We start from the raw sequence: 45,799 nt of genomic DNA, 5'->3' as shown, positions 1-45,799 counted from the left end.
TCCGAACCCGGAAGCTAAGCCTCTCAGCGCCGATGGTACTGCAGGGGCGACCCTGTGGGAGAGTAGGACACCGCCGGACTTCTTTCGAGAAATGGCCACCCAGTGCTGGGTGGCCATTTCTGTTTTCCGGGACATTCTGAAGGAGGGCCGATGGCCGACGAGACACGTGGCGAGCGTTCTGGCTCAGATGATGAGCAGCGCCGCGCGAGCGATCGACGTCAGAACGGACCCCGTCGTGGTTCCGGAGATCGTACGGGCCGCCCTTCAGGTGGCGCGTATCGGTCAGGCGCGTCAGGGACGGGTCGTTCAGACGACAATCGTGCGCGCCCGGCTCGCTCAGACGACGCCTTCAGCGGCCGCCCGCGCCGTGACGGGCAAGAACGCTCTCCCGGCGGGTCGTCGGGACGGCCCCGCTCGTATGACGGTGACCGCCCCCGTCGTAACGGCGCAGATCGTCCGCGCCGTGATGGCGGCGATCGTCCGTATCGCTCCGGCGGTCGGCCGAGCAACGATGATCGTTCCCCCCGGGGAGACAGGCCGTACCGTTCGGGAGATCGGGCGGCGGATCAGGGCGGCTTCCGCGCGGCCGGGGGCACCTCATCCCCTCGCGGTTCCGGTGGAGAACGCGATTCTCGTGCGTACAACGGCGGTGAGCGTCGGAATGGGTTCGGCGGTTCGCGGCCTCCGCGCTCCCAGGACGGACAGGGTGGCTATCGCGGTGCATCCGCACGGGGTGGCGACAGCGGCCGCGTGGGCGGCGCGCCTTCGGGCGGCGGGTACCGCGGTGCGTCGGATCGTGGGGCGGATCGCGGCGGCTACCGAGGCGGGCCCGATCGTGGCGGAGATCGTGGTGGGTACCGCGGCTCGCACGATCGTGCGGCGGATCGCGGCGGTTACCGTCCGTTTGAACGCAACGCCGAGGGTGGCGGATATCGCGGCGGAGTACGCGGCTCGACGGATCGTGGAGCGGATCGCCGCGAATATCGCGGTGCGGACCGGGGTGCTGATCGGGGTGCGGAGCGCGGAGGCTACCGGGGGGACGGGGCATCCGATCGTCGTGCCTCGCGCCCGCCGCAGGACGCCCGCGCTGACCGCCCTGTCGAGCCGTTCGTTCCCGAGGACGTCACCGGACGTGACCTCGACGGCCGCGCCCGCAACGAGCTGAAGACCCTCAGCAAGGAGAACGCTGAGGAGGTCGCCCGCCATCTCGTGATGGCGAGCCGCCTGATCGACGAGGACCCCGAACGAGCGGACGCGCACGCTCAGGCCGCCGTGCGGCGCGCCGGGCGTATCGCGATCGTGCGGCAGACCGCCGGCATCACCGCGTACGCGCGTGGCGAGTTCGCGCTCGCCCTGCGCGAGCTGCGGACCTATCGCCGTATCTCCGGTCGTGACGACTCGATCGCCCTGATCGTCGACAGCGAGCGGGGTATCGGCCGGCCTGACCGTGCGCTCGAGGAGGGTCGGGCGGTCGATGTCTCGACTCTCGATGCCGAGCAGCGCGTAGAACTGGCGATCGCCCTCTCCGGTGCCCGCCTCGACCTTGGACAAGCCGATCGGGCACTGACCGAGCTGGACATTCCCGAGCTCGACCCTGACCGTGCGTTCTCGTACAGCCCCGCGCTGTTCGCGGCGCGGGCCGGAGTGCTCGAGGAGCTCGGCCGTGAGGCCGAGGCATCCGAGTGGTACCGCCGTGCCGAGATCGCGGCGGACGCGATCGACCAGGCCAATGGGTTCGGCGAGGACGAGGAGCTCATCGTCATCTCGGACGACGATGATGAGGACGAGGACGCCCACGACACCGTCGAGAGCGTCGAAGACTCGGCGCACGTGGAGGATCGTGACGCCGACGAGCACGAGACTCTCGACGAGAGCGAGGACGAGGCGCGCGACGAGCTGCGTGCGCCGGCCGAATCCGAGATCGATGAGGCGGACGACGAGCTCGTCGGCGATGAGGCGGATGACGCTCTGCGCGCGCCTGCCCAGCCCGTGGACGACGTCGCAGCGGACGCGGACGACGAGAAGGTCGCCGACTCCTCTGACGACGAGGACGCGCGATGATCTTCGGGCGGAAGGCCGCGGCATCCGCCCCCCTCGACGGGGTGGATGCGGTGCTCGCCGACCTCGACGGTGTGGTGTACGCCGGGCCGCGGGCGATTCCGCACGCCGTCGAGAGCCTCAACGCGGCCGCGGCCTCGGGCCGCCGCCTCGGCTTCATCACCAACAATGCGTCGCGCACCGACGCCACCGTCGCCGCCCACCTGCGCGAGCTGGGCCTGGCCGGCGTGCAGCCGACCGACATCGTCACGAGCCCGCAGGCCGCGATGCGGCTGCTCACCGCGCGCGTGCCCGCGGGGTCGCGCATCCTCGTGATCGGCGGCGATGGGCTCGTCACCGAGGTCGAGAAGGCCGGATTCGCCGTCACCCGCAGCGCCGACGATGCGCCCGCAGCCGTCGTGCAGGGCTTCGCTCCCGAGGTCGGCTGGAAGGATCTCGCCGAAGCCGCCTATGCCCTCGCGACGCCGGAGGAGGAGGGCGGGATCCCCTGGATCGCGACTAACACCGACTGGACGATCCCGCAGGGCCGCGGCATCGCGCCGGGCAACGGCACGCTGGTCTCGGCGGTGCACACGGCCGTCGGCCGGCTCGCGGTCGTCGCCGGAAAGCCGGAGGCGCCGATCTTCCACGAGGCCGTCGCACGCTTCGGGGCGCAGCATCCGCTCTTCATCGGCGACCGACTCGACACCGACATCGCGGGCGCCCAAGCCGCTGACATCGCGTCGGCGCTGGTGCTCACCGGGATCGACCGACCCAAGCACGTGCTCGCCGCGCCCGAGAACTCGCGTCCGACGTTCATCCTCCGCGACCTCCGCGACCTGACGGCGCCCTACCCCGAGACGATCACCTCCGGGGACGTGACGACTGTCGGGAAGGCGAAGGTCGCGATCGACGGTGTCGATCTGCGCGTGATCTCCGCGGGCGACGAGCCGATCGACCTGCTGCGGGCCGGAGCGGCCGCGATCTGGGGGAGCGGGCGCGCGATCTTCGGGTTCCGTGTGCCGGAGGAGCTGTACGCAGATCCGTTCCGCGTGAGCTGAGGCGGCCACGCCGGTCGTTCGCGCCACGGGCGCGGGAGCCCGCCGGTGCGCTGTGCCGACACGTATCCTGGGGGCATGTCGACCGCCGCGCCCGAGCCTTCCGACGCCCGCCCCGACCTCGTCGGCGAGCTCGAGGTGATCGAGCAGCAGCCGCTCGCCGCGCGCGCCGCCGGCTACCAGCACGTGCTCGACGACCTCACCCGCCGGCTCGACGCCGCGCCCGGGGCCTGATGGCCGGGCGCCTCGACGCCGAACTCGCCCGCCGCGGACTCGCCCGATCCCGCACGCACGCGGCGGCGCTCATCGCCGACGGGCTCGTCACCGTCGACGGCACGCCGGTGGTGAAAGCCTCGACCACGGTGAGCGACGATGCGCACCTCGACGTGGCGGCATCCGATCACTACGTCAGCCGGGGTGCGCACAAGCTCATCGCGGCGCTCGACGCCTTCGTGATCGACGTCACCGGGCGCCTCGCGCTCGACATGGGCGCCTCGACCGGCGGATTCACGCAGGTACTGCGTGAGCGCGGCGCGCGGCGCGTGCTCGCCGTCGACGTCGGCCACGGCCAGCTCGCCCCCGAGATCGCGCGCGACCCCGGAGTGACGGCGGTCGAGGGCTTCAACGTGCGATTCATGACCCGTGCCGCGCTCGCCGGGGCGACCGGTGAGGATGCCGCTCCGGACGTCGTCGTCGGCGATCTGTCATTCATCTCGCTCGGCCTCGTGCTTCCCGCGGTCGCGGAGGTGGCGGCATCCGATGCCCACATCGTGCTGCTCGTGAAGCCGCAGTTCGAAGTCGGCCGCACCGCCGTCACGGGAGGTCTCGTGACCGACCCCGCGCTGAGGGAGGACGCCGTCAACGGCGTGCTGTGGGCCGCCTGGGATCTGGGCCTCGGCACCGCCGGCGTCGTCTCCTCCCCGATCGCCGGAACGCACGGGAATCGCGAATATCTCGTGCACCTGCGGCCGGGCGGCGGGACGCTTCCGACAGAATGGAGCGAGGCGGTTCACGGCATGACGGGAGGGCGATGAGCGAGGAACGCTACATCCTGGTGGTGGCCCACGCCCGTCGTGCGGCGACGGTCGATGCGGCGGAACGCGTCATCCGCGCCTTGCTCGATGCCGGTGCATCGCCCGTGCTCGCGCGTGACGACCGGGAAGAGCTCGGCGAAGTGCTGCCCGCCGCCGCGAACCTTCCGCGTCTCGGCATCGAGGTGCCGGTCGACGGGGTCGAGATCGCGGTGGTGCTCGGCGGCGACGGCACGATCCTGCGTGCGGCCGAGCTCGTGCGCGGCGCGGCGGTGCCGATCCTCGGCATCAACCTCGGTCATGTCGGGTTCCTCGCCGAGAGCGAGCGCGACGACCTGGATGAAGCCGTCGCGCGCGTCATCTCGCGGGAGTACCGCGTGGAGGAGCGCCTGACCGTGTCGGTGCGGGTGAAGAACGGCCGCGGCGAGGTCGTCTACGAGACCTGGGCGCTGAACGAGGCGACCGTCGAGAAGGCGAGCCGCGAGCGCATGCTCGAGGTCGTCATCGAGATCGACGGGCGTCCGCTGTCGAGCTTCGGATGCGACGGGGTCGTCGTGTCCACCCCGACCGGGTCGACCGCCTACAACTTCTCGGCCGGCGGTCCCGTCATCTGGCCGTCCGTCGAGGCGCTCGCCGTCGTACCGCTGTCGGCCCACGCCCTGTTCGCGAAGCCGCTCGTCGTGGGACCCGAGGCGGCCGTCGCGGTCGAGGTGCTCGCGCGCACCGACGGGGTCGGCATCCTCTGGGCCGACGGTCGTCGCTCGCATGAGCTGCCTCCCGGTGCGCGCGTGGTGGTGCGCCGTTCTCCCGAGCCGGTGCGTCTCGCGCGTCTGCACGCGCCCGCCTTCACCGACCGGCTGGTGCGCAAGTTCCATCTGCCGGTGGACGGTTGGCGCGGGCCCGACGAGCTGTCGACCGGCACCCACCCGATCATCGGCGGGGCCCGGGACGAGAGCGACGACGCGTGATCGAGCAGTTGCACCTGCAGGGCCTCGGCGTCATCGACGACGCCGTGCTGCCCATCGGTCCCGGCTTCACCGCGATCACGGGAGAGACCGGCGCCGGCAAGACCATGGTGGTCACCGGCCTCGGACTCGTGCTCGGTGCCCGCGCCGACTCGGGCGCGGTGCGCGCCGGGGCATCCGCGGCGAGCGTCGACGGCGTCTGGATCGTTCCGACGACCGGTGCCGTCGCCGAGCGCGTCGCCGACGCCGGCGGCGACCTCGACGACCTCGGCGACGGCCGCGCCGAACTGCTGCTCGGTCGCTCGCTCAGCGCGGAGGGGCGCAGTCGTGCCTACGTCGGCGGGCGCAGCGCCCCGGTCGGGGTGCTGTCCGAGCTCGCGGAGCACCTCGTCGTCGTGCACGGGCAGTCCGACCAGCTGCGTCTGCGCTCGGCCGCCGCCCAGCGCGACGCCCTCGACAGGTTCGGCGGGGCGACGATCACCGCGGCTCTCGAGGCCTACCGCGCCGCCTACGCCCGGGTGCGCGAACTCGACCGTGTGCTGTCCGAGGTGGAGGGCGACGGCGAAGCCCGGTCGCGCGAGGCGGCGACGCTGCGCGCCGACCTCGCGGCGATCGAGGCCGTCGATCCCCAGCCGGGGGAGGACGTCGACGTCGCTGCGCGAGCAGAACGCCTCGCGCACGCCGAAGACCTGCGCGCCGCCGCGACCCAGGCGCACGATGCGCTCTCCCGCGACGACGATCTCCCCGACGTGATCGGCCTGCTCGGCGAGGCGCGGCACGCGCTGGAACGCGCCGCCGACAACGACGCCGCGCTCGCAGAGATCGCCGCACAGGTCACCGAGCTCGGATACCGGGCGACGGATGCCGCGGCCGCCCTCGCCGCCTACCTCGCCGACCTCGACGAGTCGGGTCCGCAGGAGCTCGCCGCGCTCGAGGAGCGGCGGGCCGCGCTGGGCGCGCTCGTGCGCGCCCACGGCTCCCTCGACGCCGCCCTGGAGCTCGCCCGCACGGGCGCGCTGCGTCTGCTCGACCTCGACGACGACCCCGAGCGGGTCGACGCCCTCCACGCCGAGCGCGCTGTCGCGGCCGCAGACCTCGATGCCGCGGCATCCGCTCTCACGGAGGCGCGGGAGCAGGCGGCATCCGCTCTCGCGGCGGTCGTCACCGACGAGCTGCACGCCCTTGCGCTTCCCGATGCCACCGTCACGATCTCGGTCAGCGCGACCGCGGACTCGTCGTCGGGTCGCGACGAGGTGGCGATCCTGCTGGCGCCCCACCCCGGCGCCGAGCCGCGCGCTGTCGCACGCAGCGCCTCGGGCGGCGAGCTCAGCCGGGTGATGCTCGCGATCGAGGTCGTCATCGCCTCCACCGACCCGGTGCCGACCTTCGTGTTCGACGAGATCGATGCGGGCATCGGAGGCGCTGCGGCGATCGAGGTCGGTCGCCGGCTGCACCGGCTCGCCGAGACATCCCAGGTGATCGTCGTCACCCACCTCGCGCAGGTGGCCGCCTTCGCCGGCAACCATCTCACCGTCGTCAAGGCCAGCGACGGTTCGGTGACGTCCTCGAGCGTGCGCCGGCTCGACGGCGCCGAGCGCGAGGCCGAGATGGCCCGGCTGCTGTCGGGGCTCTCGGACTCGGCGTCGGCGCTGAGCCACGCCCGCGAGTTGCTGGACCTCGCACCCCCGACCCGCTGATAGGATGAAAGCCCGTGATGCATACGACTGAGTCAGCCCCCCACGGAACCCCTAACGGCACCACCAAGCACATCTTCGTCACCGGTGGTGTCGTTTCGTCGTTGGGGAAGGGGCTGACCGCCGCCAGCCTCGGAAACCTGCTGACCGCGCGCGGACTCCGAGTCGTCATGCAGAAGCTCGACCCGTATCTGAACGTCGATCCGGGCACGATGAACCCGTTCCAGCACGGCGAGGTCTTCGTGACCGACGACGGCGCCGAGACCGACCTCGACATCGGCCACTATGAGCGCTTCCTCGACATCGAGCTCAGCCAGGCCGCGAACGTCACCACCGGCCAGATCTACTCGCAGGTCATCGCCCGCGAGCGCCGCGGCGAGTACCTCGGCGACACCGTGCAGGTCATCCCGCACATCACCGACGAGATCAAGCGCCGCATGCGCCTGCAGGCGAGCGAGGACCCGCGCCCCGACGTCATCATCACCGAGATCGGCGGCACGGTCGGCGACATCGAGTCGCAGCCGTTCATCGAGTCGGCGCGTCAGATCCGTCACGAGCTCGGCCGCGCGAACGTGTTCTTCGTGCACGTGTCGCTCGTGCCGTTCATGGGTGCGTCCGGCGAGCAGAAGACGAAGCCGACGCAGCACTCGGTCGCGGCCCTCCGTTCGATCGGCATCCAGCCCGATGCGCTCGTGCTGCGCAGCGACCGCCCCGTCACCGAGTCGAACAAGCGCAAGATCGCGCTCATGTGCGACGTCGACGAGGGTGCGGTCGTCAACGCCGTCGACGTGCCGAGCATCTACGACATCCCGACGATGCTGCACGACCAGGGACTTGACGACTACATCGTCAGCGCGCTGCGCCTCGACACCGCGGCCGACGTCGACTGGAGCCGGTGGAGCAAGGTGCTGCAGGCGGTGCACAACCCGAAGCACGAGGTCACGATCGGGCTCGTCGGCAAGTACATCGACCTGCCCGACGCCTACCTGTCGGTGACGGAGGCCCTCAAAGCCGGCGGCTTCGCCCACGAGACGCACGTCAACGTAGTGTGGATCCCGTCCGACCTCTGCGAGACCCCCGAGGGCGCCGAGAAGGCGCTCGCCGCCGTCGACGGCATCGTGGTGCCGGGCGGCTTCGGCATCCGTGGCATCGAGGGCAAGCTCGGTGCGCTGCGCTTCGCCCGCGAGCAGGGCATCCCCGCGCTCGGCCTGTGCCTCGGCCTGCAGTGCATGGTCGTCGAGTACGCCCGCAACAAGGCCGGCCTGCCGGGCGCCTCGTCGAGCGAGTTCGACCCCGACACCGAGTTCCCCGTCATCGCGACGATGGCCGAGCAGGTCGACATCATCGACCACGGCGACCTCGGCGGCACGATGCGTCTCGGCCTCTACCCGGCGCAGCTGCGCGAGGGATCGCTCGCGGCGGAGCTCTACGGCGCACAGCGCGTGTCCGAGCGACACCGTCACCGCTACGAGGTCAACAACGCCTACCGCGACCAGCTCTCCGAGGCGGGCCTCGTGTTCTCGGGCCTCTCGCCCGACCGCAACCTCGTCGAGTACGTCGAGCTGCCGCGCGACGTGCACCCGTTCTACATCGCCACCCAGGCGCACCCCGAGCTGCGCTCGCGGCCGACCACGCCGCATCCGCTCTTCCGCGGCCTCGTGGGCGCGTCGCTCGACCGTCGTCGTGCGAGCGAGCTCTTCGATGTCGAACACGACTGACCCGCGCGGCCTCGCCGACGAGCCCGTCGACGTCGAGGTCGTCGCCTCCGAACTCGTCTTCGCCGGCAAGGTGTGGGACGTGCGCAGCGACACCGTGCGCTACGGCGACGGCGAGATCGTGCGGCAGTACGTCGATCACACCGGCGCCGTCGCGATCGTCGCGGTCGACGATGAGGGACGGATGCTGCTGATCCAGCAGTACCGGCACCCGATCCGTCGACGCGACTGGGAGATCCCCGCGGGCCTGCTCGACATCGTGGGGGAGGACCCCGCGACCGCCGCGCGGCGCGAGCTCGCCGAGGAGGCCGACCTCGAGGCATCCCGCTGGGAACCGCTCGTGAGCATCTACACGACGCCCGGCGGCAACGACGAGATCGTGCACGTCTTCCTCGCCCGCGGACTGTCGGCGACCACGACGGCGTTCGCGCGCGAGGAGGAGGAGCGCGACATCCGCGTGGAGTGGATCGCGATCGGCGACGTCGTCGACGCGGTGCTCGAGGGGCGCATCCGCAACGGCATCCTGACCGCCGGCGCGCTCGCCGCCGCCGAGCGCCTGCGCCGCGAGGCGTGACCGGAGCGGCGCGACCGTGACCCCCGAGCGCGTCCTCGACCGGTACCTGCGCCACCTCACGATCGAACGCGGGCTGTCGCCGCACAGCCTCGCCGCGTACCGCCGCGACCTCACGCGCTACCTGGCGTGGCTCGAGACGCGCGACGTGACGGATGTCGCGGCGCTCACGGCGAACGATGTCGACGCGTTCCTCGCCGAGGTCGCCTCGGGCGAGCCGCGGCCCGCGGCATCCAGTCTCGCGCGCCTGCAGTCGTCGGTGCGGGGACTGCACCGCTTCGCGCTGCGCGAGGGATGGACCGAGGTCGACCCGACGACGCGGCTCGTCGCGCCGAAGCTGCCGAAGCGCCTGCCGAAGGCGCTCACGATCGACCAGGTCGACCGGCTCCTCGACGGCGCCGGTCCCGCCCCGGGCGCGCAGCACGAGGCGAGCGCGGTGCAGCTGCGCGACCGCGCGCTGCTCGAGCTGCTGTACGCCACCGGAGCGCGCGTGTCGGAGGCGGTCTCCCTCGATGTCGACGACGTCATCGACACCGAGATCGTGCGCGTGCGCGGCAAGGGGTCGAAGGAGCGCATCGTGCCGCTCGGCTCGTACGCGCGCGAGGCGCTCGCGGCCTACCTCACGCGGGTGCGACCCGCACTCGCCCGCCGCGGGCGGGCGAGTGCGCGCCTCTTCCTCGGGGTGCGCGGTGCCCCGCTGTCACGGCAGAGCGCGTGGCTCGTGATCCAGGATGCCGCGGAGCGCGCCGGCCTCGACGCCAACGTGTCCCCGCACACGCTGCGGCACTCCTTCGCGACCCACCTGCTGCAGGGCGGGGCGGACGTGCGCGTCGTGCAGGAGCTGCTCGGACACGCCTCCGTCAGCACCACCCAGATCTACACGCACGTGAGCGTCGACACGCTGCGGGAGGTCTACGCGTCTTCGCATCCGCGCGCGCGGTAGCCGCGGCATCCGCTCTGCTCGTCGCTAGAATCGACCGAACGATCCGCAAGAAGGAGCACGGTGGCCAGCAGAGCAGCAGGGGGCAAGGCATCTCCGACGACAGCGGAGGACACCCCGATCGGGCCGACCGGACGCCCCTACCGCGGCTTCCCGACGCCCGCGCCGCTCGCGTCGCACGGGCCGGCCCGCATCATCTCGCTGTGCAATCAGAAGGGCGGCGTCGGCAAGACGACGACCGCGATCAACCTGGCCGCCTCGCTCGCCTCCTACGGGCGCAAGGTGCTCGCCGTCGACTTCGACCCGCAGGGCGCGCTGTCGGCCGGCCTCGGCATCACCACGCACGACGTGCCCACCGTCTACGACCTGCTGCTGGACACCAAGCGCGACCCGCATGAGGTCGTCGTGCACACCGGCGTCGAGGGTCTCGACGTGCTGCCGGCGAACATCGACCTGTCGGCGGCGGAGGTGCACCTCGTCAACGAGGTCGCCCGCGAGACGATCCTCTCGCGGGTGCTGCGCAAGCTCGCCCCCGAGTACGACGTCATCCTCATCGACTGCCAGCCCTCGCTCGGTCTGCTGACTGTCAACGCGCTCACCGCGAGCCACGGCGTGGTCATTCCGCTGGAGTGCGAGTTCTTCGCGCTGCGCGGCGTCGCCCTGCTCATCGAGACGATCGACAAGGTGCGCGACCGTCTGAACCCGACGATCCGCCTCGACGGTGTCGTCGCCACGATGTACGACCCGCGCACGCTGCACTCGCGCGAGGTGCTCGAGCGGGTCGTCGACGCGTTCGGCGATGACGTGCTCGAGACGGTCATCGGCCGCACGGTGAAGTTCCCCGACGCGACCGTCGCCGGCCAGCCCATCACCGAGTTCGCCCCCGAGCACGCGGCCGCGCAGGCCTACCTCCGTCTTGCGCGGGAGCTGGTGTCCCGTGGCGCCGTCGCCTGACGAGGCGGCAGCACCCGACGTCGTCGACCCCCTCGCGTCCGCCGACGCCGTCGCGGCGTCGCACCCCGTGCACGACTCCGCGAGCGCGGAAACCGCCTCGGCCGATGCTCCGTCGGGCGACGCGGATGCCGCGGCATCCGGTTTTCGCGTGTCCCTCGGCGTCTTCGACGGCCCGTTCGATCTGCTGCTCACCCTGATCTCCCGGCGGGAGCTCGACATCACCGAGGTGTCGCTGAGCGCGGTCACCGACGAGTTCATCGCGTACCTGCGCGAGCTCGACCCCGACGAGGAGATGGAGCAGGCGTCGGAGTTCCTCGTCGTGGCCGCGACGCTGCTCGACATGAAGGTCGCCGGCCTCCTGCCGCAGGGCGAGCTGATCGACGCGGAATCGGTCGCGCTGCTCGAGGCGCGCGACCTGCTGTTCGCGCGGCTGCTGCAGTACCGCGCCTTCAAGGAGGTCTCCGCGTGGTTCGCGCGCTCGCTCGAGCGCGAGGACCGGCGCCACACGCGGGCCGCGCGCCTCGACGAGAAGTTCCGCCGCACGGTGCCGGAGCTCGTCTGGACGCTCACGCCCGACGACTTCGCGGCGCTCGCCATGCTCGCGTTCGCTCCCCGCGCGATCCCCGAGGTCGGGCTCGACCACCTGCACGCGCCGCTCGTGAGCATCCGCGAGCAGGCCGCGATCGTGGTGACGCTGCTGCGCTCGGCGGGCACGCTGTCGTTCCGCGAGCTCGTCGCCGGCGTCGCGCAGCCCGGTATCGTGGTCGCGCGCTTCCTGTCGATCCTCGAGCTCTACCGCCATGCGGCGCTGTCGTTCGAACAGCTGGAGCCCCTGGGGGAGCTGACGCTCCGATGGAGCGCCGACCGGTGGAGCGACGAGACGCTGGCGAGTTTGGGAGCCGACTATGACCGTTGACGAGACATCCGACGACGTCGCCGCCCCCGCGGCCGACGGCCTCGTGTCGGCCGACCCGGTGCGCTGGCCGCAGGATGTCGGCTCGGTGGCCCGGCGTCTCGAGGCGATCCTGCTGATGATCGACGAGCCCCACAGCCTGGTGAGCCTCGCGGCGGCGGTGAACGCGCCGGTCGCGGCCGCGCGCGCCGCCCTGCAGGCGCTCGTCGCCGACTACGACGGCGAGTCCGACGGCCCGCGTCGCGGGTTCGAGCTGCGGGAGGTCGGCGGCGGCTGGCGCCTCTACGTGCGCGAGGACTACGACCCGCTCGTGGCCGAGTTCCTCGGCGGGCAGGCGCCGTCGCGCCTGTCGCAGGCCGCGCTCGAGACCCTTGCGGTCATCGCCTACAAGCAGCCGGTGACCCGCGGCCAGGTCGCGCAGATCCGCGCAGTGAACGTCGACTCCGTCGTGCGCACGCTCGTCTCCCGCGGACTCATCACCGAGGTCGGACAGGACGCCGAGACCGGCGCGATCCTGTACGGCACCTCCGACGCGCTGCTCGAGCACCTCGGCATCAACTCGCTCGACGACCTCCCGCACATTTCACCCCTGCTTGACGACGGTTCGCGCGGCTTCGACGAGGCGTTCCGGTGAGCGGCGCCGATGAGCAGACGGATGCCGCGGGCGTGCGTCTGCAGAAGGTGCTCGCCCACGCGGGCGTCGCGTCGCGCCGTGTCTGCGAAGAGCTGATCGCGAGCGGCCGCGTGCGCGTGAACGGGGTCGTCGTCACGGAGCTCGGCAGCCGCATCGACCCGGAGGTCGACCTGGTCGACGTCGACGGCACCGCGGTGCAGCTCGACCAGTCGAAGCGGTACGTGGTGCTGAACAAGCCGGTCGGCGTCGTCTCGACGATGCGCGACGAGAAGGGCCGCCCCGACCTGCGCCGCTACACCGCCGACTGGGACGAGCGCCTCTACAACGTCGGCCGGCTCGACCAGGACACGAGCGGCCTGCTCGTGCTCACGAACGACGGCGGCCTCGCACACGTCCTTGCGCACCCCTCGTTCGGGGTCACGAAGGTCTACATCGCGAAGGTCGTGGGCACCGTCAGTCCGCAGACGATCGCGCGGCTCACCCGCGGCGTGCAGCTGGAGGACGGCGAGATCGTCGCCGACAAGGCCCGCCTGCTCGACGCGTCCCGTGGCGGGCACGGTGCCTCGTCCCTGGTGGAGCTCACCCTTCACTCAGGGCGCAACCGCATCGTGCGGCGCATGATGGCCGAGGTGGGGCATCCGGTCATCGAGCTGGTGCGCCGCCAGTTCGGACCGCTCCACCTGGGAAGCCTCCCGGTGGGTCGGGCCCGCGAGTTGACTACAGTGGAGAGGGGCGCGCTGCTCACCCTCGCGCGCCAGGGCGCCGATCCCGCGCCCGAAGATTCTCCGGAGCTCCGATGACCGATCCCGCCGCCGTGTCCGCGCGCCCGCGCGTCGCCGTACGCACTCAGGGTCCGGTGCGCGTCGTCGGCGCCGGCCTGCTCGGTGCGAGCATCGGCCACGCCCTGCGGGCGCTGGGGGTCGAGGTCATCCTCGACGACACCTCGCGCGCGCAGCTGCAGCTCGCCGTCGACTACGGTGCGGGGCGCTCTGCCACCGCCGACGACCGCCCGTCGCTCGTCGTCGTGGCGGTGCCGCCGGATGTCACCGCGGATGTGATCGAGCGTGAGCTGGTCGCGCACCCGCAGGCGGTCGTGACGGATGTCGCGAGCGTCAAGCTCGAGCCGCTCGTCGAGCTGCGCCGCCGCGGGGTCGACCTCGCGCGCTACATCGGCTCCCACCCGCTCGCCGGGCGCGAGCGCGGGGGAGCGATCGCGGCCCGCGCCGACATCTTCATCGGACGCCCGTGGGTCGTCTGCCGCGACGCGGAGACCAGCGCCGCCGACCTCGCCGTCGTCGAAGGGCTCGCTCTCGACCTCGGGGCGACGCCCGTCGAGATGGGTCCGGAGGAGCACGACCGCTCGGTCGCGCTCGTCTCCCATGTGCCGCAGCTGGTCGCGAGCCTGCTCGCCGCGCGCTTCACCGATGCCAGTGCCGCATCGCTGTCCCTCGCCGGGCAGGGGGTGCGCGACACCACGCGGATCGCGGCATCCGCCCCCGAGCTGTGGGTGCAGATCCTCGGGGCGAACGCGGCGCCGGTCGTCGAGGTGCTCGACGCGCTCGCCGCCGACCTCGCCGACGTCGCCGAGGCGCTGCGCGCGCCCGAGGCGCCCGGGGCGCGGCGCGAGGTCGCCGAGACGATCCGCCGCGGCAACGAGGGCGTCGAGCGTCTGCCCGGCAAGCACGGTCAGAACCGCCGTTTCGAGAGCTTCGTCGTCATGGTCGACGACACCCCGGGTCAGCTGGGCCGCCTGTTCGGCGAGCTCGGCGAGCTCGGCGTCAACGTCGAGGACCTGCGCCTCGAGCATTCCCCCGGAGCCCAGTTCGGCCTCGCCGAGATCAGCGTCGTGCCGGGTGCCGTGCACCCCGCGGTCGACGGTCTCGAGGCCCGCGGCTGGAAGATTGCGAGCCTCCCCTCATGACCGAATCGCTCACCCGTCCCGGCCTCGTGCGGGTCGTGGCCGTCGACGGCCCGGCCGGCAGCGGCAAGTCGAGCGTGTCGCGCGCCGTCGCGTCGCGCCTCGGTTACGGCTACCTCGACACCGGCGCCGTCTACCGGGCGCTGGCCTGGCACGCCCTGGCCCACGCCGTCGACACGTCCGACGCATCGGCCGTCGTCGACGCCTCGGGCGATTTCGACCTGTGGATCTCACTCGATCCCGCCGAGGCCCGTGTGTCGGTCGCCGGCACCGATGTGACCGAGGCGATCCGCACGTCGCGGGTCACCGAGGCGGTCAGCGGCGTCGCCCGCGTGCCGGCCGTGCGCCGCGGGCTCACCGGCCTCTTCCGCGCGCTCGTCGCGGGCGCGGGACGCCCGGGAGTCGTCGTCGAGGGGCGCGACATCACCACGATCGTGTTCCCCGACGCCGAGGCGCGGGTGCTGCTGACGGCCGACCCGGCCGTGCGGGCCGCCCGGCGCACGGCGGAGACCGAGGGGGCGGATGTCGCGGTGGTCGCGGCATCCATCGAGCGACGGGATGCCGCCGACTCGGCCGTCGTCGAGTTCATGGACGCGGCGGACGGGGTGCGGGTCGTGGACTCGACCCACCTCGACTTCGAGGGCACCGTCGACGCGGTGCTCGCGGTGATCGCCGAGGAGACCGGCGCGGCACAGGAGGTGCACGATGTCGTCTGACGACGAGTACGAAGGCGGGCCGGACGGCCTCGCCGAGAAGCTGGCGGGCATCGACGATGCACTCGCCGACCAGCGCGCGGCGACGCTGCGCGCATCGCTCGAGGAGTACGACCTCGATGACGACGACACCGAGCTGCTCGGTGCCGTCTTCACCGACGAGCACGGCAACGAGTACCTGCCGGCGCTGCCGGTCGTGGCGATCGTGGGGCGCCCGAACGTCGGCAAGTCGGCGCTCGTGAACCGCATCCTGGGGCGCCGTGAGGCGGTCGTCGAGGATGTGCCGGGCGTGACCCGTGACCGCGTGACGTACAAGGCCGAGTGGATGGAGCGTCGCTTCTCCCTCGTCGACACCGGCGGGTGGGAGCCCGACGCGCGCGGCATCGACCGTTCCGTCGCGCAGCAGGCCGAGATCGCGATCGAGCTGGCCGACGTCGTGCTGTTCGTGGTCGACGCGATCGTCGGGGCGACCTCGACCGACGAGCAGGTCGTGAAGCTGCTGCGCCGCAGCGGCAAGCCGGTGCTGCTCGTCGCGAACAAGATCGATGACGCCCGGCAGGAGCCCGAGGCCGCGGCCCTGTGGAACCTCGGGCTCGGCGAGCCCCGCCCGGTGTCGGCCATCCACGGCCGTGGCGTCGCGGACCTCCTCGACGAGCTGGTGAAGGTGCTGCCGGATGTCTCGGCCGTCGCCTCGCACGAGATCGGCGGCCCGCGCCGCGTGGCGATCCTCGGGCGGCCGAACGTCGGCAAGTCGTCGCTGCTGAACAAGGCGGCCGGCGCCGAGCGCGTGGTCGTGAACGACCTCGCCGGCACCACTCGCGACCCGGTCGATGAGATCGTGGAGCTCGGCGGCAAGCTGTGGCGCTTCGTCGACACCGCCGGCATCCGCCGTCGCGTGCACCTGCAGCAGGGCGCCGACTTCTACGCGTCGCTGCGCACCGCGTCGGCGCTGGAGAAGGCGGAGGTCGCCGTCGTCGTGCTCGACGTCTCGGAGCCCATCAGCGAGCAGGACGTGCGCATCATCGACATGGTGCTCGAGTCGGGCCGCGCGCTCGTGCTCGCCTACAATAAGTGGGACGTGCTCACCACGATCGAGTACGAGAACATCGACCGTCGGCGCTATCTCGAGCGGGAGATCGAACAGGACCTCGCGCACGTCGCCTGGGCGCCGCGCGTGAACATCTCGGCGCGCACCGGGCGCCACCTCGACAAGCTCGTGCCCGCGCTCGAGACGGCGCTGGAGTCGTGGGATCAGCGCATCCCGACCGGGAAGTTCAACGCCTTCCTGTCGGAGCTCGTCGCCGAGCACCCGCACCCCGTACGCGGCGGCAAGCAGCCGCGGATCCTGTTCGGCACCCAGGCGTCGACGCGCCCGCCGACATTCGTGCTGTTCACGACCGGATTCCTCGACCCGGGCTACCGCCGGTTCATCCAGCGCCGCCTGCGCGAGCTGTACGGCTTCGAGGGCACGCCCGTCGTCGTGAACATGCGGGTGCGCGAGCGTCGCAAGAGGTAGCACCGGGGCCGCGGATGCCGCGGGTGTGCGAGGCTGAGGGGATGACCCTCGAACAGCCCGCCGCCGGTGAGCCGCGGCGGCCGCTCGGGCCGCGCGATCCGGGCGACGCCTGGGTCGTCGCGCCGACGGGGGAGCGGTACTGGGGCGCGTTCGGCGCCGCGGGGCTCCTCGCGCTCGACCCCGGACGCGGGGTGCTGCTGCAGCATCGCGTGTCGTGGAGCCACTTCGGCGGCACGTGGGCGCTGCCGGGCGGTGCGCGCCATCAGGGCGAGTCCGCCGTCGACGGCGCGATGCGCGAGGCGGCCGAGGAGGCCGGTGTCCCCGCGGGCGCGGTGCGCCCCCGGCTCGTGAGCGTGCTCGACCTCGACATCTGGACGTACACGACCGTCGTCGCCGACGTCACCAACCCTTTCGACCCGGTGATCAGCGACCCCGAGAGCGTCGAGCTGGCCTGGGTGCCGGTGGCGGATGTCACCGACCTCCCGCTGCACCCGGGGTTCGCCTCGTCGTGGGTGCGCCTGCGTGAGCTGCTGACCGTGCGTCCGGTGATCGTGGTCGACGCGGCGAATGTCGTCGGCAGTGTGCCCGACGGCTGGTGGCGCGACCGCGCCGGTGCCGCCGCCCGTCTGATCGACGGGCTCGGTGCGCTCGCGGCGCGCGGGATCGCGGGTGACGTGCTGCGGCTGCCCGAGTCGCGCTGGTACCCCGAGATCGTCGTGGTGCTGGAGGGGCAGGCGGGGGCTGCGGCATCCGTCGACGTTCCGGACGGGGTGCGCATCGTCGTCGCTCCGGCTGCGGACGATGACGAGATCGTCGCCCAGGCCGCCGCGCATGCTGAGGGCGGTCACGCGGTGACGGTCGTCACGAGCGACCGGGAACTGTCGGCGCGCAGCGTGTCGGCCGGTGCGAGCGTGCACGGCGCCGGCTGGCTGCGCGACCTGCTCGACGCGCGCTGAGTCAGTCGCGCCCGCGCAGCTTGTCGATGTCGCGGCGCTCGCGCTTCGTGGGGCGTCCGGCGCCGCGGTCTCGGAAGCCGAACGTTCCTGCGAACTCGCGGGACGGCGGCGGCGGGGTGCGATCGTCGTAGGCGGTGGCGGCCTCGGGTGCACCCACGCGCTTCGAGATCGTGCGACGCACGATGAGCACACGGTCGAAGCCGGCGACCCGCACGCGCACCTCATCGCCCGCGCGCACGACGACCGACGCCTTCGCATGATCGCCGCGCACCCGTACATGCCCGGCACGGCATGCCGTCGTCGCGGCCGAGCGGGTCTTGTAGACCCGCACCGCCCACAGCCAGGAGTCGATGCGCACCGATGGGGCCGCGGCATCCGTCATCGTTCGGCCCTCGTCGTGGACGAGAAGATCACGCCGGCGGCGATGAGCCCCTGCCCGAGGCAGTAGGTGACCATGACGAGCGGGCTCGTGACGGGCGGCATCGCGTCGGGCAGGAAGAGGCGCAGCGCGAGGATCGTGTCGCTCGAGAGGAAGAACGCGGCGCCGACAGCGACGAGCGGATGCGCGCGGGTCGCGCTGACGGCGGTGCCGCCGAGCACGACGCCGTAGATCGCGACGGCGGCGGTGAGGGCGCCGAGATGGGGGAGGAGGATCGCGAGCAGCACGACGTACCAGACGGCGTAGACCGCGGCCCAGGCGGGCACGCGGCGCACCGCGAGGTGCCGCCAGAACAGCCAGATGTAGAGCAGGTGGGCGAGTCCGAAGCAGGCGAGCATGACGGGCAGCTCGGGCGCGAACGGGAAGAACGTGGCCGCGCCGTCGCCGAGCAGTGAGAGGGCGAGCGCGGTGAACAGCAGAGAGAATCGGATGCCGCGTGCCCCGCTGCGTGCAGCCCACAGCACCGCGAGCGCGAGGAGCGGCATGAGCAGGAGCTTCGTCGGCGTCGCGAGCGCGTCGGCGTCGATCGCGAGCGCGCTGATGTGCACGAGCGAGACGACGCCGTAGAGCGCGAAACCCCACCACCACGACCGCGTGAGGATCACGGTGGGCTGAGCGGCGTCGGTCATGCTCTCACGGTAGCGGCCGGCGGGGTCCGGTGGTCGTGCTGGCGCGGGGGCTGACGTCGTCGCGGACCGGTCAGGCGAGGTCGCGGGCGACGACGACCACCGAGGGAGTGGCGCGGCCGGTCTCGGTGAATCCGGCCGCGAGGAACGTCGACAGCACGCCCTTGAAGAGCTCGTTCGCGCGCTTTTCGACCACGGTCGTGTCGGTAGGGTAGCCCTCGAGCAGGCGGGCTCCGTGGTCGCGGGCGTGCGCGATCGCCGCGTCGAGAAGCCGCGCGTTCAGGCCGAGCCCGCGGTGCTCGCGGCGCACCACGAAACAGCTCACCGCCCACACGGTCGGGTCATCCCACGCCGGATCGGCCACCGGCTGCAGGTTCTTCGTGCGGCCGATGCGCACTTGACGTGTGCGCGGGCCGACCCGCACCCACCCGGCCGCCTCGCCGTCGACATAGGCGATGAGAGCGGGCGCGGGGGACGCGGCATCCGGTTCTGGTAGCTCGTCGCGCAGGCGCTCGCGACGCTCGTCGGGCGAGGTGCGCTGCCAATCGGTGTTCGGCATCGTCCACCAGCCGCACTGACACGAGCGCCCGTCGCCGCCGCCCGAGAGCGCGTGCTGGGCGTCATCGAACCGCGACGCGTCGGCGGGGAGGATCTCGATCGACGGCATGCTGCGACGCTATCGGGTGCCGGAGACATCCGCCCGAGCGGTTCGCGGCACGGCATCGGTGCGGCTAAGATAGGGGAGTTGCCCGCTCGCGGGCAGCGGACCGGGATGTGGCGCAGCTTGGTAGCGCACTTGACTGGGGGTCAAGGGGTCGCAGGTTCAAATCCTGTCATCCCGACGGTCTGAAGCCCTGATGAGAAGCCATTTTCATCAGGGCTTTGTCATGTCTTCCGACGGGTTTTTGTTGGTCCCTTCGTGGTCCCCCTGCGCGGCAGGTAGGAGCGACCGATCGGACTCTGAATCGGCCTGAGTTTCGTTCCTATCGTGACGTGTACTGAGTTTCGTTCCGCTCGGTTATGAGAATCTGGCCCCGTCAGAGAGGGCCTTACGTCCATGGCTCGTCAGTACTCACCCCAGTTCCGTGAGCGCGTGCTCGCGCTTGTTCACGACGGCCGCGACGCTGGAGAGTTGGCGTCCGAGCTGGGAATCGCGTCAGCGACGATCTACCGATGGCGCCGCCAGGAGCGCATCGATGCTGGCGAGATCCCTGGCATCGACAGCACGCTGGCCGCGGAGCTTGCCGATGCGCGCCGTCGAATCCGGGAGCTGGAAGAAGAGCTCTCCGCCGCTCGTCTTGCCGCGTCGATGCTGAACGACGAGGGGATCCGCCCAAAAGGCGGTTCCCGGTCGTCGCGGCCCTGACCGGGCAGGGCATCAGCATCGCAACCGCGTGCCGGGTGCTGCGCGTCACGGACCGCGGATATCGAGCGTGGCGCGACAGGCCGATGAGCCAGCGTGCGATTCGACACGAGATGCTCGTAGAGACGATCGCGAACATTCACCGTGCCTCTCGGGGCTGCTACGGAGCCCGTCGTGTGCACGCCGAGCTCGTGCACGGACTGGGCATCCGCGTCGGCCGGGATCAAGTCGCCCGAGTAATGGCACGCATTGGTCTGCGAGGACTGGCCGGCACCCGTAGACGCTACGTGAATCGCGAACATCTCGTGACGACCGAGGATCTGGTCAACCGGAACTTCACCGCGACCGCTCCGGACCAGCTGTGGTGCACCGACATCACCGAGCACCCCACCCGCGAAGGGAAGATCTACTGCTGCTGCGTTATCGACGTCTACTCGCGCAAGATCGTCGGCTGGGCCATCGATATGCGCCAGACGACGAACCTCGTCCTCAATGCACTCGACATGGCCGTTGAAGCACGCAATCCCAGCCAGACCGTGATTCATTCCGACCACGGGACGCAGTTCACATCCTGGGCCTTCACTACACGAATCCGGGACGCCGGGCTCGTCGGATCAATGGGAACGATCGGAGACGGGTACGACAACGCGATGATCGAATCCTTCTGGGGCACCATGCAAGTCGAGCTCCTCAACCGGAAGAAATGGCGCACCCGGCTCGAACTGGCCAACGCGATCTTCGAGTACATCGAGATCTACTACAACCGGAACCGCCGCCACTCCGCCCTATCCTGGGACAGCCCGGTGGCCTTCGAAGACCGCCGGCAAACCGATTCCATCCCCGCCTGATTCTCACAAGACGACGGAACGAAACTCAGGGCACGTCACGATAGGAACGAAACTCAGGGCGAATCACTTTGGGTTTCACGGAGGTTCGCACTTTCAGTTTCGACCAGCAGATTGCGGTCGTTTCGGACAGCGCGGACCGCGGGCATGAACTCGGCGGGCGCGACATCACCGGGGTGCCGTGGAGGCGCTATGCGCTGCGTCAGCGCAGCCGGCCGAGCGGGGACCTCCGCCACCTTCCTCGGTCTCGCTCGCGAGGGTCCGCGGGCGCGTCGGCCATGTGGCACCCGTTCACCGTTTCGACGAGCGCTGTCACATGAATCGCCGTCGTTTCTGATTGAGAATTTCGCGCAGATCTCTGCGAAGTGTTCGCCGCAGCCAAGTGACGTTAACCGCGACCCGTCTCGGTTGTCCACGCGATCGGGTGCGGCGGGCCGGGAGCAATTGCCCGGCCCGCCGCACGGTCAATCAGATACCGTTGCTACTTCACTGGCCGTGAACATCAGCGGACGTTGCCGTAGATCCAGGCGGTGCTCGTCGGCGTCAGCCGGTAGCGCAGCGTGATCTGGTCGTCCTCCGACCAGGATCCCGTCGACGGGTTCTGGCGGACGAGGGCAATCGTGATCGGCTGCACCGACCAGTCGCTCGCCGAACCGCTCGTCAACGCGCTGCGCGGGATGACGACCTCGATGCGACCCGTGGACGGATCCCACTGCGGCGCGATGACCGACGTTATCGACGAGTCCGCCGTCCACGATCCGCCACTGCGCGAGAAGTGAGCGTAGTTGTTCGAGTCAGACCAGCGGCCCACCATGAATGCCGCCGGCCGCGGGAGCGTCGCCCCGTAGAGCGCCGTCGTCGAAGTCGCGGTCGAGGTGTTGCCCGAGTAGTCGCCCGCGTAGACGTTGACACCGAACTTCGGCGCCGTGTTGTAGCCGGGCAGCGTTCCCGACGCGTTGTCGATGCGGATGTAGATGTTGTTCGCATCGTTGGCCACAGCGACGTTCTTGATGTCGGTGTTCGCGTCGCCGCTCGCCTCGCTGCCCTGCTTCGAGACGAAGTAGGGGATCGGGTTCCACTGCGGCCAGTCGCCCGTCGTGCCCGAGCTCACCGTGAGGCTCGCATTCGCGCCGGCATCGCTGATGGGCGCGTAGGTGCGCGTGTCCGTCTGGTTCGTGTACGCGAGCGCCGCCAGGACGTACCAGGCGCCAGTCACCGGCTCGACCATCGTCGAGATGATCGGCTTCTGGCTGACGTTGGATACCGCCTCTCCCGGGGGCATGTACCCGACCGCGGTCCGCGTCACGTACCACGTGAGGCGGTTCAGAGCGTCGCTCGTGTTGCCCGTGTAGACGTCGTCGATCGCGGCGTACATCGACATCTGCGGCCACGACGGCTCGGCGGCGAGCGCCTCGTTGCCGGCCGGGCTGTAGGGCGACGTGTAGTAGAAGTTGTCGCCCTGGTAGCGTGCGATCCCGTACGTGTCGTGCGTCAGCGTCGAGATGATCTTCGACAGGTGCGAGACCGCCCGGCTGCTCGCCGGGTCGACCACGCCGGAGACCATGAGCATGTCGGAGGACGAGTCCACCGTCGTGCGGCCCGTGTTGTCGGCGTTGACGGCCCGGTTGAAGTAGTTGTCAGGCGAGTTCCACATGCCGGCCGGCGAGTTGAGTGAGCTCGCCTGCAGCGCCGTCGCGATCGAGCCGGCCGCGTGGCTCCACGTGTCGGCATCGCTCGTGTCGGACTTGCTCTGCGCGACCGCCTCCGCGGCCCACAGACCGCTCACGTAGAGGGCCTGCGTGAAGGCGTTGTACTCCTGCGTCTCCTCCCAGATGGATGCGTCCTTCGGGCCGAACCCGTTGCTCGCGATGTTGTTCGAGACGAAGTTCGCCGCCTTCTGCAGCGCGGGCCAGACCGCGTCGCGGAAGCCGTTGTCGCCCGTTTGCAGCCAGTGCCGATAGGAGCCGATCAGGAAGATCCCGACGCTGTCGAGCTCGGGCTCGACGAAGCTCACGTGCTGTCCCGTCCAGGTGTCGTAGGTCGTTCCGAACGACCCGTCGGTGTACTGCACGCCCGCGAGCCAGCGGAAGTACTTGTCTGCCTCCGCGTGGTGCCCGGCGGAGTCGAGAGCGAGCGCCGTGACGGCGGAGTCGCGCACCCAGCTCTTGTAGCCGTAGGCGATCGGGTTGGTCGCGGCCGGCCAGACGCCGAGCACGGGGCTCTGCGACTCCTTCATCGCGACGAGCGCGCGGTCGTAGGCCGTCGAGAGGCCCGCGTCCGTGAAGTTGCTCGTCGTTTGCGCGCCGGCGGCCAGCCAGCTCGAGTAGGCGCTCGTCGTCGTGGACAACCACGTCGAGCCCGTCTGGGCGCGTGCGGTGTCTGCCGCCGCGTTCGCGTGGGCGGTCGTGTCGCCGATCGCGAGGTAGAAGGATGCCGTCGCGTCTCCGCCCGCGGGCACGCTCACCCGCTTGTTGATCGCGAGGTCGACGTTCATTGCGGTCACGGCGGTGTTGTTCGGCAGTGTGCCGTTGTTGTCGAATGCATACCAGGGCGCGACCGTCGAGCTCGTGAGCGTCGAGTTGGTGTCGTCGCCGACCTGGTAGCCGTCGGCTCCGTCGAGGGCGCCGAGCACCACGTGGTACTGGCCGCTGGCCGACATGTCCGCCGTGGCAGCGGTGCGCGTCGCATCCCACGTTGCCGTCACGTTCTGCCCCGACGAGCCCGTGTTGTTCAGGTGCACGGCATCCAGCACATTCAGCGTCACTGCGCTTGTTCCCGGGTTGTGCAGACGGTACTGCACGACCATGAAGTGCTGATTGGGGACGAACGCGTAGTCGCGGCCGATCGAGACCGAGGTCGCGGTGCCGTTGTAGGCGCCGTAGTCGCTGCGCAGCACACCGCCCGAGTCGAGGTAGCCCGTCGCGGCCGAGAAGCCGTGCACCTGGTCGTACTTGGTGCTGTGCGTCTCGTCGCGGAAGAAGCCCGTGTAGTCGACGATCTGGTTGACCGCCGAGGCCGACGTCGCGCCGGACGGGGAGTAGTGCAGTTCCCCGAGGCGCGGTCCGTACTGCGTGTTCGAGTCGGTCTGGGCCAGCTGCGGTGCCATCCAGATGCCCGTCGTATCGGTCCAGTTGTTCATGTAGAGGCTGCGGGCGGTCTCCGTCGATGGTGAGGTCGGTGGAGTCGTCGCGCTCGCGGGCACCGCGACCGCGACGAGCGCGGCGGAGCCCACGAGAGCGAGGACGACGGCTGGTGCGAGCCGTGAGGTGAGTGAACGATGCATCGACGCCTCCTTGTGTCGAGCTGGGATGGGCTCCCGTCGAACCCAGGCGGGAGTCTCGACCCGTTTGGTTGCTGCTGTCAAGCAAACAAGATCTGAATCTGCGTAATTGCAGATCTGTCATCCCGAAGGAACATCCCCTTTCCGCCGGTTACTTGACGACAGTAATTAATCCGTGTCAGGATGGGGAGTCCCACACCGCGAGCCGAAGGAGCCTGGACGGATGCCGGAAGAGACGCCGACCGACGTCGTGACGCGCTTCGGCTCGCGTGAGCACCACCTCGGTGCTGTGTTCGAGACGGTCCTCACGCGCGGCCCCCTCTCCCGGCGCGACACCGCCCGGATCACGGGTCTGTCCGCAGCCGCCGTCACGAAGCTCGTCCGGCCCATGCTCACGCACGGGTACCTCGTCGAGCGCGATCGCGAGGCCGGTGTTCCGGGTCGTCCGCAGATCCCGCTGCAGGTCGACGCTCAGCGGCACTACGCGATCGGGATCAAGCTGATGCGGGGAGAGCTCGTCGGCGTCATGGCCGACCTGCACGCCGAGGTCCAGTCCTCCCGCCGCATCAAGTTCGACGATGTGAGCCCGACCCACGTCGTCGAGCTGATCGCCGACCTGGCGGCCGTGCTCCTCGCGAACTCGCCGGCCGCCCACGACCGGCTCCTCGGAGTGGGCATCGCCCTCGGCGGCCATGTTGATGCCGCCCGCGGGGTCATCGTGCAAGCGCCCTTCCTCGGCTGGTACAACGTACCCCTCGAACAGATGGTCGCCGAGCGGCTCCGCGTGGAGGTCGCGCTCGAGAACGACGTCAACGCCCTGGCCGTCGCCGAGCAGTGGTTCGGTCCCGGCTCCGCATTCGACAGCTTCGCCGTCGTCACGCTCGGCGTCGGCGTCGGCTGTGCCCTCGTGATCGACGGCAAGCTCTGGCGAGGCGTGAGCGGCTCCGCGGGCGAGCTGGGGCACATGGTCGTAGCGGCCGACGGCCCGCAGTGCCATTGCGGCAAGCGCGGATGCCTCGAGGCCGCGGTCGGCGACGAGGGCCTCCTCGCGGCGATGTCGCGGCGCAGCGACCGGCGCCTCACGACGCTCGCGCAGCTCATCGCGGCCGCGCACTCGGGCGACGACGACGCCCGCGCCGTCTTCGCCGAAGCCGGCACCTCCGTGGGGCGCGCGATCGCGACGGTGCTCAACCTCCTCAACCCCCCGCTCGTCGTCCTCTCGGGGGAGGGCCTGGCGGCATCCGACTTCTTCATCGACGCCTTGCGGGCCGAGCTCGCCCGAGACGCGTTCTCCACCGCGGCACAGGACTGCACGCTCCTGGTCCGCCCTCTGCCCGACGAGACATGGGCGCGGGGAGCCGCCGCGACCATGCTCCGACAGGGTGTGCTGCGCAACCTCAGCCAGCTCACCGAGACCCTCGTGGACTGAACCCCCGCGCAGGATCGCCCCGTCCCTCCAGCACCGACCGCAGTACCCCTCACGCACCACCGACCTCGTGGGAAGTTCCACGAGCAGCACTCAAAGGAGAGTCACATGGTACGTCCCATCCCTGTCCTGGTCGCCGTCGCAGCGGCGGCCGCCCTGACCCTGACCGGCTGCTCCGGCGGCTCAGGCAGCTCCCAGAGCTCCGGACCGGTCACCCTCACGTTCTGGGGGACCTACGGCAACGGCGGCAATTCCGCCCAGACCGACATGCTGCAGAACACGATCATCCCGGCCTTCGAGAAGGCGAACCCGGGCATCACGATCAACTACGTCGACATGCCGTACGACTCGCTGCAGCAGAAGCTCACGACCGGCGCCGCGGCGGGCGACCTGCCCGACCTCGTCCGCGCCGACATCGGCTGGGTTCCCAAGTTCGGCTCGCTCAAGGTCTTCGCCCCGCTCGACCAGGTCATGCCCAACTTTCAGAAGCTCGCCGACGACACCTACCCCGGCAGCCTCGCGACTAACAAGTTCGGCGACCACTACTACGGTCTCCCGCTCGACACGAACACCCGCGTGCTGATCTCGAACCCCGACGCGCTCGCGAAGGCTGGTATCACGGCCCCGCCTGCGACATTCGACCAGTTCCAGGCCAACGCGCCGGCGCTCGCGAAGGCGGGCGTCCAGGTCTTCGCCGACGGCGGCCTCCAGGGGTGGAACGTCTACCCCTGGATCTGGTCCGGCGGTGGCGAGATCACCAACCCCGACCAGACGAAGGCGACGGGCTACCTCAACGGCCCGAAGAGCGTCGCCGCGGTACAGATGCTCGTCGACCTGTACAAGGCCGGCTACATCCCTAACCTGATCATCGGCAACAAGGGTGCGACCTCGACCCAGGACGGCCTGCCCGGCGGCGCCTACGCGAGCATCCTCGACGGTCCGTGGATGGCGGCGATCTGGCAGGGCCAGTACCCCAACTTCAAGCCCGTCTACAGCGCGGTCCCGGCCGGTCCCGGGGGATCCATCTCCGTCGTCGGCGGTGAGGACATCGTCATGACGACGGCGTCGAAGAACCAGGACGCCGCGGCGAAGTTCATCGCCTTCACGCAGACGGCGGACTACCAGATCAACATGGCCAAGACCGGCCAGATGTCGGTCGTGAAGTCGCTCGACGCGCAGGAACAGGCGGCCGTTCCGGCCTTCGCGCCCTTCATTACCCAGCTGGCGACCGCCAAGCCGCGTCCCTCGGTGCCGCAGGCCTCCGCGATCGACAGCGCGCTGCAGGACGAGCTGACCAAGGCCTTCCAGGGCACGGAGACCGTGCAGCAGGCGCTCGACAACGCCGCTGCCGCGATCGATCCGCTGCTGACGAAGACCAGCTGAACTCGTGCCGACCGACTCGACGAACGAAGGGAGAACCCGATGACCGGAACAGGAACGGCCGAGGTCGCCCCCCTGAGCCGTCGGGTCGGTCGGCCCCGCTCCACCACGGCAGAGCCGCGCCGGCGTCGCCGCTTCCCGCTGACGCCCTACGTCTTCCTGGCCCCCGGCATGGCGATGTTCATCCTGCTCATCGCCTACCCGATGGTCAAGGCATTCCAGATGAGCCTCTACGACTGGAACGTCGTGGCGGGCTCCGTGAGCACCTTCATTGGCTTCGACAACTACACCCGCGCCTTCCACGATCCGCTCTTCTGGCAGAGCACCGTTAACAGCGGCCTGTACATGCTGCTCACGGTGCCGCCGCAGATCATCCTCGGCCTCCTCGTCGCGATCCTCCTCAACCGCAGGGCGCCGGGGCGCGCGCTCTACCGCGTGCTGTTCTACCTGCCCGTCGTCACGAGCTGGGTCGTCGTGACCCTGCTGTTCCAATACCTCTTCGCCGACAAGGGCATCGTCAACTGGTTCCTCACAGACGTCACGCACGCCACGAGTGAGAACATCTCGTGGCTATCGGGGCGCTGGACCGCGATGATCGCGATCTCCGCGCTCGGGGTCTGGAAGGGTGTGGGCTGGTCGATGATGATCTTCCTCGCCGCGCTCCAGGGCGTCTCGAAAGACCTCCTCGAGGCCGCGGAGCTCGACGGCGCAGGTCGCTGGAACACGTTCCGGGCCGCGATCCTCCCCGCCATCCGGCCCGCCCTCCTGTTCGTGACCGTGATGCTCGTCATCGGCGGGCTCAACGTCTTCGTCTCCGTCCTCCTCATGACCGGCGGCGGCCCGGCCGACTCGACACAGGTGCTTCTGACCTACATGTACAAGCAGGCCTTCTCGAACCTCGACTTCGGCTACGGATCGGCGATCGCGGTCCTCCTCACGATCGGGGTCTTCATCCTCTCCGGCATCCAGCTGCGCTTATTCCGCGGCGACGCGGGAGAGCTCTCGTGAGCCGGGTGCGCGCGTCCCGCGTCGCGGGAGGGCTGGGCTACTACCTCGTCCTGACGGTCGGCGCGGCGATCATGATCCTGCCGTTCGTGTACATGCTCTCGACGTCGTTCAAGAGCCAGATCTACGTGCTGACGATCCCACCGCAGTTCATCCCGAACCCGGCGACCTTCGACAACTACCTGCGCGTCTGGACGACGCAGGGTTTCGCGCTCTACTTCCTCAACTCGCTCGTCGTCGCGGTCGCGAGTACGGCCCTTTCGCTCCTGTTCAGCTCGATGATGGCTTACGGGTTCGCCCGATTCCGGTTCCGCGGGCGCGAGGTGCTCTTCCGCCTCCTGCTGCTCGGGCTGATGATCCCGGCGATCATGCTCGTCATCCCGCAATTCACGCTCGCCAAATCGCTCGGGCTCATCGACTCGCTCCTCGGTCTCGTCATCTTCTACGCCGGCTCGACCCTGGCCCTGAACACGTTCCTGCTGCGCGGCTTCTTCGAGGCGATCCCGATGGAGCTCGAGGAGGCGATGCAGATCGACGGAGCGGGCGCGTTCACGCGCTACGCGCGACTCATCCTCCCGCTCTCGCGACCCGTCCTCGCGACGTGCACGATCTTCACGTTCCTCGCTTCGTGGGACGAGTTCACGTGGGCCCTCACGACGATCAACGACCCCAACAAGCGCACGCTCCCCATCGCGATCGCGCTCCTCCAGGGACAGAACTCGACGCTCTGGGGGCTCGTCTTCGCTGCGTCGGTCATCGCCGTCGTCCCCGTCATCGTGATCTTCCTCGTCTTCCAGCGCTACTTCGTACAGGGCCTCACCAGCGGTGCGGTCAAGGGATGAACCGCATGCTCGAGCTACTGCCCACCCGTGTCATCTTTGCCCCTGGCGAACTCGTCGAGATCGAGGTGCGGGGCCTCGAGAGCCCCGCACCGCTCGAGGTCTTCCGCCTCGGCGATCCCGCCGCCCGCCGCGAGGTCGACGCCGACGGCATCGTGTCGCTCGGCGCACTCCCGGCCGGCGGCTACGGCGTGCGCCTCGGCGACGCCCGGACCGCGGTGCAGGTGACCGACGACCCCCGTGCGACGTTGCGCTACGGCTTCGTCGTCGACTACGCCCCGGGACGCGATCTGGGCGCCGTGACCGACAACCTGAGGCGCCTGCATCTCACGGGCGTGCAGTTCTACGACTGGGCCTATCGCCACGCCGACCTCCTCGGCGGCGGTGAGACCTACGATGACGCCCTGGGGCAGCCCGTGTCGCTCGAGACCGTACGCCGCCTCATCGAGGCGTGCCATTCCGTCGGCGCGGACGCCCTCGGGTATGCGGCCGTCTACGCGGCGGGACCGCGGGAATGGCCGCGGTGGCAGCACGACGCATTGCTGACCGCGTCGGGTGCGCCCTACTCGCTCGGCGACTTCCTCTTCGTACTCGATCCCGCTGCGCCCGACTGGCTCGCCCACTTCCGGGCCGACCTGGCGGCCACCGCCGCCTCGGTCGGCTTCGACGGCTTCCACCTCGACCAGTACGGCTATCCCAAGCGGGCGCACCGGCCGGACGGCGCGATCATCGACGTCGCCGCGAGCTTCTGCCACCTCATCGAGGGCGTCCGCGAGGAGCTCCCCGAGGGTCGTCTCGTCTTCAACAACGTCAACGACTTCCCCACGTGGGCGACCGCGGGCACGCGCCAGGACGCCGTCTACATCGAGGTCTGGAAGCCCCAGCTCGAACTCGGTCACCTCGCGCGGACCGTGGACCGCGCCCGTGCGGTCGTGTGCGGAAAGCCGGTCGTCATCGCCGCCTATCAGCACGTCTACGACAGCGCGGGTGCCGAGGAGGCGGATCGCGCCACGGCGCTGACGATGGCGACGCTCTTCTCGCACGGTGCGACGCACCTGCTCGCGGGCGAGGCTGATCGCATCCTCGTCGACCCGTACTACGTCCGCAACCACCGCACCGAGGCGAGCACGGCGGGCCTCCTGCAGCGCTACTACGACTTCGCCGTCGCGCATCACGATCTGCTCTTCCCGCCCGATGTCGTCGAGGTCACCGGCAGCTTCGCCGCCGACTACAACGGTGACCTCGACATCTCGTACGCCGAGGTCGCGGTGCACGAGGCCGCGGTCGCCGGTACCGTCTGGCGGCGGATTACCCAGGTCGCGGGGGGACGCTACGTCCTCCACGCGATCAATCTCACGGGGCAGACCGACACGCTGTGGGATGCCCCCCGGGCCCCCCACGGAGACCCTGGCGTCGCGACACTGCGGATGCGGCGCATGGGCACCTCCCTGCCCCGCATCCGCTGGGCGGACCCCGACCTCCACCCCGAGCTCGTCGATGTCGCCCTCACGGTCGACGGCGACGACGTCATCGCGCAGCTGCCCTCGCCTCTGCGGTGGCAGCTCGTCCTGATCGATCCCACACCCACCCCCTCGTGAGGAGTACAAAGATGTCTCGCACGTTGCCTTCCCTCGGTCGCATTCTGCTGGCCGCAAGTCTCGCCGCGGTCGTGACGGCGGCCACCGTCCTCACGGGTTCCGCCGCGTATGCGAGTGGCGGAACCCCCTCGCTCACGCGCGCCTACGTCGGCCAGGCGCGTTACAACCCGGGCGACTCCGTTACGGTGACGGCCGTCGTCGCCGAGACGAGCGGCGCCGGCTCCTGGAGCGGCACGGTCGGCTTCACCGTCAGCCATCTGGGCGCGACGGTTGCGACCGGTTCCACGACCGTGACGGTTGCCGCAAGCGGATCTCAGTCCGTCACCTGGACCACGACGGCTCCCGCGACCGACTTCACCGGGTACCTCGTGACGGTCACCGCGGGGTCGTCGACGACGCAGACGGCGATCGACGTCTCGAGCGATGCGACCCATTTCCCGCGTCCCGCGGCGCTCACGGGATACCCGTCCGGGACGACCACGGCGCAGGCGCAGGCCGACGTCGACCAGCTCGTGCAGAACTACCACATCAACGCGTTCCAGTTCTATGACTGGATGTGGCGGCACGAGAACCCCGTGCAGCGCACGAGCGGTGGCGCCTTGCCCACCACATGGACGGCCTGGAACGGCGACGTCATCTCGCCGACGACCGTGCAGAACGACATCGCGGCCGTCCACGCGGATGGTGCGCTGGCCCTGCCGTACTCGATGTCGTACGCCGGGCTGCAGAACTACCAGAGCGTCTCGGGCGTCGACCCGAGCTGGGCGCTGAAGTACGCCTCCTCCGGCCAGCCTTGGGCGTTCGAGATGAAGCCGAACCAGCCCAACACGAACCTCTACATCTTCAATCCGGCCAACACGAACTGGCAGAGCTTCATCACGGCCAAGTACCTCGATGAGGTGAACACGATGGGCTTCGACGGCGTGCACCTCGACCAGCTCGGCAACTGGGGCGCGATGACCGACACCTCGGGCAATCCCGTCGACCTGCCCGCGGGCCTCGCCTCCCTCGTCGCTGCCTCGCGGACGGCTCTGGGCAGCAGCAAGGTGCTCGGCTTCAACGCGGTCGACGGCTTCGGCGGCGACAACGTCGCGACGGGCGGCAACACCAACTACCTCTACAGCGAGCTGTGGGACAACCACGAAACCTACCTTGCGATGAAGTCGTACCTCGATACGCAGAAGCAGGAATCAGGCGGCGTCATCCCGTCGATCATCGCCGCCTACCCCAACACGAAGGATGACGCAGGCCCGACGTACGAGGCGGAGAACGCGTCCCGCACGAGCGGGCTGACCGTCATGAGCGACCACCCCGGGTACACCGGGACGGGCTTCGTCGCCAACTACGGCAACGCGGGCGACGCCGTGACCTTCACGATCACGGCACCCGAGGCGCGGCGCTACAGTCTCGTCTTCCGGTACGCGAACGGTGCCGCCGGCGACGCGACGCGCACCGTCGCGGTCGACGGCACGACGGTGGGCACCGTCACGATGCCCACCGACGGCAACTGGAACAACTGGCACTTCGACGCCGACATCGTGACCCCGAGCCTCACGGCCGGGACGCACACCGTGACGATCTCGGTCGGCACCGGCAACAGCGGCTTCGTCAACCTCGACAACCTCGTGCTCGGCACCCTCGACACGAACTCCGTCGAGCTCGAGAACGCGGCGATCGCCGCGGCGGGGGCAACCCACATCGAGATGTCTCAGGGCGACTCGATGCTCTCGGCGCCCTACTTCCCCGACCACAACAAGCAGATGACGAACGACCTCCGGGCGTGGCAGAAGAACTATTACGACTTCATCACCGCCTACGAGAACCTCCTCTACGGACCCGACGTGCACTCCGTCGACTCCGGCTCGCAGTTCGTCTCGATCGCGGGTCAGTCCACGTCGGGCGACGCCTCCGCGAACACGATCTGGACGAACGTGAAGAAGACGGCGAACGACGACGTCATCCACCTCATCAACCTCATCGGCAACGACAACACGTGGCGCGACGCGGGCAAGACGACGACGCCCGTGCTGACCAACCTCGCGGTGAAGTACTACATCGGGCCCGACGAGAACCCCACCGCGGTGCGCGTGGCCACGCCCGATGCCGGGAACGACGCGAGCACGAGCCTCAGCTACACCGTCGGCACGGACTCCTCCGGGCGCTACCTCAGCTTCACGGTGCCGCAGCTCAAAGCGTGGGACATGATCTACGTCGACCGCGGCTTCACGACCCCGAGCGCGAACCGCTATGAAGCAGAGAACGCGATCCGTACGAACGTCGGCACGAACACCGACCACGCCGGCTACACCGGCACCGGTTTCGTCGACAACTTCTATCAGGCCGGCAGCGGCGTCTCGTTCACGATCAACGCGGCCACCGCGGGCAACTACCACCTGACGCTGCGTTACGGAAACGGCGGATCCACCGCGACGCGGGTCGTCGCGGTCGACGGCCAGCAAGTCGCCACCCCCACCTTCCCCGCGCAGGGGACGTGGGACTCGTGGACGACGCTCTCCGTACCCGTGACGCTCACCGCGGGCCTGCACACCGTCGTCGTCTGGTGCACGGGCAGCGTCGGCGCGATCAACCTCGACAATCTCACGGTAGGACCCTGACCCGGTGACAGAATCTCCCCTCCCCGACACCGACTGGTGGCGCAGCAGTGTCGTCTATCAGCTCTATCTCCGCTCCTTCGCCGACAGCGACGGCGACGGGATCGGCGATCTCGGCGGCGTGACGGCGCGGCTCGACCACATCGCGCGACTCGGCGTCGACGCGATCTGGCTCAACCCCTGCTACCCGTCGCCGAACCGGGACGGCGGGTACGACGTCGCCGACTACACGGTCGTCGATCCGCTCTACGGGGGGATGCCGGCGTTCGAGCGACTGCGGGACGCGTGCCGGGCGCGGGGCATCCGACTCATGATGGACCTCGTTCCGAACCACTGCTCGGATCAGCATCCCTGGTTTCAAGCGGCGCTGCGCGCGGGCGCGGGGTCGCCGGAGCGCGCCCGGTTCCACTTCCGCGAGGGCCGGGGGTCGGGGGGAGAGGAGCCTCCGAACAACTGGCGCTCGACGTTCGGCGGCCCCGCGTGGACGCGGGTACCCGACGGACAGTGGTACCTGCACGCCTTCGACACCTCGCAGCCCGACTTCAACTGGGAGCACTCCGAGGTCGCGGAGATGTTCGACGGTGTCTTGCGCACCTGGTTCGATCGCGGCGTGGACGGCTTCCGGATCGATGTCGCCTACGCGATGGTGAAGGCGCCGGGGCTGCCCGACCTCGACGACCCCGAGGGTGACAACCCGTACCTGTGGAACCAGCCCGGCGTGCACGCGATCTTTGAGCGATGGCGCCGCATCGCGGACAGCTACACGCCTCCGCGCACGCTCCTCGGCGAGGTGTGGCTTCCTCCCGCGGCGATCGCTGACTACGTGCGGCCCGGAGAGCTGCACCAGGCGTTCTACTTCGATCTCATGCAGCAGCCCTTCGAGGCCGCCGCGTTCGAGCGTTCCGTCCGGGAGACCTTCGCGGCCCTCGACCCGGCCGGCGGTGGCCCCGCATGGGCGCTCAACAGCCACGACGTGCACCGCTCGGTCTCGCGCTACGGACTCGTCGAACCCGAGCCGGTGCGCAGCGCCGACCCCAACGCGCTGCGCACGCGTGCGCGGGGGCGCGTCGACGTCGCTCTCGGCACGTCGCGGGCCACGGCCGCACTGATGTTTGTGCTCGGCCTTCCTGGGTCCGTGTTCCTCTTCCAGGGCGAGGAGCTCGGTCTCCCCGAGGTGCAGGACCTTCCCGATAGCGCGCGGCGCGACCCGATCTGGGAGCGCTCCGGCGGCGAGGAGCACGGGCGTGACGGATGCCGCGTGCCGCTGCCGTGGTCGGGCGATGCGCCGCCCTTCGGATTCACGGAGGGCATCTCATGGCTTCCGCTACCCGATTGGTTCCGCGACTTCACGGTTGCCCGCGAGGAGCACGACGAGAGTGTCCTGAGCTTCTACCGTGAGGCGATCGCCACGCGACGGACGATCGATCCCGCCGCGCCCCTTGAGTGGATCGCCACGGAGCGAGATGACGTGCTCGCTTACAGGCGCGGCGCCTTAACGTGTGTCGTGGTCTTCGGAGGGGAGCCGTTCAAGGCGCCCGTCGGCTGGGGCTCGCGGGTCCTCTCCAGCAGCTCCGCCCCCGACTGTCCGACCGACACCGCCTCCTGGTTTCGCGTCTGATCCTGTCCGGCTGGGAGGTTCAGGTGGCTCGCGGAGTGCTCGCGCCCAGGCGCGTAATCGGGTTCGGAAGCTCCCGGTTTAGAGCAGGCTGGGGGCGATGTGGTTGGTGAGGTTGCTGACGCAGAGGGTGGAGCCGAGCATATGTTCGAAGCATTCGTTGAGGGGTTCGGTGGGGCCGGTGGGGGGTCGAATTAGGGTGGTGAAGGCGGCGGACGGCTCGAGTCAGGCTTCGGAGCTCGGACGGATACGGTCTCGGCATACGACCACTTCTCCTCTCAGAAGCTGCGACATCCTCTCAACCACCGTTCCGGGAAGCCGAGGCAAGACTAAAGGTGTCCGGACAGGCGGGTCACGCCCCGAGTGCTTGCTACGTGCGTTGAGACGCACGTGTCACTCCCTGCGCCCGACGATCGTACGCGCGGCGCGGCGCGCCGCAGCATCCGACATGTGAGTGTCGGTGCACGTCGCCCGGACGCTCCGAGTGAGACCGCCATATACCCGGATGGCGCGCGAATCGAGTCGACGCTCGTGAGTGCTTTTCGTCCCGGTGCGTGCCCGGCGGAATAGTGTGTGACGAACGGATGCCGCGGTCGGGCGTGACGAGCAGGGGGAGTTCTCCGGGCACTCTGCGGGACGGGGGAGCGGTGAACCAGGGTGAGGTGTTCCTTCACGCGCTGATAGGCACGACGGCTGTGCTCGGTGGGACTCTCCTTTTCGTGTGGCGAATCGAGATCAGCCGCGCGATGCGAACGTTCGGCGGGGATGAGTCGTCTCGCTTCTTCAGGGGTCCGAAGCCGAACCAGCTGATTCCGACCAGCGCTGGTTTCGTGCTCATCGGCTTGGTCAACGTCGTTATGGCAGGGGCGAGCGGGGGCATCGTCCAGGGCGCCGCGGCGCCCGGAGTTCTCATTCTGTCCTACGTTGCGCTACTCGGCTCCACGGGGCTGTTGATTGCGTCTCCATGGCTCATGCGCACCGCGACCGTGGGGACGAGGACTTCTCTCGGCATAGGTTTCGGGGTGCTGAGTTCGACGCTTTGCGCCTTTCTCGTCTCCGTCGGGTTCGCGGGAATATGAGCTCCCGCGCGAGTCGGAACGACCCCGCCTTTTCAGGATGCGAGGTCGCTTGCGCACATCGCACCCCTCGGATGGCGCCCCTGAGCGGGGCGTGTTCTCTCACCGCCGCTTAGGCCGTAGGAGCTCAGGACCTCGACGTGCAGCGGTCTGAAGCCCTGATGAGACGAGATCTCCATCAGGGCTTCGTCGTCCCGGCCGAGACCGGGCTGCGCGAGCACCGCGTCACCTCTCCGTCATCCACCCACCGCCCGCCGCCCGACGATCGCACTGACGGCGCGGCGCAGCATCCGGCCCCGTGAGGCACGACGCACCTCGCTCAGACGCGGCACGATGAGGCCGATCGCACAGCGGGCGCGGGTGGGCGGGAATGAGTCGGCGGTGGTCATGGCGGGTCCTTTCAGCGGCTGGCGTGGTGCCATGACATTTCTACGAACGGATGCCGCGGCCACGACACGACGGAACGTGCAGTGTCGCGGACTGTCGCCGCTGCACCGAGAACTGGTCGAAGTGCACAGTCCCCTCTTCCCGCGCGAGGGACAGAGTGGGTGACATGAGCCCTTCCCCCCTCACCTACACGGTCATCGATCACCTGCTCGATCGCCTCACCGCCCTCGGCGTCGAGCGTATGTTCGGGGTGCCCGGCGACTTCACGTTGACGATGCTCGATCGTGTCGAGGCCCATCCCGACATCGACTGGGTCGGATGCAGCGCCGAGCTCGGCGCCGCCTATGCCGCCGACGGCTACGCCCGTGTGCGCGGCCTCGGGGTGGTGTGCACGACCTTCGGGGTGGGGGAGCTCAGCGCCATCAACGGCATCGCCGGGAGCTACGCGGAGCGGGTGCCGGTCATCCACGTCGTGGGCGCTCCGTCGACAGCCACGCAGCGTGCCGGTCGGCCCACACATCACACGCTCGGCGACGGCGACTTCAAGCACTTCCTGCGCATGCACGCCGAGGTGACGGCCGTCCAGGCGTCGCTCACGCTCGAGAACGCGACCTCCGAGATCGACCACGTCATCCGCGAGGTGCTCGATCGTCGACTTCCCGGGTACATCGTCATCCCCGCCGATGTGGGCCTCGCCGAGGTCGAGCCGTCGACCCGGGGGCTCCTGCGCGCGCACGACCAGACGAACGCGCGTGCTCTCGCACGTTTCCGTGACGCGGCGGCACCGCTCATCGCCGACGCCACGCGTCCCGCAGTCCTCGCCGACATCCTGGTCGAACGCTTCGGCGCCGAACCCGCCCTCGCGAACCTGCTCGGCACCGGCATCCCGCACGCCACACTGCTGTGGGGTCGGCGCGTCGTCGACGAGTCAGCCGCCACGTTCGTCGGCACGTACGTGGGCGCAGCGAGCCGCGAAGTCGTGCGCGCCACCGTGGAAGACGCCGACGCACTCGTGCAGATCGGCACCCAGTTCACCGACCTCACCTCGGGGTTCTTCAGCCAGCATCTGCCGGAGTCCGGCACGATCGTCATCGACGGCACGACCTCGTCCATCGGCGGCGTCACCTATGGCCCGATCGCCATGACGAACGCGATCGACGTCATCACCGAACTCGTCGCGGCGCGCACCGCGCGCATGCCGGCGCCGCCGTCCGAGCGGCCTCCGGCGTTCCCGGCGCCCGCGCCGAACGACGCCCTCAGGCAGGATTCGCTGTGGGCCACCGTCAGCGCCTGGCTGCGACCCGGCGATCTCGTCATGGCTGACCAGGGCACCTCGTTCTACGGGATGGGCGCCCACCGACTGCCCGCCGACACCCTGTTCATGGGGCAGCCCCTGTGGGCATCGATCGGCTATACGCTCCCCGGCATCCTGGGCGCGGCGCTCGCCGCTCCGGTGAGGCGTCCTGTGCTCCTCATCGGCGACGGGGCGGCACAGCTCACGATCGGCGAACTCGGCACCCTCGCGCGCCGGCACGTGCCGGCGGTGGTCGTCATCGTCGACAACAGCGGATACACGGTCGAGCGCGCCATCCACGGGCCCGACGCCGACTACAACGACATCGCCGCCTGGGACTGGGTGGGACTCGCCACCGCCCTCGGCGCCACGCGGTCGGTGCGTGTCGACACCGTCGACGGACTTCGCGAGGCACTCGAGATCGCCCGCGCAAACCCGCACGGACTTCATGTCGTGACCGCCTCGGTTCCCCGCGACGACGTGCCGCCCCTCCTCGAGGCCATCGCCGAGGCCGCCGCGCGCGCGAACAGCCGCGCATGAACCGCCCGCGACTGGACCCGCCCGTCCGCCGGGCGCGCCGCCGCAGGCGCTGGGCGCTCGCGGGCGTCTTCGCCCTCACGGCCGCCCTCATCGTCGTTCCGTCGGCCGTCGTGCGCCACGTCGTGCAGCAGCAGGATGCCGCCTCCCTCGCGTCGTTCTACGAGGTACCCGCCGACCTTCCCGCCGGATCTCCCGGGGAGATCATCCGCATGCGCGCGATCCCCGAGGCACCGCAGGGCGCGCAGGCCTGGCGCATCATCTATCACACGCGCGATCTGCAGGGTCGTGACATCGCGGCATCCGCCGTCGTCGTCGAGCCCACCGTGCTCGCCCCGCACGACGGACGCGTCGTCGTCGCCTGGGGGCATCCCACCACCGGTGCCGCACAGAACTGCGCCCCGTCGCTCGCCACCGACCCGTTCGAGCTGATGGAGGGACTCGACACGATGCTCGCGGCCGGGTTCGCGGTCGTCGCTGCCGACTACCCGGGCATGGGTGTCGCCGGAGCGTCGTCCTACCTGCTCGGCGTCCCGGAGTCGAACAGCATGCTCGACGCGGTGCGCGCCGCCCGGCAGCTGCCGTCCTCCGACCTGAGCAACCAGGTGCTGCTCTGGGGCCATTCGCAGGGTGGGCAGGCCTCCCTGTTCGCCGCACAGCGCATCGGCTCGTATGCCCCCGAGCTGCATCTCGTCGCCGTAGCGGTCGCCGCGCCCGCCGCCACCTTGCCGACCCTTCTCGACGACGACATCGGCGATATCTCTGGCGTGAGCATCGCCTCCTACGCGATCCCCGCGATGCAGGCCGCGTACCGCGACGCCTACCCGACCGACGATCTCGGCGCGATCCTCACCTCCGCGGGGGCGGCCGCGACACCGCAGATGTCGGGCCTCTGCCTCCTCGACCCCGAGCTGCATCGCATCGCCGGGCCGCTCATCGGCGCCTACCTCACCGCCGATCCCGCCAAGACGGAGCCGTGGGCGAGCATCCTCACCGAGAACAGTGCCGGAAACGCGCCGATCACCGTCCCGATCTTCATCGGCCAGGGTCTCGCCGACCAGCTCGTGCGGCCGACGTCGACCGAGGCATTCGCCGCGAAGCTCTGCGCCGCGGGGGAGAACCTCACCTTCCACCTCTACCCGGGCGTCAACCACGGGTGGGCCGCGTACCGCAGCCTTCCCGACGTCCTCCCGTTCTTCGAGACTGCCCTGCACGGCACCGTGACCTCCACGTGCGCGGCATCATGACCCGGGGGCGTCGCGGTGCGTCGGGAAGACAGCTGACCGTGGCAGCGGTGCCCTCTCGCGCATTCGGTCTCGCGCACGGCCGGGTGCACTAGCATCGGCCTCATCCACCAGGGTCCGGGGGAGAAGTCGTGCTGTATTGGGACAGTGCAGCGCTCGCGTGCGTGGATGCCGCGATCGCTGATGCACGCGAGGGTCGTCCTCGTGTACTCGTCGTGCACGGCGGCCCGGGATCGGGGCGCTCCAGCTTCCTGCGTGAGGTGCTGACGCGCGTCGAGGCTGCGGGGCGGTTTGTGGTGCGCACGGGCAACGGGGATGTCACTGGAGAACGGCAGCTCCAGGGCCTCGCCGGCCTCGGGGTCGAGGTGGTCGCGGCCCGCGTCGGAGAAGCGCCGAACTCCCTCGAAGCGGATCAGGCGCTGCGCGATGCGGTCGACGCCGACACCGAACGCGCGCCGCTGGTCATTGCGATCGACGACCTGCAGTGGCTGGATCCGGAGTCGGTGAGCGCTCTCGCACACCTCATGGCCGGGGCGGTCGCCGAGCGGCTCCTGTTGGTCGTGACGACCGGTCACTTCGAACCGTTCCAGCACCCCGACTGGCAGCACCTCGTCGCGGTGAGCCCCCTCGTCGTGCCGATAGAGCTCGAGCCGCTGCCGTGGGAGACCGCGGTGCGGGTGGCGAAAGATGTGCGCCCTGAGCTCGACACCCAGGTCGCTCGTCTGCTGTGGGAGCACACGCAGGGGAACCCGCTGTTCTACGCCGCGACACTGCGCCGGGCAACCCTCGCCGACCTCGAGCGCATGGAGCAGTTCCCCGCGCCCGACGACTATGCCCGTGCGATCGAGGTGCGACTCGCCGGCCTCGGCCCCGATGCCGTCGCGCTGGCCCGAGCCGCCGCGGTCATCGGTGCCGGGTGGATGCCGCTTGCCGACGCCGCGTACGTCGCCGAACTCGACGATCCCACCGCGGCCCGCGACATCCTCGACCGGGAGTTCGTGCTCGAGGGGCGCGCGGCGAAATACGGCGTCGAGGTGCGCTTCGTGCACGCGCTCGTGCAGGCGAGCGTCGCCCAGTTCATCCCGGTCGCCGACGCTGCTCGCCTGAACTCCCGCGCCGTCGCGGTGGCCGCGGACGAACCCGCGGAGCTGCGTCACCGCTACGCGGCCGCGACCACCCACGACGAGCAGCTCGTGGGCCAGCTCGTCGAGGCCGCCGAGCGGCAGGGTTCCGAACGCGCGCACCGGCTCGCGGCGACCTACTTCGATTGGGCCGCCCGGGTGTCGGGCGACGGCGCCGAGCGCAGTCGGCTGCGGATGGAGTCGTTCTACCAGTGGATCCTCGCCGGGCGGGTCGAGCTCGTGCGCGACAGGCTCCCCGACATCCGTCAGGCGCGCGATCGCGCCGGCGCCGCGCTCGTGCAGGGGATGCTGCTCGCGCACGACAACGACTGGCTCGGTGCGATTCGCGTGCTCGCGCCAGCTGCGGCATCGGCCGGCGCGACGCTGACCGCATATCGCATCGAGGTTCTTCTCGCGTGGAGCACGATGTGCGCGGGAGGAGCGACCGCAGACATCCTCGGTCACATCTCCCGAGCGGAATCCATGCCCGCACGTGACGACGCGCTCGCCGGACTCGTCACCTTCGCCGCCGCGCTCATGATGGGCCGCAGCGATCTCGGCGAGCGAGTGCAGGCGGAGCTGCTGCGTCTGCCCGCCCGTCCCGCCGCCGTGCCGATGGATGACACGTACTGGCTCGCCTGGCAGGGGCTCGGTCTCGGCTTCGACGGCCGCCTCGAAGAGGCCATCGAGCCGCTGCGTGAGGTCGACGCGCGCATGGCGACCGGATTCGTCGACGTCGGAGATGGTCTGACGCGTGCCTTCCTGGGCTGGTGCTACCAGCTGCTCGGCGCCGCGGATGTCGCGACCCCCTACTTCCGCGCCGCGGACGCGCTGCGGCGTGCACGCCCACACCCTCTGACCACCGCGATCATCGCGGGCGGTCACACCCATCGCGGCGAGTGGGATCAGGCTGCCGAGCTCTTCGAGGCCGTGCACGGCGTGTTGCGCGACACCCCCTGGCCCGAGGCGGTGATCGCGCTTCTCGCCGCGGAGGCGGCTTACCTCCATGCCCACGGCGACGCGTCCGAGCGTGCCGCGCTGCTCGCACGCTACCGCCGCTCCTACGGCGAGATCGTCGACGCGGCGCCTCTGGCCGGGCCTCTGGCGACGCCCTGGATGGCGACCGCCCACCTCTGGGCCGGCGAGCACGCCATCGCCCTCACGATCGCGGATGGTCTGCAGGCGCGGGGAGATCTCTCGTGGACCGGCAGCACCGCCGACTGGATCCGTGCGCTCGTGACCGAGGCGCGTGGGGATGTGACCGGTGCGCTGACGCTTCTGCAGCGGGCCGCGGCATCCGCCTCGGACGACATCCCGATCCTGCCCGCCCATGTCGCGGCCGACCTGGCACGCGTGGCCGCGGCGGCGGGCGACGCCGGCCTCGCCGCGTCGTCCCGCGCCCGCGCCGACGCGATCTACCGTCGGGTGGGCGCAGCCGGATACGTCGACCCCGCGGCCCCCGCCGACGCCCCGAACCTCGCAGTCGCCGTGGTGTCGGCGCCGGTCTCCGAGGTGCCCGACGACCTCGAAGCGCTCTCCGAACGGGAGCGAGAGGTCGTCGCGCTGGTCGTGAGGGGGATGAGCTACGCCCAGATCGCCCGCGAACTGTACATCACGCGCAGCACGGTCGGGTTCCACCTGTCGCGCATCTACGCGAAGACCGGCACCACGTCGCGGCACGAGCTGTGCGAACTGCTCGCGCAGGTCTGAGCGTCCCTCGCCCGGTCAGCGCTCGGGTGCGATCGTCCCGTAAGCGCTCGCATCCCAGTCGAGGATGCGCCATCCGATCACCACGCCCTCGATCAGGAACGGGTCGCCGGCGGTGAACCGTTCCGCGGCCGCGCGGTCGCGGAACACGGCCATCGACCCGTCCGCGACGGGGTCGGCGAACGTGCCGATCAGCAGGAGGTCGCCCGAGGAGGCGAACTCCTTCAGGTAGGCGAGGTGGCGGGGGTACACCTCGCGCGCCCGCGTCATCCCCTCGGCGCTGAGTGTCTCGTAACGGCATACGGCGAGCGGCATGTGCTCTTCCTCTCCACGGTGGCGGCGCGGTGGCGCCACCGTTCAGTATCCGCGCTCCCGTGAGCGTGGATCACGGGAGCGTCAGCCCGCGTTCCTCGCACAGGCGGGTGATGAGGGCGAGCTGACGGCGGTTGAGGTCGATCAGCTCCTCGATCTCGCCCTTCGCGGCGACGTTCGTCTCGAAGTCGTGCTGGGCGAGCGCCGCGGCTATGGCATCCTGTCGCTTCGCGACGATGAGCAGGATCGCCCCCTGCAGCCCGGCGAGCATGCTGAGGAACAGGTTGAGCAGGATGTACGGGTAGGGGTCCCACTGCACGGCCGTCGCGTTGACGATCGCCCACACGACCATGAACACGACGAACCCGATGATGAAGCCCCACGAGCCCATGCCGTTGCGCAGGCGGTCGGCGGCGCGCTCGCCGCGGGTCAGCTGTTGCGTGGCCTGGTCGTGCCAGTTGGTGATCGGTCGCTGCATGGCGCCGATCATAGAGATCGATCGGATGCCGCGGCTCGATGTCCGCGGCGGCGATCAGATCTCGACGGCGCTGTCGGGTGCGACGCGGCCCGACAGCGAGACCTCGCCGCCCAGCCAGCGGGTGCGGAGCCTGCAGCCCTCGCCCTGGGTGATGTCGAGGTCGCGCGCCACGAGTCCGGTGAGCCGCACCGCGGCGGCTCCGGTCGCCGGATCCTCCACGATGCCCATGTCGGGCGCGAACATGCGGGATCGCACCGTGCCCGCCGTCTCGTCCGCCCACGCCCACAGATAGTGGTGGCCCTCGGTGAACGTGGCCGGGTCGAGGGCGTCGATCTCGGCCGGCGAGCCGAGCTGCCGGAACGCGAAGTCGGGGGTCCATTCGGGGCGGGCGCGCACGGCGACATCCTCGCCGTCGATGTCGATCACGACGCGACCCGCCGGCACCTCGAGGGCGGCGACCGGGGTTCCTCGGCGGGCGAGCCACCAGGCGGTGCCGACGCTCGGGTGCCCGGCGAAGGGCAGTTCGCGGGCGGGCGTGAAGATGCGCACCTGCGCGGCGTCGGGGGTGATCTCACCGATGAAGACCGTCTCGGAGTAGCCGAGCGCCTCGGCGATGTGCTGCTCCCGCCCGGCCGAGGCGGCGCTGCTCAGCACGATGCCGAGGGGGTTGCCCGAGCCTCCGTCCGCGTCCGTGAACACCCGCACGACATCGACCTGCACTCCGAAGCTCATCCCGCCACGCTATCGGGCGCAGGGGTCGGGGGTCGGCGTGGCCGTCGTCGGTGGACACACACCGAGCGCCGTCACCCGGCCGCGCTGTCGACGATCGCGAGCGAGCGGATGCCGCGACGCCCGCGTTCCTCGTCGAGCACCGCGAGCAGCCGATCGCGCGTGCCGCGCCCGTGCGCGAGGGTGAGCGCGGCAGCGCGGTCGGCGTCGCGGTGTGCGACGGCGTCGATGATCGCCGCGTGCTCATCGCGGGCGTGGGCACGGGATGCCGCCGAGCGCACCTCGAGCCAGCGCACCCGGGCGAGGCGGGTGATGGTGTCGGCGACGGCGGCGGCGAGGAACGCATTTCCTGATGTCGCCGCGAGGGCGTGGTGGAAGTCGCCGCCGTCGCGCAGGCCCGTCTCGGGGTCGTCGTGGGAGCGGTGGGTGTCGACGAGCTCCCGCAGGGCGGCGAGGTCGGGGTCGGATGCGCGGTCGACGGCGAGGCGCACAGCGGCCACCTCGACGATCTCGCGGTACTCCATCGCGGCGCGCACCTCGGCGATATCGAGGGGCGCGACTGCCCATCCGCGCTCGGTGCGCACGGTGAGGCCTTCGCCGCCGAGGCGAAGGAGTGCGGCGCGGATGGGCGTGCGCGAGACGCCGAGGCGGCTCTCGAGCGCGCGTTCCGACAGCCGCTCGCCGGGGGAGAGGTCGAGGGTCAGGATCGCGATGCGCAGCTGGCGGTAGGCGCGGGCCTCGCCGGGTTCGTCCACCGGTGCTCCCTTCTGGTATACCAAAGCGGTATACCGATCGTCTCACGAGCCCCGAACCGAGGTCAACGCATGACGCGCATCCCTCCCCGCGCTTGGATCATGCTCGCGCTCGGCATCGCCGCGCAGGCCGCCGGCACCCTGCTCGTCTCCGCGCCCGTGTTCCTCATCCCGCTGCTGCACCTCGACCGGGGCCTCCCGCTCGCGCAGGCGGGACTCCTCTCCGCCGCCCCCACCGTCGGCATGGTGCTCACGCTCATCGCCTGGGGTCACCTGGCCGATCGACGAGGGGAGCGGGGCGTCATCGCGGGAGGACTCCTCCTCACCGCACTGCTCGCGCTCGCCGCCGCGGTGACCAGCGACCTCATCGGCCTCGGCGTCGCACTCCTCGCCGGCGGTGCGGCCGCCGCCAGCACGAACGCGGCGAGCGGCCGCGTCGTCGTCGGATGGTTCCCGCGCGACCGGCGCGGACTCGCGATGGGCATCCGGCAGATGGCCCAGCCCCTCGGCGTCGCGGCCGCCGCGGCCCTCGTGCCCGCGCTCGCGGGCTCCGCGGGCATCCCGGCGACATTCCTCGTGATCGCCGCGGCCCTCGCGATCATCGCGGCCGCCTGCGCGGCGGGCATCCGCAATCCGCCGCGGGCCGCGGCATCCGGCCCCGAGAGACCCGCCGTGAACCCCTATCGGGCGAGCGGGTTCCTCGCGCGCATCCACGCGGTGTCGCTGCTGCTCGTCGTGCCGCAGTTCGCCGTGTCGACCTTCGGCATGGTGTTCCTCATCTCGGCCCTGGGATGGGGCCAGGATGCCGCGGCCGCCCTCGTCGCGATCTCGCAGTTCGTCGGGGCGCTCGGCCGCATCGTCGTCGGCGTCCTGAGCGACCGGGTCGGCAGCCGCGTGCGCGTGCTGCGAGGAGTGGCCGTCTCGGCCGTCGTCGTCATGCTCGCGCTCGCCATGAGCGGTGCGTTCGCGTGGGCGGCCGTCGGCGGCGTCATCCTCGTGATCGCCGCGGTGGTGACCGTCGCCGACAACGGCCTCGCCTACACCTCGGTCGCGGAGGCGGCGGGCAGCTCATGGGTCGGCAAGGCGCTCGGCGTGCAGAACACCGGCCAGTTCATCGCGGCGTCCCTCGTCGGGCCGGGCATCGGCGCGCTCATCACGGCAACGGGCTTCGCGGGAGCGTACGCGCTCGTCGCGCTGGTGCCCCTCATCGCCGTGCCGTTGGTGCCCCGGCGCGACGTGCACCGCGACTGAGTCGGTGCGCGACCGGCGCGCGCCCTCACTCCGGTGCGGAACCCGCGAGCGCGCGCTTCACGTAGCCGACGATCGCGTTCGCATGTCCGTGGCCGAGTCCGTGCTCGGTCTTGAGCCACTCCACCACCTCCATGTGACGGTGGTCGTCGAGGCGATCGGCGACGAGGTCGAGCCAGTGCTGCACGGGCTGCCCGTACGTCTTCTCGATGCTCGGGAAGTACGAGACCGGACCCTGCAACTTGACCCCGACCGGCAGCTCCGGCGCGGG

At 70.3% G+C, this 45,799-nt stretch carries 39 protein-coding genes, 1 tRNA gene, 1 rRNA gene and 1 pseudogene (1 of these 42 running past the window's edge); 32 read left to right on the top strand and 10 right to left on the bottom strand.

The window, feature by feature from the left end; all coding sequences use genetic code 11:
• From rrf to BGO15_RS14550, 18 genes are all read left to right on the top strand, one after another.
• Positions 1-79 (top strand): 5S ribosomal RNA (gene rrf, locus BGO15_RS14635); the annotation flags it as partial.
• 1,133 nt (positions 80-1,212) lie between these two features.
• Positions 1,213-2,061: a tetratricopeptide repeat protein gene (locus BGO15_RS14630; RefSeq protein ID WP_056209292.1), complete on the top strand. Its 849-nt coding sequence runs from the start codon at positions 1,213-1,215 to the stop codon at positions 2,059-2,061.
• Positions 2,058-3,098: an HAD-IIA family hydrolase gene (locus BGO15_RS14625; RefSeq protein WP_056209289.1), complete on the top strand. Its 1,041-nt coding sequence runs from the start codon at positions 2,058-2,060 to the stop codon at positions 3,096-3,098. The genes BGO15_RS14630 and BGO15_RS14625 overlap by 4 nt, the downstream gene beginning before the upstream one ends.
• Before the next feature lie 75 nt (positions 3,099-3,173).
• Entirely contained in the window at positions 3,174-3,329 is a 156-nt protein-coding gene (locus tag BGO15_RS14620; protein ID WP_171006108.1) for a hypothetical protein, read from the top strand.
• The gene (locus BGO15_RS14615) at positions 3,329-4,129 is read left to right on the top strand and encodes a TlyA family RNA methyltransferase (RefSeq protein WP_056519463.1); all 801 of its coding nucleotides are present in this window, start codon (positions 3,329-3,331) and stop codon (positions 4,127-4,129) included. The genes BGO15_RS14620 and BGO15_RS14615 overlap by 1 nt, the downstream gene beginning before the upstream one ends.
• Positions 4,126-5,094, top strand: coding sequence for an NAD kinase (locus BGO15_RS14610; RefSeq protein WP_056209286.1), 969 nt, complete (start codon positions 4,126-4,128; stop codon positions 5,092-5,094). Before BGO15_RS14615 ends, BGO15_RS14610 begins: the two co-directional genes overlap by 4 nt.
• The gene (gene recN, locus BGO15_RS14605) at positions 5,091-6,788 is read left to right on the top strand and encodes a DNA repair protein RecN (protein ID WP_056519460.1); all 1,698 of its coding nucleotides are present in this window, start codon (positions 5,091-5,093) and stop codon (positions 6,786-6,788) included. Before BGO15_RS14610 ends, recN begins: the two co-directional genes overlap by 4 nt.
• A gap of 17 nt (positions 6,789-6,805) precedes the next feature.
• Entirely contained in the window at positions 6,806-8,503 is a 1,698-nt protein-coding gene (gene pyrG / locus BGO15_RS14600) for a CTP synthase (RefSeq protein ID WP_056209549.1), read from the top strand.
• Positions 8,487-9,074 (top strand): NUDIX domain-containing protein, encoded by a 588-nt coding sequence (locus tag BGO15_RS14595; protein ID WP_056209284.1) that lies wholly within the window; start codon positions 8,487-8,489, stop codon positions 9,072-9,074. The genes pyrG and BGO15_RS14595 overlap by 17 nt, the downstream gene beginning before the upstream one ends.
• Positions 9,075-9,090: 16 nt before the next feature.
• Positions 9,091-10,014 carry a site-specific tyrosine recombinase XerD gene (xerD, locus tag BGO15_RS14590; protein WP_056209281.1) on the top strand — a complete coding sequence of 308 codons (924 nt, stop codon included), beginning with the start codon at positions 9,091-9,093 and terminating at the stop codon, positions 10,012-10,014.
• Between the two features lie 60 nt (positions 10,015-10,074).
• On the top strand, positions 10,075-10,965 hold the full coding sequence (locus tag BGO15_RS14585; protein ID WP_056209278.1) for a ParA family protein: 891 nt from the start codon (positions 10,075-10,077) through the stop codon (positions 10,963-10,965).
• The gene (locus tag BGO15_RS14580) at positions 10,949-11,881 is read left to right on the top strand and encodes a segregation and condensation protein A (protein WP_082483201.1); all 933 of its coding nucleotides are present in this window, start codon (positions 10,949-10,951) and stop codon (positions 11,879-11,881) included. The genes BGO15_RS14585 and BGO15_RS14580 overlap by 17 nt, the downstream gene beginning before the upstream one ends.
• Positions 11,871-12,512 carry an SMC-Scp complex subunit ScpB gene (scpB, locus tag BGO15_RS14575; RefSeq protein WP_045247661.1) on the top strand — a complete coding sequence of 214 codons (642 nt, stop codon included), beginning with the start codon at positions 11,871-11,873 and terminating at the stop codon, positions 12,510-12,512. The genes BGO15_RS14580 and scpB overlap by 11 nt, the downstream gene beginning before the upstream one ends.
• On the top strand, positions 12,509-13,312 hold the full coding sequence (locus tag BGO15_RS14570) for a pseudouridine synthase (protein ID WP_045247662.1): 804 nt from the start codon (positions 12,509-12,511) through the stop codon (positions 13,310-13,312). The genes scpB and BGO15_RS14570 overlap by 4 nt, the downstream gene beginning before the upstream one ends.
• A complete protein-coding gene (locus BGO15_RS14565) occupies positions 13,309-14,433 on the top strand; it encodes a prephenate dehydrogenase (protein WP_045247663.1) in 1,125 nt (374 codons plus the stop codon). Before BGO15_RS14570 ends, BGO15_RS14565 begins: the two co-directional genes overlap by 4 nt.
• On the top strand, positions 14,430-15,146 hold the full coding sequence (cmk, locus tag BGO15_RS14560) for a (d)CMP kinase (RefSeq protein WP_045247664.1): 717 nt from the start codon (positions 14,430-14,432) through the stop codon (positions 15,144-15,146). Before BGO15_RS14565 ends, cmk begins: the two co-directional genes overlap by 4 nt.
• Complete coding sequence (gene der / locus BGO15_RS14555; RefSeq protein WP_045247665.1) at positions 15,136-16,659, top strand: ribosome biogenesis GTPase Der; 1,524 nt, start codon at positions 15,136-15,138, stop codon at positions 16,657-16,659. Before cmk ends, der begins: the two co-directional genes overlap by 11 nt.
• 41 nt (positions 16,660-16,700) lie before the next feature.
• Positions 16,701-17,615, top strand: coding sequence for an NUDIX domain-containing protein (locus tag BGO15_RS14550; protein WP_045247666.1), 915 nt, complete (start codon positions 16,701-16,703; stop codon positions 17,613-17,615).
• Between the two features lies 1 nt (position 17,616).
• On the opposite strand, the gene BGO15_RS14545 is transcribed toward BGO15_RS14550, so the two are convergent.
• From BGO15_RS14545 to BGO15_RS14535, 3 genes are all read right to left on the bottom strand, one after another.
• Complete coding sequence (locus tag BGO15_RS14545; RefSeq protein WP_045247667.1) at positions 17,617-17,997, bottom strand: RNA-binding S4 domain-containing protein; 381 nt, start codon at positions 17,995-17,997, stop codon at positions 17,617-17,619.
• The gene (locus tag BGO15_RS14540) at positions 17,994-18,683 is read right to left on the bottom strand and encodes a lysoplasmalogenase family protein (protein ID WP_045247668.1); all 690 of its coding nucleotides are present in this window, start codon (positions 18,681-18,683) and stop codon (positions 17,994-17,996) included. Before BGO15_RS14540 ends, BGO15_RS14545 begins: the two co-directional genes overlap by 4 nt.
• A gap of 70 nt (positions 18,684-18,753) precedes the next feature.
• The gene (locus BGO15_RS14535; protein ID WP_045247669.1) at positions 18,754-19,347 is read right to left on the bottom strand and encodes a GNAT family N-acetyltransferase; all 594 of its coding nucleotides are present in this window, start codon (positions 19,345-19,347) and stop codon (positions 18,754-18,756) included.
• Between the two features lie 101 nt (positions 19,348-19,448).
• Here BGO15_RS14535 and BGO15_RS14530 point away from each other — a divergent pair.
• Both BGO15_RS14530 and BGO15_RS14525 read left to right on the top strand, forming a co-directional pair.
• Positions 19,449-19,522 (top strand) — tRNA-Pro (locus tag BGO15_RS14530).
• Positions 19,523-19,737: 215 nt separating this feature from the next.
• Positions 19,738-20,891, top strand: a pseudogene (locus BGO15_RS14525) (IS3 family transposase).
• A 499-nt stretch (positions 20,892-21,390) separates the two neighbouring features.
• Here BGO15_RS14525 and BGO15_RS14520 read toward each other — a convergent pair.
• On the bottom strand, positions 21,391-24,171 hold the full coding sequence (locus BGO15_RS14520) for a glycoside hydrolase family 15 protein (protein WP_056208423.1): 2,781 nt from the start codon (positions 24,169-24,171) through the stop codon (positions 21,391-21,393).
• Positions 24,172-24,391: 220 nt separating this feature from the next.
• Between BGO15_RS14520 and BGO15_RS14515 the strand changes: the two genes are divergently transcribed.
• The 8 genes from BGO15_RS14515 (at position 24,392) to BGO15_RS14480 (ending at position 35,722) form a co-directional block, all read left to right on the top strand.
• Complete coding sequence (locus BGO15_RS14515) at positions 24,392-25,597, top strand: ROK family protein (protein WP_056208420.1); 1,206 nt, start codon at positions 24,392-24,394, stop codon at positions 25,595-25,597.
• 105 nt (positions 25,598-25,702) lie between these two features.
• On the top strand, positions 25,703-26,977 hold the full coding sequence (locus BGO15_RS14510) for an extracellular solute-binding protein (protein WP_056208417.1): 1,275 nt from the start codon (positions 25,703-25,705) through the stop codon (positions 26,975-26,977).
• A 39-nt stretch (positions 26,978-27,016) separates the two neighbouring features.
• Positions 27,017-27,982, top strand: coding sequence for a carbohydrate ABC transporter permease (locus tag BGO15_RS14505; RefSeq protein ID WP_082483156.1), 966 nt, complete (start codon positions 27,017-27,019; stop codon positions 27,980-27,982).
• A complete protein-coding gene (locus BGO15_RS14500) occupies positions 27,979-28,821 on the top strand; it encodes a carbohydrate ABC transporter permease (RefSeq protein WP_056519261.1) in 843 nt (280 codons plus the stop codon). Before BGO15_RS14505 ends, BGO15_RS14500 begins: the two co-directional genes overlap by 4 nt.
• 5 nt (positions 28,822-28,826) lie before the next feature.
• The gene (locus BGO15_RS14495) at positions 28,827-30,416 is read left to right on the top strand and encodes a glycoside hydrolase family 66 protein (protein ID WP_162237854.1); all 1,590 of its coding nucleotides are present in this window, start codon (positions 28,827-28,829) and stop codon (positions 30,414-30,416) included.
• A gap of 11 nt (positions 30,417-30,427) precedes the next feature.
• Positions 30,428-33,031 carry a glycoside hydrolase family 66 protein gene (locus BGO15_RS14490; protein WP_056519258.1) on the top strand — a complete coding sequence of 868 codons (2,604 nt, stop codon included), beginning with the start codon at positions 30,428-30,430 and terminating at the stop codon, positions 33,029-33,031.
• Positions 33,032-33,035: 4 nt separating this feature from the next.
• Entirely contained in the window at positions 33,036-34,646 is a 1,611-nt protein-coding gene (locus tag BGO15_RS14485) for a glycoside hydrolase family 13 protein (protein ID WP_056208407.1), read from the top strand.
• 644 nt (positions 34,647-35,290) lie between these two features.
• Positions 35,291-35,722 carry a hypothetical protein gene (locus tag BGO15_RS14480; protein ID WP_156454779.1) on the top strand — a complete coding sequence of 144 codons (432 nt, stop codon included), beginning with the start codon at positions 35,291-35,293 and terminating at the stop codon, positions 35,720-35,722.
• A gap of 233 nt (positions 35,723-35,955) precedes the next feature.
• On the opposite strand, the gene BGO15_RS14475 is transcribed toward BGO15_RS14480, so the two are convergent.
• Positions 35,956-36,108: a hypothetical protein gene (locus tag BGO15_RS14475; RefSeq protein WP_156454841.1), complete on the bottom strand. Its 153-nt coding sequence runs from the start codon at positions 36,106-36,108 to the stop codon at positions 35,956-35,958.
• 164 nt (positions 36,109-36,272) lie between these two features.
• On the opposite strand from BGO15_RS14475, the gene BGO15_RS14470 reads away from it, so the two are divergent.
• The 3 genes from BGO15_RS14470 to BGO15_RS14460 all read left to right on the top strand — a co-directional run bounded on the left by BGO15_RS14470 (position 36,273) and on the right by BGO15_RS14460 (position 42,012).
• Complete coding sequence (locus tag BGO15_RS14470) at positions 36,273-37,940, top strand: alpha-keto acid decarboxylase family protein (protein WP_056520093.1); 1,668 nt, start codon at positions 36,273-36,275, stop codon at positions 37,938-37,940.
• On the top strand, positions 37,937-39,184 hold the full coding sequence (locus tag BGO15_RS14465) for a lipase family protein (RefSeq protein WP_056520081.1): 1,248 nt from the start codon (positions 37,937-37,939) through the stop codon (positions 39,182-39,184). Before BGO15_RS14470 ends, BGO15_RS14465 begins: the two co-directional genes overlap by 4 nt.
• A gap of 128 nt (positions 39,185-39,312) precedes the next feature.
• Positions 39,313-42,012 carry an AAA family ATPase gene (locus BGO15_RS14460; protein ID WP_082483236.1) on the top strand — a complete coding sequence of 900 codons (2,700 nt, stop codon included), beginning with the start codon at positions 39,313-39,315 and terminating at the stop codon, positions 42,010-42,012.
• Between the two features lie 15 nt (positions 42,013-42,027).
• Here the strand turns inward: BGO15_RS14460 and BGO15_RS14455 are convergent, their stop codons facing one another.
• The 4 genes from BGO15_RS14455 to BGO15_RS14440 all read right to left on the bottom strand — a co-directional run bounded on the left by BGO15_RS14455 (position 42,028) and on the right by BGO15_RS14440 (position 44,283).
• Positions 42,028-42,324, bottom strand: a complete 297-nt coding sequence (locus BGO15_RS14455; protein WP_082486434.1) for a YciI family protein — start codon at positions 42,322-42,324, stop codon at positions 42,028-42,030.
• A 70-nt stretch (positions 42,325-42,394) separates the two neighbouring features.
• Complete coding sequence (locus BGO15_RS14450; RefSeq protein ID WP_056210006.1) at positions 42,395-42,799, bottom strand: DUF1003 domain-containing protein; 405 nt, start codon at positions 42,797-42,799, stop codon at positions 42,395-42,397.
• A 54-nt stretch (positions 42,800-42,853) separates the two neighbouring features.
• Positions 42,854-43,531, bottom strand: coding sequence for a PhzF family phenazine biosynthesis protein (locus BGO15_RS14445; protein ID WP_056209993.1), 678 nt, complete (start codon positions 43,529-43,531; stop codon positions 42,854-42,856).
• Positions 43,532-43,602: 71 nt separating this feature from the next.
• Complete coding sequence (locus BGO15_RS14440; RefSeq protein WP_082483235.1) at positions 43,603-44,283, bottom strand: GntR family transcriptional regulator; 681 nt, start codon at positions 44,281-44,283, stop codon at positions 43,603-43,605.
• Between the two features lie 69 nt (positions 44,284-44,352).
• On the opposite strand from BGO15_RS14440, the gene BGO15_RS14435 reads away from it, so the two are divergent.
• Entirely contained in the window at positions 44,353-45,531 is a 1,179-nt protein-coding gene (locus BGO15_RS14435; RefSeq protein ID WP_056209989.1) for an MFS transporter, read from the top strand.
• A 25-nt stretch (positions 45,532-45,556) separates the two neighbouring features.
• Here the strand turns inward: BGO15_RS14435 and BGO15_RS14430 are convergent, their stop codons facing one another.
• On the bottom strand, positions 45,557-45,799 hold the 3' portion of the coding sequence (locus BGO15_RS14430) for a DUF4287 domain-containing protein (protein WP_056209986.1). It continues 18 nt past the right edge of the window; only the last 243 of its 261 coding nucleotides appear in the window; its start codon lies off the right edge, out of view; the stop codon is at positions 45,557-45,559.

The sequence above is a fragment of the Microbacterium sp. 71-23 genome, from assembly GCF_001897265.1.
In the GTDB taxonomy this organism is placed as follows: domain Bacteria; phylum Actinomycetota; class Actinomycetes; order Actinomycetales; family Microbacteriaceae; genus Microbacterium; species Microbacterium ginsengisoli.
The sequence above is the reverse complement of the archived record's forward strand: the minus strand, read 5'-3'. Positions and strand labels throughout refer to the sequence as shown.

Bases quoted from the DNA above. Each gene is read 5' to 3' on its own strand.
- der (WP_045247665.1), top strand. From the start codon at position 15,136: ATGTCGTCTGACGACGAGTACGAAGGCGGGCCGGACGGCCTCGCCGAG.
- BGO15_RS14550 (WP_045247666.1), top strand. From the start codon at position 16,701: ATGACCCTCGAACAGCCCGCCGCCGGTGAGCCGCGGCGGCCGCTCGGG.
- BGO15_RS14435 (WP_056209989.1), top strand. From the start codon at position 44,353: ATGACGCGCATCCCTCCCCGCGCTTGGATCATGCTCGCGCTCGGCATC.
- BGO15_RS14630 (WP_056209292.1), top strand. From the start codon at position 1,213: ATGGCGAGCCGCCTGATCGACGAGGACCCCGAACGAGCGGACGCGCAC.
- BGO15_RS14540 (WP_045247668.1), bottom strand. From the start codon at position 18,683: ATGACCGACGCCGCTCAGCCCACCGTGATCCTCACGCGGTCGTGGTGG.
- scpB (WP_045247661.1), top strand. From the start codon at position 11,871: ATGACCGTTGACGAGACATCCGACGACGTCGCCGCCCCCGCGGCCGAC.
- cmk (WP_045247664.1), top strand. From the start codon at position 14,430: ATGACCGAATCGCTCACCCGTCCCGGCCTCGTGCGGGTCGTGGCCGTC.
- BGO15_RS14615 (WP_056519463.1), top strand. From the start codon at position 3,329: ATGGCCGGGCGCCTCGACGCCGAACTCGCCCGCCGCGGACTCGCCCGA.
- BGO15_RS14620 (WP_171006108.1), top strand. From the start codon at position 3,174: ATGTCGACCGCCGCGCCCGAGCCTTCCGACGCCCGCCCCGACCTCGTC.
- BGO15_RS14595 (WP_056209284.1), top strand. From the start codon at position 8,487: ATGTCGAACACGACTGACCCGCGCGGCCTCGCCGACGAGCCCGTCGAC.
- BGO15_RS14610 (WP_056209286.1), top strand. From the start codon at position 4,126: ATGAGCGAGGAACGCTACATCCTGGTGGTGGCCCACGCCCGTCGTGCG.
- BGO15_RS14565 (WP_045247663.1), top strand. From the start codon at position 13,309: ATGACCGATCCCGCCGCCGTGTCCGCGCGCCCGCGCGTCGCCGTACGC.
- BGO15_RS14515 (WP_056208420.1), top strand. From the start codon at position 24,392: ATGCCGGAAGAGACGCCGACCGACGTCGTGACGCGCTTCGGCTCGCGT.
- BGO15_RS14520 (WP_056208423.1), bottom strand. From the start codon at position 24,171: ATGCATCGTTCACTCACCTCACGGCTCGCACCAGCCGTCGTCCTCGCT.
- BGO15_RS14505 (WP_082483156.1), top strand. From the start codon at position 27,017: ATGACCGGAACAGGAACGGCCGAGGTCGCCCCCCTGAGCCGTCGGGTC.
- BGO15_RS14625 (WP_056209289.1), top strand. From the start codon at position 2,058: ATGATCTTCGGGCGGAAGGCCGCGGCATCCGCCCCCCTCGACGGGGTG.
- BGO15_RS14535 (WP_045247669.1), bottom strand. From the start codon at position 19,347: ATGCCGTCGATCGAGATCCTCCCCGCCGACGCGTCGCGGTTCGATGAC.
- BGO15_RS14545 (WP_045247667.1), bottom strand. From the start codon at position 17,997: ATGACGGATGCCGCGGCCCCATCGGTGCGCATCGACTCCTGGCTGTGG.
- BGO15_RS14475 (WP_156454841.1), bottom strand. From the start codon at position 36,108: ATGACCACCGCCGACTCATTCCCGCCCACCCGCGCCCGCTGTGCGATC.
- BGO15_RS14495 (WP_162237854.1), top strand. From the start codon at position 28,827: ATGCTCGAGCTACTGCCCACCCGTGTCATCTTTGCCCCTGGCGAACTC.
- BGO15_RS14470 (WP_056520093.1), top strand. From the start codon at position 36,273: ATGAGCCCTTCCCCCCTCACCTACACGGTCATCGATCACCTGCTCGAT.
- BGO15_RS14455 (WP_082486434.1), bottom strand. From the start codon at position 42,324: ATGCCGCTCGCCGTATGCCGTTACGAGACACTCAGCGCCGAGGGGATG.
- BGO15_RS14490 (WP_056519258.1), top strand. From the start codon at position 30,428: ATGTCTCGCACGTTGCCTTCCCTCGGTCGCATTCTGCTGGCCGCAAGT.
- pyrG (WP_056209549.1), top strand. From the start codon at position 6,806: ATGCATACGACTGAGTCAGCCCCCCACGGAACCCCTAACGGCACCACC.
- BGO15_RS14445 (WP_056209993.1), bottom strand. From the start codon at position 43,531: ATGAGCTTCGGAGTGCAGGTCGATGTCGTGCGGGTGTTCACGGACGCG.
- BGO15_RS14465 (WP_056520081.1), top strand. From the start codon at position 37,937: ATGAACCGCCCGCGACTGGACCCGCCCGTCCGCCGGGCGCGCCGCCGC.
- BGO15_RS14450 (WP_056210006.1), bottom strand. From the start codon at position 42,799: ATGCAGCGACCGATCACCAACTGGCACGACCAGGCCACGCAACAGCTG.
- BGO15_RS14510 (WP_056208417.1), top strand. From the start codon at position 25,703: ATGGTACGTCCCATCCCTGTCCTGGTCGCCGTCGCAGCGGCGGCCGCC.